Source organism: Minwuia sp., from assembly GCF_048263705.1.
Lineage (GTDB): Bacteria > Pseudomonadota > Alphaproteobacteria > Minwuiales > Minwuiaceae > Minwuia.
Map to the genome: position 1 here is coordinate 223,698 of NZ_JBLXDV010000006.1, position 48,031 is coordinate 271,728.

Here is a 48,031-nt window from a genome sequence, read left to right on the forward strand (position 1 = left end):
AACGCCTCACAGGGGCTCCACGACTTCTTCCGCGCCTACTATCACGTCAAGAGCGCGGACTGGCCGGACAACCGGCCCTTTCGCCTGGCTGGCTGGACGGCGGAAGAACTGGCAAAGATGCCGACCTATTATGTGATGGACCTGGACCGAAACATGGCGGAAACGGTCGCGCCGGAGATGCCCGCGCCCGCCGAGATCGCGGCCTGCCACTGGCTGACCGAGCCGGAAATGGCCGTCTACGCGGACAGTTTCCGGCAATCGGGTTTCCAGTGCGCACTGAACTGGTACCGGTGCTCGACCGACAGCCGCCTGGGACCCGACATGCGAATCTATGCCGGACGAACCATCGGGATCCCGGCGACCTTCATTGCCGGCGCGCAGGACTGGGGCATTCAGCAGCGCCCCGGTGCACTGGAGCGGATGGCGGAGAAAGCCTTCTCGGACTGGCGCGGCACGCACCTGATCGAGGGTGCAGGCCACTGGGTGCAGCAGGAACAACCGGACGCCGTGATCGAGCAGCTGCAGGCCTTTCTGCAGCAGTCCCACTCCTGACTGAATCGCCGGCTCCCGGGCTTTCACCCCCGGTCTCTCCCGGGGCCTTTCGAATATCAGATACCCGCGGCTGTCGCTGAACCGTCGCTGCCCCCCGCACGGCGGCATGAGTGACGCTCTGTGCGGTCGGCCTTTTCACCCGGATGCCGGCATGCCTCAGACCAGCAGAAAGGCGACCAGAACGGCACCCACCAGCGCGCCGCCGAAACCTGCCAGTCCCGCGATCAGATAGGCGCGGTTGCGCTGCTCGGCAGCTTCGCGGCGCAGATCGGCCACCGCATTGACCTTGTCCAGCGCCAGCTCCGCACTGCCCAGCAGGCGCGGCACGCGCTCGAACAGGTCAGCGGCAGTCATCAGCGTGTCCACGATCCGGGCCTCGACGCCCATGTTGTCGATCGCCCATTCCTCCACCACCGGCTGCGCGGCGGACCAGAAATTGATATCCGGATCCAGATCGCGCGCCACGCCTTCGACCGTAACCATGGTCTTCTGCAGCAGCAGCAGTTCGGTCCGCGTTTCCATGTCGAAGGTCTTGGTGATCTGGAACAACTGCGCCAGCAACCGTCCGACCGAGATTTCGCTGACGGGCTTGCCCCGAATCGGCGCGCCGATGGAGCGGCAGGCCTGCGCAAACAGATCGACGGATTTGTGCGGCGGGACATAACCGGCCTCGAAATGGACTTCGGCGGCGCGGCGATAATCGCCGGCGATGAACGCGCCCAGCATCTCTGCCATGAAGATGCGTGTCGGGCGGTCCAGCCGGCCCATGATGCCGAAATCGACGGCCACGATGGTGCCGTCATCCTCGACGAACAGGTTGCCGTGATGCATGTCGGCGTGAAACAGGCCTTCGCGCATCGCCTGTTTCAGGAAGATGCGGATCACCCGGACCGCCAGTTCACTGCGGTCCAGCCCCGAGGCTTCCAGCGCCGCACGGTCGCCCATGGGAATACCGCGGACACGCTCCATCGTGAGGATGGTTTCTCCGGTGCGCTCCCAGTCGATCGTGGGCGCACGGAAGTCCTCGTCGGCGGCAAAGATCTCGCGGATCTCGTCGGCGGCAGCGGCCTCCAGCCGGAAATCCATCTCGATGGCGACACTTTCCTGAAGCGTCCGGATCACATCCACGGGCCTGAGACGGCGCAGCGACGGCTCGGCGCGCTCGGCCATCTCGGCCAGCCAGTAGAACAGCCCCAGATCGCGGGAGAATTTCTCGGCGATCCCGGGTCGGATCACCTTGACGGCGACCTCTCGCAGGTCGTCGCCATCCCGGACCGTCGCGAAATGAACCTGGGCGATGGAGGCCGCCGCCACCGGTTTCTCGTCGAAGTCCTCGAACAGGTCGGAAAGCGGATGCCCCAGTTCATGCTCGATGCTGGCCTTCGCTTCCGCAAAGGAGAAGGGCGGCAGCCGGTCGCGCAGGCGTCCCAGATCGGCGGCAATATCCTCGCCCAGCAGATCGGCGCGCACGGACAGGGCCTGCCCCAGCTTGATGAAGGAGGGCCCCAGTTCCTCGAAGGCGGAGGCCAGACGCTCGCCGGGGCGCAGATGCTGATATTTCCTGCGGCGAAGCCTGCCGGGCAGCCCGGCCAGCCGCAGAAACAGCGGCGGCGCGTCGAACTGCTGCAACGGGAACAGGGCGTCATGACGCGCCAGCGTCCAGCCGATGCCCACCAGCCGCGTCAGATAGCTGATCCTACGCAGCATCGTGCGCTCCGGTCATATGCGCCAGCCCCTGTGGATCGCGGCGATGCCCTGAGACAGCGCCTCGTGCGACACGCGCCGGAACCCGGCGTCGGAAATCATGCCGGCAAAGGTCTCCCGATCCGGAAACTGCCGGATGCTTTCGGCGAGATAGCGATAGCTGTCTTCATCCCCCGCAACCACCTTGCCGACACGCGGCAGCACCTGAAAGGAATAGAGGTCGTACGCAGGCTTCAGTGCCTCGCGCACGTTCGAGAACTCAAGACAGAAGAACCGTCCGCCCGGCCTCAGAACCCGTCGGATGTCCGCGAGCGCCTTCGGGATCCGGGTGACGTTGCGGATACCGAAGGCAATGGTTGCCGCGTCGAAGCTGCAGTCGGGAAACGGCAAGGTCTCGGCATCGCCCACCGTCCAGTCGATCCCCGTCATCACGCCCTTGTCGATCAGGCGGTCGCGGCCCGCCTCGACCATCGCCGGGTTGATGTCGCACAGCGTCACGGCAGCCCGGCCCCCGGTGCGCTTGAGAATGCGATGCGCGATATCTCCGGTGCCGCCCGCCAGATCGAGCACGCGTTCACCTGGGCGCGGCCGGAGTGCCGAGACGAAGCGGTCTTTCCAGAGGCGGTGAATGCCCGCGGACATCAGGTCGTTCATCAGGTCGTAGCGGCCTGCGACCGAACTGAACACCTCGCCCACGAGCGACGCCTTCTGATCGACCGGCACTTCGGTGAAGCCGAAGCTGGCACGTTCGTCCTGATCATCTGTCGGATTGTCATTCATGGTGCTTCGGACCATAGCGGAGCCCCCTACCCTGCGCTACATTGGGACCCATGCCGGAACTGCCAGAAGTCGAGACCGTTCGTCGCGGGCTGGAGCGGCGCCTGAAGGGGCGCGTCCTGTCCGACGTGGAGGTGCGTCGCCCCGATCTGCGCTTTCCCCTGCCCGAGCGGCTGGCGGAACGCCTGAAAGGGCGTCGCATCGACGATCTGCGCCGCCGCGCCAAATATCTGCTGTTCGACCTGGACGACGGCATGACCCTGATCGGTCATCTGGGCATGTCGGGCCGGATGAACATCCACGACGCCCGCCCCAACAGCGTCGCACCGCACGAACATGTGGTCTTCGTCGCTGATGACGGCACGACGGTCACCTTTCAGGATCATCGGCGGTTCGGCTATTTCGACCTGATCGAGACCGGGGCGCTGGACACGCACCGGTACTTCATCAACCTGGGTCCGGAACCGCTGGGCGAAGATTTCGATGGTGCGGAACTGACCCGGCGTCTGACCGCCAAGAAAACCCCCATCAAGGCTGCGCTGCTGGACCAGCATGTCGTCGCCGGACTGGGCAACATCTACGTCTGCGAGGCGCTGTTCAGGGCGGGCATATCGCCGAAGCGCAGTGCCTATTCGGTCGCGGGCGCGCGCGCCGAACGGCTGGTGCCGCACATCAAGGATGTCCTGAACGACGCCATCGCAGCAGGCGGTTCGACGCTGCGGGATTACGTTCAGGCGTCCGGCGAACTCGGCTATTTCCAGCACGATTTCCGGGCCTATGGGCGCGAAGGCGCGCCATGCCGGAAGACCGGCTGCACGGGCATCGTGAAACGCATCGTCCAGTCCGGCCGCTCGACCTTCTATTGCAGCACCTGCCAGCGCTGACGCACTGGCGCATGGCTGCAGATCGTCAGCAAATGGCTGGCAGCGGCAAGAATTTGAGTTACATATCGGCTCAGACACTGATGTGACATTGGGGAGAACACCTGTGGGTTACGAATGCATTCTGACAGACACGCGCGGCCCGGTCGGGCTGATCACGCTGAACCGGCCCGACGCGCTGAATGCGCTGAACAAGCAGCTGATGGATGAGTTGACCGAAGCGCTGGGCAAATACGAAGCCGACGACGCCATCGGCGCGATGGTGATCACCGGATCCAAGAAAGCCTTCGCGGCGGGCGCCGACATCAAGGAAATGCAGTCCAAGTCCTACATGGACGCCTACATGGAAGACTTCATCACCGCGAACTGGGAGACGACCTCGCGCACGCGCAAGCCGGTGATTGCCGCGGTTTCAGGCTATGCCCTGGGCGGCGGCTGCGAACTGGCCATGATGTGTGACTTCATCCTGGCGGGCGAAAGCGCCAAGTTCGGCCAGCCGGAGATCAATCTGGGCGTCATTCCCGGCGCGGGCGGCACCCAGCGCCTGACCCGCTTCGTCGGCAAGTCCAAGGCCATGGAGATGGTGCTGACCGCCCGCATGATGGACGCCGAAGAGGCCGAGCGCGCGGGACTGGTGAGCCGCATCGTCGCCGATGACGATCTGGTCGAGGAAGCCGTCAAGACAGCGACCAAGATCGCCGAACTGTCACGGCCCTCGGTGATGATGGCCAAGGAATCGGTGAACAAGGCCTACGAGACCATGCTGCGCGACGGCGTGATGTTCGAACGCCGCCTGTTCCATTCGCTGTTTTCGACCGAAGACCAGACCGAAGGCATGTCGGCCTTCGCCGAGAAGCGCAAACCGGCCTTCAAGAACCGCTGATCGTCGGTCCAGACGACTATTTGTCCAGATACGGACGCAGGCGCTCCATCGCTTCGGAGAGCGCCTGCTCCGAACTGGCGAAACACAGCCTGAGATAGCCTTCGCCCTGCGGGCCGAACGCGATGCCGGGCGCGATGCCGACGCCCGCTTCGTCCCGCAGCTTCAGCGCGAATTTCAGACTGTCATCCATCCCCTCGACGGCGAAGAACGCATAGAACGCGGCGTCCGGCTGTGTGTAGCGCACGCGTGAAAACCGGCTGAGGGATTGCGTGACCAGATCGCGCCGCCGGCGCAGCCGCTCGACCAGCCCGTCGATGTAGGGATCACCGTCCCGAAGTGCTGCGACACCGCCGTGCTGCACGAAGGTCGTCGGCCCGGCGATATTGTATTCGTTCAGCTTGCCCAGTTGCGTCTCCAGCGCGGGCGGTGCGGTGATCCAGCCCAGCCGCCAGCCGGTCATCGACCAGCTCTTCGAGAAACTGTTGATCGAGATCAGGCGATCCTCGGGTTCTGCGATCTCGATGAAGGCCGGTGCATGGTGGCGGTCGTAGACCAGCCGGGCATAGACGTCGTCGGCGATGATCCAGATGCCCTTCTCGCGCGCCCACGCCATGATCGCGTCGCGCTGATCCTCGGACATCATCCAGCCCGTCGGATTGCCGGGCGAGTTCACGAAGATCGCCCTGGTCCTACCATCGGCCGCATCGAACAGCTTCTGAAGGTCCAGCGACCAGGCACCGTCCGTCTCGTCCAGCCCGACAGGTCGGATCTCGCCGCCCATGATGCGGATCGTCTCGGAGCAGTTGGGCCAGACCGGGCTGACCACCAGCACATTGTCGCCCGGATCGACCAGCGCCTGGAACGACAGCATGATCGCGTTCATGCCCGAGGCCGTCACCGTGAAGCGGTTCAGGTCGAAGTCACGCCGGTAGACGCGTTCCATGTAGGCCTTGATTTCCACACGCAGCGGTTCGATGCCGGAATTCGGCGCGTAGAAGGTTTCACCCGCATCGATCGCCGCCTTCGCGGCTTCGCGCACGAACGACGGTGTCTCCTCGTCAGATTCACCAAACCAGAGCGCGATCATTCCCTCTTTCCCGATCGAGTTCATCGAGACTTCGCGAATCTTCGAATCCGGCAGATCGCGGATCAGGTCACGCACCTGTGCGGGCATACGGCTCATGATTTTTCCTTCAGGACGAGGCGAAGCAGCTCTTCCGCCGCCTTTTCGACCGACTTCTCCCCGGTCGTCAATGATTTTGCCAGCCGATCCATGTCCGCCTGATCGGCCCGGGCGAGCCGGGCAGACGCGAGATCCAGCGCCGCGCGACGGACCAGGCGCCGCGCCCGCGCAAGGGGTGCGGCAACACGCCGGGACTGGCCAAGTTCGGTGACCGCATCCGCCAGTGCCTGCACGCCCTCACCCGTGATGGCGGTGGCTTTCAGTACCGGCGGGCGTGTCTCGACGGGCCGCATATTGGCCATGGTCTTCAGATGCCGCACGGTCTGGCTGGCGAGCGGGTGATCGCCCTTGTTCACCAGCAGGATATCAGCGATCTCCAGAATACCGGCCTTGATGGCCTGCACATCGTCGCCCAGCCCCGGCGCGGCGACGACCACCTTCACGTCGGCGATGTCGGCGATCTCGACTTCCGACTGTCCCGCACCGACGGTTTCCAGAACGATCATGTCCCAGCCGCCGGCATCCATGCAGTCCATGACACGCACGGCACTGCGCGACAGACCGCCCAGATGGCCCCGGCTGGCGAGCGAGCGCACGAAGACACCGTCATCGTCGGCATGTCGGGTCATCCGGATCCGGTCGCCCAGTATCGCACCGCCGCTGACCGGGCTGGAGGGATCGACCGCCAGCACACCCACCCTGAGACCGCGCTTGCGCTGTTCGCCGACGAAGACATTCACCAGTGTCGATTTGCCCGCGCCCGGCGGACCCGTAAAGCCCACCGAGATCGCGCGCCCCAGCCGGCCCTGCATCGCGCGCACGATCCGCGCCGATTCAGGTCCGTCATTCTCGATGATCGTGATGACGCGCGACAGCGCCCGGCGGTCGCCCGCCAGCCACGCATCTATCCAGTCGGGTGCGGACGAAGCCAACGGCAAACCGCCTTTCAGCGCTCTTCCTCGAAGCGGTCATCAACCAGCGTCTTCAGGGCGGCGACGGCCTGCGCCGCATCGGGGCCTGTCGCCGTAACGTCGATCGCGCAGCCATTCGCGGCCGCCAGCAGCATCAGCCCCATGATCGAATCCCCGCCGACGGACATGCCGCCTCTCTCGACGGTGATCTTCGCGTTCCACTCCGAGGTGCACTGCACGAACTTCGCGGCGGCCCGGGCGTGCAGGCCCTTTTCGTTGCAGATCATCAGCCGTTCTCTGATGACCTCTTGCGCAGCACCGCTCATTCCTCGCTGCCCGCCAGGACGGACGAGGCGATATTGATGTACTTGCGACCGTATTCCTGCGCCGTCTCGGCGGTTTCCTTCAGGGTGCCGGTTTCCCGCACCGTCGCCAGCTTGATCAGCATCGGCAGGTTCATGCCGGCGATCACCTCGACCTTGCCCTGATCCATGATCGAGATCGCGAGGTTGGAGGGTGTGCCGCCGAACATGTCGGTCACGACAATCACACCGTCGCCGCCGTCCACGTCCGCAACGGCGTCCATGATGTCGTTGCGCCGCTGCTCCATGTCGTCGTCCGGACCGATGGATATGGCGCGCACATTCTGCTGCGGCCCGACAACATGTTCGGTGGCGGCGATGAATTCATCAGCCAGCCTGCCGTGTGTGACCAACACCATCCCGATCATCGGCGCATATTCCTGTTCCGTGTTTTTCCGAGGCGACGCATCCGAACACCTACTGCCGTTGCAGGTCGCGGTGACGAACCGTCACATGATGGCCGGCATTGCGCAAGCAGGTGCCGAACAGTTCCGCACTGTAGACGGACCGGTGCCGACCGCCCGTACAGCCGAAGGCGATGGTCAGGTAGGACTTGCCCTCGTGACCGTATCGCGGCGTCAGGAAAGCGAGCAGGTCCTCGATCCTTTCGCGGAATGCCGCCCAGCCCGGATCCGTCCTGATATGGGCGCGGACGGGTTCGTCCAGTCCGGTCTGATGGCGCAGTTCGGGATCGTAGTAGGGGTTCTTCAGAAACCTGACATCGAACACCAGGTCGGCATCCCGGGGCAGGCCGCGCTTGAACGAGAAGGACGTGACATGAACCTGCAGACCCGCCGAGCGCACCGGGCTGAAGCGCGTGCGCAACTGGTCCCGGAGTTCGGGCAGGGAGAGATCAGAGGTATCGATGATTTGGTCGGCCTGGTCGCGCAGATCGGCGAGCAGCTGCCGTTCATGGCGGATACCGTCCATCACGGTGCGATCCGCGGCCAGCGGATGCCGCCGCCGGGTCTCGGTGAAGCGCCGCTGCAGGACATCCGCGTCGGCATCGAAGAAGCAGAGGCCGCTGGAGGTGCCCAGGCGGACCCGCAACTGATCCACATGGTCGGCAAGCGTATCGGGGTTGAAGCCGCGTGTGCGTGTGTCGATACCGACCGCCAGCGGCAACTGTTCGATATCGGGGTTTGCATCCCCCAGATTCAGCAGACCCTCCAGCATCGACTGAGGCAGGTTGTCGACCACTTCCCAGCCGAGGTCTTCCAGCATCTTCAGGCCGGTCGACTTGCCCGCACCGGACATGCCGGTTACCAGCAGAACGCGCCGGGGGTGCTGGGCCATCTGATCGTCGCTCATGTCAGCAACATGCCGGGTTCGCCAAGGGTACGAAAGAACATTTCCACCTTCTCCGGCGCGGACGCCTGGAACGGATCAAGCCTGAGTTCCGGCAGGGCGACCTGTTCCACCCTTGCTGAGACCGGGGCGGGCATGCGTTCGATCTTCCCGCCGGGTTCAAGAAGCCGTATCTGACCCGTCACAACCGCCTGGTCCACAATCTGGTCGGCCGGGAGCCTGAGAAGCCCCAGCCCCCGCACCTCGATCATGCCGGCGAGTCTTTCCGGCGCCGATGCCAGCACCTTCCCGTCCTGCCGATCGAGTTCGGTCCGGTCATCGGCGACCAGCAGCCAGCCGCGCCCCAGCATCCGGAGCGCCAGATCGGACTTGCCGCTGCCCGACGGACCGGTGATCAGAAGTCCCCTGCCATCGCGCGCGATACAGGTCGCGTGGACCGGCGGCGCGCTCACCGTTTCGCAATGACCGCATAAACCAGCGTCGCCTGCGCGGCGGGCTTTTCCTGCTGGCCGTCGGCATACATCACGCAGTCGCCGAACATCATGCTGCGTCCTTCCTTGGTGACCTTCACCTCACAGATAAGGTCTGCATCCGCCACCGCACGAAAAAAGCTGGTCGACTGTTGCACTGTCGCGATGTTCTGCCCGTGCGAAAGACAGGACCGGACGGCAAAGACCATGGCTGTATCGGCGACTGCCATCATGGCCTGTCCGGAAAGAGTGCCCCCGATGCGGTTAAGCCGTTCGCTCCGGGGCACGCGGACACGCACCGCGCCGCGATCGACGGACTCGACGATCAGCCCAAGATCCTGAACCCAGGGCGCGAACCACTCGGCGGCTCCGGCGCGCGCCTGTTCAAGCGTAAGTTCCGTCATCCTATCCCCCGCGTGCAATCGTTCCGACGGACCCGTTGTAACAGCGCCCGACAGGGAAACAAACAGAGCGCCCGTCGATCGCAGCCCCGTCATGTGACTCGCCTGTTGGTATCCAACCACTTCCAGATTGCGAATACATATTCGGATTCATGATGTCGATGAGCAGCTTTCCGTGGTCGCGGCTGGTGGCTCGACGACATCAATCCATCGCACTGACCGGCCCTGCAAGACAGGCATCCGCTGGCGCGCAAGAGGCACGCGACCGACACGGAACGACGAGAAATTGCAGGAAATCATACTGGTGTGAGGATTGCAGGCCTGCGTTCCACCTGATCCGGAGAGCCGTGTGAAAATGCAAATTGCAACAGCCGTGACCTGCGCCGTGCTCCTGCTTGCAGCCATGCTGCCGGCGGACGCCGCGCGTGCAGTCCAGGGCAATGCGGCATCCGCGGATCCCTCGATTGATGCGCACAAGCAGGCCTACGGCCATTTCACCAAGGGCCGCTACGCCGAGGCCGTCATCATCTGGCAGGAACTCGCCGCAAAAGGCGATGCCGTCGCGCAGAACAATCTCGGCCTGGCCTATCAGAACGGCAAGGGCGTCGAGCGCGATCACGAACTGGCATTGAAGCTTTTCGGACTCGCTGCCGCGGGCGGGCGCGCCGCAGCGAAGAACAATCTGGCGCGCATGTACTATCGCGGTCAGGGAACGCCCCGCGACCTGCCGATTGCGCGTCAGTGGTATCTGGAAGCCGCCGAGCAGGGCCATGCGAACGCTGCCAAGAACGTCGGCGTCATGATGCTGAACGGCGAAGGCGGGCCAGGCGATCCAGAGGCCGCGCTGAACTGGTTCCGTATTGCCGCCGAGAACAACGAACGACGCGCCTTCTATTACATCGGCCTGATGCACACACGCGGCATCGTCGTCGAACGCGACTGGGAGAAGGCCGTGACCTGGTACCGCAAGGGTGCCCGGAAAGGCGAGGTCTCGTCGCTGTACATGCTGGCCAGCGCCTATCGCGCGGGCCGAGGCGTCGAGACCGACAAACCGCAGGCGGTTCGCCTGCTGCGCCAGGCGGCGGCGCGCGGCAACTACCGGGCCGTGACAGATCTGGGCGACATGTTCGCATCGGGTCAGGGCGTCAGGCGCAATCCGGCACAGGCGATCTTCTGGTACGGCCTGGGTGCCAGTGCCGGTCGGGACGAGGACCGGCAGGCGATGATGCGCCTGCTCGACAGCGCCGATCCCGGCGCCGTGAAACGCGCGCAGAGGCTGCGCGAGACCTTCCTGACAGCAATTTCACCGCGTGCACGCGCACGATTTCTCCGCGTCACGTCCTGACAAACCTTCGAGCAACAAAGACTGACAAGAAATATGACAATGACTGATACCAGAGACGGGAAAAAGGGTGTGGGCACATCCGCCATTCAGAAGCGGTCCGTGCGCATCGCGGGGCATCCCACCAGCATTTCGCTCGAAGATGCCTTCTGGGAGGCGCTGCGGGAACTGGCTTCGGATCGGCAGATCAAGCTGAGCGAACTGGTGGAACAGATTGACGCCGAGCGATCCAGCCAGAACCTGTCGAGTGCGATCAGGGTCTACGTGCTGAGTTCGTACCGTGATCAGACGACGACGTGAGGAATATGACCGGGGTGAATAACGGACTAAGCGGCCGGCAAACGCCGCCCTCAACGCACCACGTCGGCCTGCAGGTCATGCAGCGATCCGCGTAACCGGATCATCTCGTCCCCGGCGAAGCGCACTTCCATTTCCGCCTGCCATCCCGGCAGATCGATCTCACCGAGAATCCGGACCGCGCTGTCATCGCTCGCCTCCGCCTGCAGGGGAGGCGACAGCCTGATCACCCCGCGCCGGAGCGGAATCTGTCCCGACACCTCGGAAATCGGGGGCTTTGCCAACCCGGCCGAGCTGTCCCAGGCCAGTTCTCCGTCGCCGATCCTGATCTGACCCTGAAGGTTGCGCACCAGATCGAATGCCGTCACGCCCTGGCCCGTCGCATCGATATCAAGGTCAAGCGTGCCTGTGATCCCGGACTCAACACCCAGCAGCGGCCCCAGCCAGCTTTTCAGGTCGCCGCCCCGCAGCTTCAGGGACGTCTGCAGCGCCGGAAAACCGGTGGTTTCCAGAAGGATCTCGCCCGAAACATCGCCTCCGCCGAGGTTCGCCTGAAGCTTCTTGACGGCACCGCCAGCGGCACCCGTGCTCAGATCGAACCGCCCTTCGGTCAGGGTGAGCCCCTCCACCGTCAGGCTCTCGAATGCCACGTCGGCTGACAGGGAAAAGCCTTCCGGACCCGGATTCTCAAGCGGCTGCCGGGACCATCGTTCGGACCGGTCACCCGTCTGCGCCACCCGCGCAGCACCCGAAGTCCCCGCCGGGACAAAGCGGTCGGCATCCAGCACCAGACCGGACAGCCGGGCCGTCACCGCAGGTCGGCGCTGCCGCCAGTCCACGGTCAGTTCGCCTGACATCCGGTCATCGCCATTCTCGACAATCAGGTCGGTCAGCATTGATCGCTCGGCATTTCCGTTCAGCCGCGCGGTCATCTGGACCGGGGTCGGCAGATCAGGTGGGAACTGCCGGTCCGGCCAGAAAGAACGGACGAGTTCCGAGACATCGCCATGACGAAAAAGCAGATCGAAATCATAGTCTGGCCGCCCCTTGTCCAGATCACTGATTGATCCGTTCGCTTCAAGGCGGGCCTGCATGACATCGATCCGACCGTCCAGCGTAAATGACCCGGCACTGCCCTTCAGCGTCGCGGCGGTCACCGCAGGTCCGGAAAGCGCGAACGGCGGATGGAATCCCGGAACGGCCACATCCCGCAGGAGGGACGCTTCCCGGGAGGACAGGCTGACGTCCAGATCGAAACGGGGATCGCCCAGAAGGGCGGACAGCAGACCGGACACCTGGCCGGAGATCTCGGCCGATCGGATATCGGCATCCAGCGCCGTTCGCGACAAGCTGCCTTCGATGCCCAGATTGATTGCCAGATCGCTGGTCCTGCCGAGCATCCGGAAGACCTCGTTTGCGCTGCCGCCAAACAGGCCTTCGGGCTGATCGGCCTGAACTGTCGCCCGAAAGAGCATCTGCGGGTTTTCCGGCGTGTCCAGCTGTCCGGACAGGGTCAGCGCCGCACCGTCGAGATCGCGCACGTTCAATGTCTTCAGATCGAGCGCACCGCCGATCAGCCCGAAGTCCATGAAGACGTCGCGCGCGACCGAGGATCCGGCAATCAGCCGTTCGATGCGGATGGTCGAATTGGTGTCGAAACCGTTCAGGAACGACAGGTCCGGCGCGCCGTCCGGCCCCGACAGAAGCGACCGGACATCGCCCCCCGGCACCAGGAGCCGCACATAGGCATTGGCGTTGATCTGGTCCAGGGTCAGGTTGGTGCTGAACGACGGTCGCTTCACGAGCGCGATCGCGAGCCCGCCCCGGATGCGGGATTGATCGACGGTCAGATCGAGCGCCGAAATCTGGGCAACGTCGCTGCTGACGCTGATACGGCTTGTCGCCGCAAGATTGCGCAAACGTCCCTGCCCGCCGGACTCGACCGGAACGCCCCCCGACAGCAGAAGCGCGGCCAGATTGTCCGACGAGAGGTCGGCCTGCCCCCCGATCCGGAAAGCGCCGCCTGAAAGACGCATCTCGCCGACAAAGGAAAAGGCTGATCCGCCGGACGCCTGCGCAGTCAGATGATCGACTGTCAGCAGCCCCCTGTCGTAGACGCTGTCCAGAGAGAACTGGCGGATGAATCCGTCCGGGAAGGACACGAGGCCGGCATCGAGACGGAGGCGCGTCCTGACGGGCCATCCGGCGTCTGCGTCCGGCTGACGGCCGGCAAGCTCGGTGAACAGGCCGGCCAGCCAGGGCTTCAGCGCCATTCCGTCCACCTGATCGAACGCGATGGCAGCATCGATATCGAAGATGGTGCCCGCCACCACGGTCAGCCTTCCGCCAAAGGCGGTGGTTTCGATCGTACCGTCAACGGCCTCCAGCGCGATCGCGTCTGCATTGACCGTGGCCTGCCCCTGCAGCGTGGCTGACAGGGGCCGGGGCAGACGCGCAGCCAGCAGGGAATGTTCCCCAAGCGCGGCCAGATCGTCGACCGCGAGCTTCATCTCGCCGGTCGCCGGCAGATCCGCACCGTCGGCAAGACGCCCCTGAAACGCCAGATTGCCCAGTTGCTCGACATTGATATCGACCGACACGGCAGGACGGTTGCCCGCCGACATGCGGAAATCCAGATCCGCCCGTCGCCGCTGCCACAACCCGGTCAGTTCGCTTCTGAGCGCACCCGTCGCCTCGTCCGCACGGATCGACCCGGCGATCTCGTAGACATCCGCACTTCGACCCGTGCGGGCATCGCTGAAACCGAGACGTCCGTCGCTGATGGTCAGCATCCGCACGACCGCCCGCGCACCGCCCGGCCGCACCCAGTTCCGTCGGCCGGCGAGGTCGGTCTGCAGACGCACCACCGGCTTCTCCAGCGTGGCGCGATTGACCAGCAACGTCCCGCCCAGCAGCCTGCCCAGCGACAGGCCCAGTTCCAGATGATCGGCGACCAGAAGTGGCGGCAGACCTGCCGCATCGGACGGCGCCGAAACGACCATGTCGTCGGCAACCAGCCTGGGCGTGGGCAGCAGCCGGAAGCTCATCTCGCCGTTGATCTGTACCGGCTGACCGATCACGCGTGAGGCCGCCGCCTCTATCCTGTCGCGATAGTCACTGGCGTCGATCAGCAGAGGGGCCGCAAAAAGGCCTGCAACCACCAGCACCGCGACAGTGCAGACGCCGATCAGTAGGATACGCAATGGTCTGTCCGTCATCCGTGTTTCGAGAGTTGCCGGTCCGGTTGCCCGTCCGTGACCAGCCAGTCCGGCCTATTAATCATGCGTCCGGGCCCGACGCAATCCAGTGACCGCCAACACCGTGGGTGCAGCAACGCTTGCGTCGTCCTTGTGATCCGCTAAGGTTTTGAACATACATGAAAGGCAGCTCAGCGTACCGGCCAGACCATATGTCTTCTGATTGTCTTCCGGCGGCAGCATTCAGGCGTTAAGCAGTTGGTATGAACAAGGTTGTCAATCTCAACCAGGTCAGAAAACGGAAACGGCGCGTTGAAGCCGCGAAGAAGGCTGACGAGAATCGCATCCGGCACGGACGTACCCGGGCCGAACGCGAACGATTGAGTGCAGAGACCCGAAGGAAGCGCGCGCTTCTGGACGGCAAGCAGATTGAGACCGATGACGGTTTTTGAGGGGGATGCCGGTTCTTCCGGTTGTTCTGAACAGATTTAGGTAGCCCTGTGGGGGGCAAAGGAGGGAATGCCATGAAAGCGTCCGATCTATTCGTAAAGTGTCTGGAAGAGGAAGGTGTGGAACGCATCTTCGGTGTGCCGGGTGAGGAAAACGCCGATACGATGATCTCGCTGATCGACAGCAAGATCGAATTCGTGCTGTGCCGTCATGAACAGGCCGCTGCCTTCATGGCCGACGTCTACGGTCGTCTGACCGGCAAGGCCGGCGTCTGCCTGGCGACGCTTGGCCCGGGTGCCACCAACCTGGTCACCGGCATCGCCGATGCCAACATGGACCGTGCGCCCGTCGTCGGCATCATCGGCCAGGCCGGCACCTACCGCCTGCACAAGGAAAGCCATCAGAACATGGACTCGATCGCCATGTTCCGCCCGATCACCAAATGGGCGCAGACCGTGTCCAACGCCGGTGCCATTCCGGAAATCGTCCGCAAGGCCTTCAAGGTCGCCGAAGCCGAGAAGCCCGGCGCCGTGATGATCGAGCTGCCGGAAGATCTGGCCAAGAACGATGTGGATGCGACCCCGCTGACCCCGATCCGCACACGCCGTCCCGGAGCGGACCACAAGGCTGTCAAGGAAGCCATCGACGTCATCCTGGACGCCAAGAAGATCGTCATCCTGGCAGGCAATGGTGCGATCCGGAAACGTGCCGCCGCGCAGCTGGAAATCCTGGCCAGGAAGCTGGGCGTCGGCGTCATCAACACCTTCATGGGCAAGGGCGCGGTGCCCCGCGATTCCGAGTACTGCCTGTTCACCATGGGCCTGCAGGGCAAGGACCACGCGAACGTCTTCATCGACAGCTGCGACACGGTGATCTCGGTCGGCTATGACCTGGTCGAATACAGCCCCAGCCACTGGAACAAGACCAAGGGCAAGAAGTTCGTCCATGTCGATTTCTGGCCGGCGGAAATCGACAGCGACTATGAAGTCACCGTCGACGTGCAGGGCGATATCGCCGATGCGCTGTGGCAGATGAACGAGGAACTGGATGCCCGGGGCGTCACCAAGCCGCCGTTCGATATCGGCAGCGTTCAGAATCTGCGCCAGACCATTCTGGACGACTTCGCGATGGAGAAGGACGACACCTCCTTCCCGATGAAGCCGCAGAAGGTGCTGTGGGATGTGCGCGAGGTGCTGGGCCCGGACGACATTCTCCTGTCGGACGTCGGTGCGCACAAGATGTGGATCAGCCGCTACTACCAGTGCGATACGCCGAACACCTGCATGATCTCCAACGGTTTCTGCACCATGGGCTTCGCCATGCCGGGTTCCATCGGTGCCAAGATCGCCAAGCCCGACAGCAGGGTTCTGGCCATCAACGGCGATGCCGGCTTCATGATGAACGTCCAGGACATGGAAACCGCGGCCCGTCTGGGCATCAACGTGGTCTGGATGGTCTGGTGCGATGGCGAGTACGGCCTGATCAAGTGGAAGCAGCAGAACGGCTTCGACGGCAAGCATTCGAAACTGGACTTCACCAATCCCGATTTCGCAGCCATGGCTGCGGCATTCGGCATCTGGGGCAAGAACCTCACGTCGGTCGATGAACTGAAGCCGGCGCTGGAGGAAGCCTTCAAGCAGAAGGGCCCGGCCCTGATCGCGCTGCCGATAGACTATTCGGAGAACGTGAAGATGACCAAGCGCCTCGGCGCGATCGAAGCGGTTATCTGATCCTTCCGAACAAACGGTCCACGGAAAGGCGGGCTGGCGACGGCCCGCCTTTTCTGTTGGCGACAAAGCGGTTAAACACCGGACAGGTTTGGTTGCCAGCACTCTGGCATTTCTGATCGGGAATCCTTGATGCTGCGACGCCTGTACGACTGGACGATGGGACTGGCCGCGCACCGTCGCGCGCCGTGGGCGCTGGGCGGCATCAGTTTCGCCGAGTCGAGCTTCTTTCCGATTCCCCCGGATGTCGTCCTGATCCCGATGGTCCTGGCCGACCGCTCGAAGGCGTTCCTGTACGCGACCATCGCCACGGTCACGTCGGTCCTGGGCGGGCTGGCCGGATACGCCATCGGCTTCTTCCTTTTCGAAGCCCTCGGCCAGCCGATTCTGGAAATCTACGGCGCTGCCGAGAAATTCGCCGATTTCAGCGACAACTACAACGAACGCGGCGCGTGGATCGTCTTCTTCTTCGGCGTCACGCCCTTCCCCTACAAGGTGATCACCATCGCTTCGGGTGCGACGGCGCTGGACGTCTGGACGTTCGTCGCGGCCAGTGTCGGCGCGCGCGGATTGCGTTTCTTCCTGGTCGCCGGCCTGCTCTGGTGGTTCGGGGAGCCGATCCGCACCTTCATCGAGAAATACCTCGGCATCCTGACCCTGATCTTCATGGTCTGCCTGATCGGCGGCTTCGTGGCGGTGCGCTATTTATTCTGATTGCCGCTGCGCGGGCATCATCCTAAGTCATCAGCATGATTGATCGGATGTCCGGAAATCTGGGTGCCACCATCCTGCTGATCGCGGGTGTCGCGCTCGGTACGGCGCTCATGTCCCAGTATGTATTCGGACTTGAGCCCTGCGCCCTGTGCGTCTGGCAGCGCTGGCCATATGCGGCGGCGCTGGCTGTCGGCGTCCTTGCCATCCTGATCCGCGGGGGCCGCGGCTGGTTCGCGCTGGCGGCGGCCATCTGCTTTGCGACGACCGCCGGGTTCGGCGTATTCCATGCGGGTGTCGAGGAAGGCCTCTGGCAGGGGCTGGCGACCTGTTCCGGGGCCGACACACCCGGCAGTCTGGACGATTTGCGCGCGCAGGTGCTCGGCAGCCAGCCTGCCCGCTGCGACCAGGTGCCCTTCTCGTTCCTGGGACTGTCCATCGCCGGCTGGAACGCGGTCTATGCGTCTGTCGCCACGCTGTTGATGCTGGTCCTCGCCGTTCGTCACCTCAGGAGGCCCCGGTGAAACCTGCCCTGCCCGGAGAAATGTCGAAGGAAGAACGCCTGGCGCAGATCCTGCGCGTGGATCAGGCCGGGGAATATGGTGCCAAGCGCATCTACGCGGGCCAGCTCGCGGTGCTGGGAAAGTCCCGCTCGGGCGACGTCATCCGCCACATGGCCGAGCAGGAGGAACGGCACCTCCGCACATTCGACGATCTGCTGAACCAGCGGCAGGTGCGGCCCACCCTGCTGTCACCCGTCTGGCACGTCGCGGGATATGCGATGGGCGCGGCCACCGCCCTGATGGGAGAGAAGGCCGCCATGGCCTGCACCGAGGCCGTCGAGGAGGTCATCGACGCGCATTACGCGGCCCAGGCCGCCGAACTGGGCGATGACGAACCCGAACTGCGTGACAAGATCGAGCAGTTCCGCGCGGAAGAACTGGAACACCGGGATACGGCACGTGAACATGATGCCGCGGGTGCGCCGGGCTACGGATTGCTCACCGCTGGTGTCAAGGCAGGGTCGCGCCTTGCGATATGGCTCTCGACACGATTCTGAGTCAGAATTGTGCCCATGGAACAGAATCTGACACGCGATATCACCGAGGCCGAGAAAGAAACCTTCTGGCGGGACGGCGTAATCTGTTTGCGCGGCTTCTTCGATGCCGACTGGATCGAACGCATGCGCGTTGCCGTGGATGATGCCATCGCCAATCCCGGCCCGATGAAGCTGAACCTGAATCAGGGACTGAACGGCAAGTTCCACGGAGACAGCTTCGTCTGGACCTGGCAGGACGATTTCAGGGCCTTCGTCTTCGACAGTCCGGCGGCGAAGATCGCGCAGCAGGTATTGGGCGCGAAGGAACGCGTCACGCTGTTCTTCGACACGCTTCTGGTGAAGGAACCGGGATCGCAGGCCGTGACCCCCTGGCATCACGACCAGCCCTACTGGCCGATCGAAGGCGAACAGGTCTGCACGGTGTGGACGCCTTTCGACCCGGTGACCCGGGAGTCCGGCGCGGTCGAATATCTGGTCGGTTCGCATCGCTGGGGCAAGCGATTTCAGCCGCAAAGCTTCACCGGCGACGACCGGTATGGCAGCACGATGGAACCGATCCCGGACATCGAGGCGGAACGCGATAGGCACGAGTTCGTGGTCTACGAGACGGAACCCGGCGACTGCATCGTCCATCACGGCCTGATCCTGCACAGCGCGCCGGGCAATTCGAACGTGTCGACCCGGCGGCGGGCGCTGGCGGCACGCTTCTGCGGCGATGATGCCACCTACCGCCCGGAAGGCAGCTTCCAGCCCCTGATCCGGGAACCCGGCATTCCGTCAGGCGCGCCGCTGGAGTGCGATCTGTTTCCGCGTGTCTGGCCACCGGAACACAGACCGGCCTGACGATTCCGGAAACGGCATGAAACCCGTTTTCCTTTCGTCAACGATCATGCGCTAGTATCACTGTACCAACGTGATCCGTAGCATGAGGCGAAACCGGGAGCATGAGTCCTTCAGACTCCGTCGATATCTGGAAGAAGGCATTCTGCGGTCTGAACGCGGCGACGGCGATCACCCGTTGTCAGGGCGGTTCATTTTCTCTGGAAGCCATCAGCGGCAGCTTTCGGGAACTTCTCCACGGCTGCGGCATCGAACCCTCCGCGCTGTTTTCCGGGCTGCTGGACAGCCTGGACCCCCGGACACCCGGCGCGTTTCCCAACCAGCCCGACTGGCGTATCCAGCATCTTTCCCTCGACGACGGAACGCATCACCTGTGGCAGGCCACACGCCAGGCCGCGCATACGGTCATCGATGAAGTGGCCCAGTGGGTGGCGTCGGCGTCGGTCGGCGACATGGGCATTTTCTTCTTCGACCCCGAAGGAAAACTGCGCGCCTACAACAACGGCGTCCGCCATTACTTTCCGCCGCGTCCCGGCTTTCCGAAACCCGGCGGCAGCCATGCCGATCAGCTGGAAGCCATCATCGAGACCTATGATATCGACCGCCAGTCCGAAAAATTCGACGCGTGGTACGCCAGCCTCGAAAATATCTACCAGATGCCCGGCAATCCGCGCCTGGGCGTGACGCCAAGCGGACGCTGGGCCCTGTCGACGGCCAGCCGGATGGCCGACGGGTCCACATTCCTGCTGATGAACGACGTGACCGAGTTCCGTGAACGTGACCAGCAACTCAAGCTGTTCATGCGCAACGCTCACGGCATTCTGTTCTCACGCCGGTCGCTGGACGCGGACGGCAGCCTGCAGGTATGGGGCAGCGGCCAGTCTGCCATCGCGCCGAACCCGACCAGCCCCGGTCAGGCTGCTGCCGACGACTGGTTCGACCGGATCGACGAGCGGGACAGGGACGCCTACGCCGCTGCCATGCGCGCGAAGCGACCGGGCAGCGATCCCTACACGATCGAGTTCCGTTTCAAGACTCCGGACGCCGACAGGCCGCGCTGGGCGCGCGAGATCGGCTGGACCGTGCAGGACCAGAGGGGCCGGAACTATCTGGATGCGATCTACTTCGACATCACGTCGATGAAGCGGGCCGCCGCCGCCCTGAAAGAGAGCGAGGAACGGTTTCGCCAGTTCACCGAACTCGCCTCCGACTGGTATTTCGAAACCGACGCCGACCTGATCGTCACCTTCATATCCGAGCAGTACGAGCAGATCAGTCACGTGCCCAGCAGCCAGATTGTCGGCAAGCCCTTCGACAAGCTGATCGAACGGCGCACCAGTAGCATGAGCGAGGAAGACGGTCGTCCGTGGCATGACATGCTGAAGCGCTGGCGCCGGCATGAATCGCTGCGCGATCAGGTTCTGAGATACCGCGAAGACAGCGGGCGCTGGCGCACCGTCGGCTACAGCGCAGACCCCCGTTTCGACGAGGACGGGAACTTCATCGGTTATCGCGGCATCGGGCGCGATCTCTCCTCACTGGCGGAAGCCCAGAACAAGGCGCTTGATGCCCTGGCCAAGGCCGAGACCGCCAACGCCTCCAAATCCGCCTTCATTGCCAACGTCAGTCACGAACTGCGCACACCGCTGAACGCGATCCTGGGTTTCTCGTCGGTCATGGCAGAGGAGATCCTCGGCCCGATGGCGAACGAACGCTACCGGCGCTATGCGGAGGACATCAACAGCAGCGGCCATCACCTGCTCAGTCTGGTCAATGACCTGCTGGACATGTCCCGGCTGGAAGCCGGTCGCTACGACCTTGAGGAAGAGGAAGTCCGCATCGCCGACGAGATTGATACGGTGACGAAACTGCTGTCCGGTCAGGCCGGGGAACGGGACCTCCGGGTGGAGTGTGCCATCCGCGATCATGCGCTGCGGGCCGACAGTCGCGCCTTCCGGCAGATCCTGATCAATGTGCTCGCCAACGCCATCAAGTTCACCCATGCGGAAGGCAGCATCCTGATACAAGCGCGCCGATCGGAAGCGGGCGGGCTGGAACTGTCCGTGCATGACGATGGGGTCGGCATTGCGCCGGACCAGCTGGAACAGATATTCCAGCCCTTCGGTCGCGCCCGTTCCGAAATCGCCGCGGAAGGTACGGGCCTGGGCCTGCCACTCAGCCGCAACCTGATGAGTCTGCACCAGGGCGAACTGGACATTCAGAGCGAGGAGGGGCGCGGCACGAAGGTGATCCTGACCTTCCCGCCCGAACGCCTGATCCCGATTGCCAAGGACGCGAAGGGCGCGCAGTCCGCTACGGCGTGATCGCCTTGTCCGGGTTCATGATGTTGGCCGGATCCAGAGCACGCTTGATCCGCGACATCAGTTCCATTTCGACGTCCGACTTGTAGCGCCTGATCTCGTCGCGCTTCAGCCGCCCCAGCCCATGCTCCGCGCTGATCGAGCCGCCCATGTCGGCGACGATGCCGTGCACGACATCCGCGACGGCCTGCCATTCGCCCAGAAAGGCGTCCTTGTCACCGCCTTCGGGCTGCAGCGGATTGTAGTGCACGTTGCCGTCGCCGATGTGACCGAACGCCATCGACCTGAAGCCGGGAATGACCGCCTGCAGCGCCTGGTCGGCGCGGCGGATGAAGGCGGGCATGTCGGGCACCGGGATTGAAACGTCGTGCTTGATCGAGCCGCCCCCCAGCTTCTGGGCCTCCGACAGGCCTTCACGCAAGGCCCAGAAGTCATCCGCCTGGGCCACCGAGGCTGCAATCGTGGCATCGGCGACGAGCCCCTTCTCGAAGCCCTGTTCCAGCGCCGATTCCATCGCATTGCGAAGCGCACCACCACCACCCCCCGACGACAATTCCATCAGCACGTACCAGGGATGGCTTTCCGCAAACGGATCGCGCGCCTCGGGCAGCAGTTGCAGGACCAGATCCATGCCGAGGCGCGGCATGATCTCGAAGCCCGTGACCTGACCGCCGGAAGCCTGCTTCGACAGGGCCAGCAGTTCGACCGCCGATTCAGGATCCGGCAGCCCGATGAAGGCTACCTCCCGCTCGGCGGGCATGGGATAGAGTTTGAGCACAGCGGCCGTGATGACTCCCAACGTCCCCTCGGCCCCCACAAACAGGTGCTTCAGATCATAGCCCGTGTTGTCCTTGCGCAGACCTCTCAGGCCATTCCAAATCCGCCCGTCCGGCAGCACCACTTCCAGTCCCAGAACCAGATCGCGCATGTTGCCATAGCGCAGCACGGCGGTGCCTCCCGCGTTGGTGGAGAGATTGCCGCCGATCTGGCAGGTGCCTTCCGACGCAATCCGCATCGGAAACAGCCGCCCGGCCTCTTCGGCAGCCTGCTGGATGTCGGCCAGCACGCAGCCCGCCTCGACCGTCATGGTGTCGTTCAGCGGATCGACCGCCCGGATCCGGTTCATGCGACCGAGCGAAAGGACGATCTCGTCGCCGGTCTCGAAAGGTATCGAACCGCCGACCAGGCCGGTGTTTCCCCCCTGGGGCACGATCCGTGTCCCGGTTTCCGCACAGATGCGCACGATCTCCGACACCTGATCCGTGGTCTCCGGACGCAGCACCAGCGGGGACCTGCCGCGCCATTTCTCCCGCCATTCGACCAGATAGGGCTGCATGTCCTCCAAAGCGGTGATCGCGCCCTTCGGGCCGACCGCGCCGATCAGGCGGTCAATGGTCTCCTGTGCGATGTCGCTCATGATTTCCTCAGAACCAGATTGCCCGCCGCGTCCACCGCGCCGGACCAGCCATCCGCCACCAGCAGGGTCGATGTGCCATCCTCGACCAGCGCCGGTCCTCTCAGTTCCCGCCCCGCCGCTGGCCGCCCGCCGCACAGCGCGCGATGGGCCACGCCATGTTCGAACAGATCGACCGTTTCCGCCATCTCGTCGCCGGTTTCCGATTCCAGTACAGGAGGCTCGCCGGGATTGGCCGAGGCCCGGGCGCGGAAGGCGACGATCTCGGTTGCCGCGCCGCCGGCCTTGTCGAATTCGAAGACCCGATGATGCGCTTCGGCAAACAGGCGCGCGATCTCAGGAACACTCGTCATCGCACCGTCTCCCGGCAGTTCGACAGGAATCTCGAAGGCCTGTCCCACATAGCGCATGTCCAGCGACACGCGGACATCCACATCGCCCGACAAGCCCAGTGACCTGAGATGACGCACGGCGGCTTCCGAAACCGCGCGGATGGTCTCGGCAATCAGGTCTGCGGCGCTGTCTTCCAGCCTGATCTGCCGCGTCTGGCTTTCGAAGTGGACGAAATCCGAGGCCAGCAGACCATAGGCCGACATCACACCCGCCGCCGGTGCCACCAGCACGGTATCGATGCCCAGTTCCTCGGCGATCCGGCACGCCAGCATCGGACCGGCACCACCGAACGGGGCCAGCGCAAAGCTGCGCGGATCGTGACCGCGCTCGGTGGATATCCGCTGGATGGCGCGCACGATGTTGGCCTCGGCGATGCGTATGGCCGCGTCCGCCGCTTCCCGCAACGGCAGTCCGAGTTGCCCGGCCACAGGCGTCAGAACCGCTTCGGCCGCAGCCCGGTCCAGCGGCATGTCCCCGCCCAGGAACGTCTCCGCCCGGATCGAACCGCGGACCAGATGGCAGTCCGTGATGGTCGGCTGCCGCCCGCCCTTACCGTAACAGGCCGGTCCCGGATCGGCACCCGCCGATTCAGGGCCGACGCGCAGCAGGCCGCCATCATCGATCCAGACCAGCGACCCGCCGCCCGCACCGACGGTCGCGATATCGATCACCGGTGTCTTCACCGGCAACCCGTCGATTTCCGTCGCCGGCGCAAGATCGGGCTGGCCGTCACGCACCAGGCAGACGTCGGTCGATGTGCCGCCCATGTCGAAGGTGATGATGTCGCGGACACCCGAGCGCGCGGCCTGACGGGCCGCCCCGACGACCCCGGCAGCCGGGCCGGAGAACAGCGCGGTGATCGCCGAGCGCGCCATGCCTTCCGCCGGCAGCCTGCCGCCGTTCGACTGCATGACCGAGAACCTGCCGCGGTGCCCCCGCGACGACAGCGCCTCGGAAAACCGCCCCAGATAGGCGTCGATCACCGGCTGCACGTAGGCGGCCAGCGCGGTGGTCGATGCGCGTTCGTACTCGCGGAACTCGCGGCAGACGTCGGACGAACAGGTGACTTTCAGATGCTGGAAGCGGGCGCGGACCGCTTCGGCAATGGCCTGTTCGTGCCCTGGCTCGACGTATGAGTTCAGCAGGCAGATCGCGACAGCGCCGAAATCCTCATCCCCGGCCAGGCGCGCGCCGATGCGCTCCAGCGTGGCGTCCAGATCGAGCGGGGTCACGATCGCCCCCTCGGCATCGATACGCTCGGGAGCCTCGATCACGTCGCGGCGGGCCACGACCGGTTCGGGCTTGGCGTAGGCCAGGTCATAGATCTGCCGCCGGTTGTGCCGCTGAATGAACAGGATATCGCGCATGCCCTCGGTCGTGACCAGCAGCACCCGTGCGCCCTTGCGTTCCAGAATGGCGTTGGTCGCGACCGTCGATCCGTGGACCAGGTCATCGACCTCGGACAGATCGAGACCGGCAGCGTCGATCGCTGCGAGCGCGCCTTCGTCCGGCCTGGACGGCGTGGACGGCACCTTGGCCACCGACAGCCGACCGTCGGCCCCGATTGCAACCAGATCCGTAAATGTTCCACCGACTTCTACGCCGACACGCGTGCCACTCACCATGGTTCTCCGGAAGGTCTGATTTCGACAAGGAAGGATCGCGCCGATGGCGGCTGGTGGGCAACCCGGTAAATCTCGGACGCAAGATCCGCCGGTTTCGCAAACACGTCGTCCGGCAGGTCCGGCCAGCGCTTGCGGGCAAACGGCATGTCGATCAGCGCATCGATCACTATGTAGGCGACATGCACGTTCTTCGGCCCCAGATTGCGGGCCAGCGCCTCGGCCACGATTCGGCCACCAGCCTTGGACGGCGACCAGCCGATGAAGTTCGGCTTGCCACGCAAGGATCCCGTATTGCCGGTGACCATCAACCGTCCGTGGCCACGCTCGACCATCGCCGGACACAAAGTCTGCGCCGTCACCAGAAGTCCTGTCGCGTTCACCCGGAATGCCGTCTCGAAACTCTCGACAGTTATGTCTTCATATGCCCCGAACGACGCCATCGCGGCATTGTAGACGATGACATCGGGCAGGCCCTGCTCATCCACGATCCGCCGCAGGACGGATTTGTAGCCCTCGATATCCACCAGATCGGCGGGATAGCCGTGCGTCCCGGCCTCCTCGCGCGCCCAGCTTTCGAGCCGGCCCGCATGGCGCGCGATCATCGAGACCGTGTAACCTTCGTCGCGAAAGGCCCGGACCGTGTGCAGGCCGACACCGGGTCCGACCCCGATGACGAGACAGTGCTTCTCCGCCATCAGGCCGCAACCTGCTGGCAGGCTTCCAGAAATCCGTGCTGCATGCTCTGTCCTCCCCGACGCAGGGACTGTAACCTTGTTCCCCGGTCATGGGGAGAGAACACAATGACAGAATTTCTGAGCGCCGCCGATGCGGTCAAACGCATTCCGCCCGGCAGCACGATCTACGTCCAGGGGTCGGTGGGGGAGCCATCGGAGTTGCTGAAGGCGCTGGCGGCCGATCCGGACGCGGGCCGCGACTGCACCTTCATCGGCGTCAGCGTGCCCGGCATGAACCGGCTCGACTTCTCGACACTGCATCCGACGGCGCGCGCCATCGCCTTCTTCGGCACCGGCGACATCCGCGACAGTCTCGCCAGCGGCCGCACGGAATTCATCCCGAAGCAGTATCATGCGCTGCACCGTTATCTGGAGCAGGACGCGAACATCGATGTCGCGCTGGTCTCGCTGCGCGATGACGGCAATGGCGACTTCAGCCACGGCTTCGGACTGGACAGTCAGGACGCGGCCCTCGGTCAGGCCTCCCTCGTCATCGCCGAGGTCAACGACCGGATGCCGCACATCGTCGGCGGGCCGACGGTCGAGGGCGGCAAGGTAGATGTCGGCGTCCGGGTATCGCATCCCGGTCCGACGCTGGGCATCGGCGAGATCACGCCCGACGTGCAGGCTGTCGCCGACAACGTCGCGGCCATGATCCGTGACGGGGACTGCATCCAGATCGGGATCGGCACCCTGCCGGTCGCCCTGCTGCGTGCCCTGCGCACCAAGAACGACCTCGGCATTCATTCCGGCATGCTGGCCGACGGCATGCCGGAGCTGGTGGACAATGGCAACGCGAACGGTGCCGCGAAAACCATCGACAAGGGGCTGATCGTGGCTGGTGTGCCCAACGGCTCGCAGGCGCTGTACGACTGGACCGACGGGCGCAGCGACATCGCCTACCGCCCGATCTCCTACACCCATGATTCCGCCATCATCGGGCAGATCGACAACTTCATTTCGATCAATTCGGGTCTTGAGGTCGATCTGTGCGGTCAGTTGAACGCCGAAACCGTGAAGGGACGTCAGATTTCCGGCACCGGCGGGTCGGTTGATTTCATGCGCGGCGCGCAACGCAGCAGGGGCGGCAAGGCGATCCTTGCCATGACCGCGACGGCGGCTGGCGGCAGGATCAGCCGCATTGTCTCGTCGCTGGACCCGAACGGTGTCACAACCGGCCTCAGGACCGATGTGGACTATGTCGTCACCGAACACGGCAGCGCGCACCTGAAGAACATGCCGGTGAACCAGCGCCCGGACGCCCTGATCGAGATCGCCGGACCGGACTTTCGCGACGGACTGCGCGACGCATGGCGCGACCGGGTGAAAGGCATCTGGCCCACGTGATGCTGCGCCCGGATCAGGCCCGCGCGCACTATGACCGGCTGGGCGCGGACCAGAACCGCGAGTTGCGATACGCACAGCCCGCATTCGACGCCCTGCTCGATTCAGGGTGCTTCGACGCGGCGACCGATGTCCTGGAGATCGGCTGCGGAACCGGCACGCTGGCATCCGGCCTGCTGTCGCGCCATGCCGGCCTGACATACACCGGCCTCGACATCTCCGGGGCGATGACCGGCCTGACGTACGGGACGATCGGTTCCTTCGGTGCGCGGGCCCGGGTACTGCAGGCCGACGCAACGGTCAGCCTGCCCTTCGCGGACCGGTCCATGGACCGGGTCGTAGCCGCCTATGTGCTGGACCTGCTGACATTTCCCGCAATGCGCACCCTGTTCCGGGAGACCCGGCGCGTGCTGCGTCCGGGCGGGCTGTTCTGCGCCATCACGATGACACCGGGCGGCAATATCGTTGAACGTGGCAGGATGCTGTTCTGGCAGTCGCTGCATCGCATTGCGCCCCGGCAGGTGGGCGGGTGCCGGCCGGTCCGGCTGAAGCAGCGGATGATTGCGGACGGCTGGCCCGTACAGAAGAGCATTCGCGTTACAGCGGACGGACTCAGTTCGGAACTTGTGATTGCCGGCCGATCACCATCCAACAACTGAACGTGAGACATGCGGGGCGGCACTGGATGATCCCCGCCGACCACCCAATCTGTAACAGGCCTGGCCCGGCATCACAGACTGTGGGGAAGCAACGTGTCCAGAAACGCCGCCATCATCATTCTCGCCGTCCTGATCGCCGCCGGTGCAGGATTCTATTTTCTCGGGCAGTCGTCGTCGGACGGACGTCCCGCATTCGCGCCCGAGGGTCACTTCAAGACCATGAACGCCGCCGATGCCGAAGGTTCGAAGGCCGAACAGCTCTACCAGAGCATCATATCCGACATGCGCAGCGGCTATGCCGAATCCGATGAACCGGCGGGCCGCGCCTACCAGACCTGGACCCGCTTCAACACGGCCCCCTACAAGTCGAAGACCCATGGCGAGCGCTATGTGAACAACTACGGCAATGCCCTGGCCGCCGAATACAGGGCCGTGAAACAGGGCAAGGTCATGCCGGTCGGTGCGATCCTGGCCAAGGACGCCTTCGCGATCACCACGGAGGGCGACGTCTACGCGCAGTCCCTTTTCGTGATGGAAAAACTGCCGGCAGGATCCAGCAAACCGACCGGCGACTGGCGGTATGTCATGATCACGCCGACGGGCGAGACCTACGGCGACACACGGGGCGAAGAACCCGGGAAAGTCGATTTCTGCCACGACTGCCACAAGTCGGTGCGGAACTCGGACTACCTGTTCTACGTCCCCGAAGCCTACCGCGCGCTGCGCTGAGGCGTGCGCTCAGGCGGCCTGCCGCTGACGTTCGAGGCCCCGCTGGAAATCGTCCATCGTGATCTTCCGGTCGATCGAACCGTCATCGTTCAGGATCTCGTAGACCACGCCGTCGACCGCCGACATCATCAGCAGGATCGTGGCACCGTCCGGTCCGCCGCCTTCGATGTGGGTCTCGTCCCCCCGATGGCTGCCAAAGCCCGAGGCCGTTCGCGTCGTGTTGGCCGGACCGTGGTCCTTGACCGCATCATAGAGGCTGTGCGCCCCCTCCAGCACCAGCGTCTTGGTCGGACCGACGTGCCGGTGCGGCACGCATTCGGCGTGCGGATCGAACTTCATCAGCATGTCGACCACCTGCGCGTCGTGATCCACGCTCAGCAGGTGATAATAAAGCCCCTCGAATCCCGCGAAGGGTTTCCAGGAAATCGTGCGGTCATCGAAACGGTAGCTGTCGGTCATGTCTGTTTCCTCCCGGGGGCACAGTCTATTCGCCGTTTTCGATCAGTTCCATATCATCGTCCGAGAAACCGAAATGGTGACCGATCTCGTGGATCAGGACATGGCGGACGATATCGTCGAGCGTCTCGCCGGTTTCGCGCTGATAGGACAGGATCGGCTGCCGGTAGAGCCAGATCATGTCCGGCTCGCCGGTGGGGTCGCTGACAGACTGGTAGGGAAGCCCCACGCCCTGATACAGGCCCAGCAGGTCCAGCGGGCTGTCGATCTCCAGTTCCGCCAGAACGTCGCGCTCGGGCAGTTCGCTGACCCGGATGACCAGGCCCTGGCAGTGCGCGGCAAGCGCCGGGGGAATGCCGGCGAGGGCCTGCTCGGCCAGCCGGGCAAGCGCGTCGAGCCCATCGCCTTCGCGCTGAACCTTCCGATCGCCGCCATCACCGCTCATGATCGTTTCCGTGAAGATCTGTCGTGTTTGGAAATTGGTGCCCAGGAAAGGACTCGAACCTTCACTCCGTTGCCAGAACCAGCCCCTCAAGCTGGCGCGTCTACCAATTCCGCCACCTGGGCATGCAACCCGTCATGCGGGATATGCAGGCATGAGACCCGCGCCTTGCGGAGGTCTCCGAGGACAAGGGACCGCCCCGGCTGCGTTGAGCCGGGGCCGGACCTTGATCGACAAGCCGTTCCGGAATGGTGCCCAGGAGAGGACTCGAACCTCCACTCGGTTACCCGAACTAGCACCTGAAGCTAGCGCGTCTACCAATTCCGCCACCTGGGCCGAACCGGTTGTCGAGCGCCGGTTTCTAGCGGCAGGCAGGGACGGGTGCAAGTCCGATTTTGCGCCTGCCGCGATATTCGGTCACCATTCACGCGAGAGTGGTTTCAACAGGCAGGCAAAAACACTAGATATCCGGCCATGGCGATAGATGATTTCATTGAGCCGCAGGCGTTTCGTCCGGCGGTCCCCGGTCCCGGCCTCGACGAGGAGACGGCGGCCTTCTTCAACGCGAACGGCTACGCGATCCTGCGCGATCACGTGCCTTCGGAAACCCTGGACGCGATCCGCGGTGATGTCGAGGCACTGGTTCAGCAGAACTATCGTTCGCAGAAAGACATTCATCTGAAGTCCGCGCAGGTCGGCGATGCCCTGCCGACCGATCTGATCCAGGGGACTGTCGAGCGGTTCAACGGCCCGTCGGAGCTGCTGCAGAGCTTCGCCTTCACGAAGCTGCCGAACGAAGTGCGGACGAAGCACTGGCATCAGGACGGGGTCTACTGGGGCCTGTCGGATTCACGCGTCTGCTGCCTGTTCGTCCCGATGACGGCAACCACCGAGGACAACGGCTGCATCTGGTTCGTGCCGGGCACGCACAAGCTGGGACGCATGTATCACCGGGTCGCGACCGATGAATTCGGACTGCAGAACCTGGAGTGCGAGATGAGCGCGTTCCGCGACCCCGTGCCGATGATTCTCCAGCCCGGCGACGCGGTCATCGCCCATACCTATACGGTCCACGGATCGTTCCACAACACGACCGACGAACCGCGGATCAGCCTCGGCTTCCACTTCAGGAACCAGGAAACCGAGCTCCGCCTGCCCGAACCCTATCGCAAGGCGCAGGCAGAGAAGCTGGGCCGTGATCCGGCGGCGGCGGCCTGATGGCGCGGCAGCCGCTGAAGAAACTCGCGCTCCGGTACGGTTACGATTTCACCTTCAGGAAATTGCCCCAGCACGCCCTGCGCAATCGCCAGATCAAGCTGCCGCGCGATGTCGAGCCCGAGTTCGCCGAGATCTTCGAACAGGTCGGCGACTACACCATGACCACGCCCGACTGCGTGTACGCCCTGTTCAACGCCACCCGCCATATCGTGCAGCAGGATATTCCCGGCGATTTCGTCGAATGCGGCGTCTGGCGCGGTGGCAGCGCCATGACGATGGCCCTGACCTTGAAGCTGTTCGGCGTCACCGACCGCAGGATCTGGCTCTACGACACCTTCGCGGGAATGGTGAAGCCCGAGGAAATCGATGTGCGCCAGCGGGACGGCAGCGACACCATCAAACGCTGGGAGATGCAGCAGAAGGACGACCACAACGCATGGGCCTATGCTCCGCTGGACGAGGTGAAGCGGAACATGGACGCGACCGGCTATCCTGCCCGGAACATCGACTACATCCAGGGCACCGTCGAAGAGACCATCCCGCAGACCATGCCCGAGAAGATCGCAATGCTGCGGCTGGATACGGACTGGTACCGCTCCACCCTGCATGAGCTCAACCACCTCTATCCGGTGCTTTCGTCCAACGGGTTCCTGATCATCGACGACTATGGCGCCTACGAGGGCGCACGGCAGGCCACGGACCAGTATTTCGACGAACAGGGCAACCGTCCGTTCCTGAATCGCATCGACACGGCCGCGCGCATCGCCGTCAAACCGGCCTAGGCGAACCATGGGCGGACGCGTCGGTTTTGTCCTGAAAGGCTATCCGCGCCTCTCGGAGACGTTCATCGCGCAGGAGATACGGGCGCTGGAGCAGCGCGGCCTCGACATCACGATCTACGCCCTGCGCCATCCGACGGACAAGGCCACCCACCCGGTGAATGACGAGATCGAAGCGCCGGTCGTCTACCTGCCCGAATATCTGCGCGACGAACCCGACCGCGTGAAGGCCGCTTTGCAGGCATGCCGGACCATGCCGGGCCATGCCGCGGTGTTGAAACTCTGGGAGCGCGACTTCGCCCGGGACCCGACCCCCAATCGCGTCCGGCGTCTGGGACAGGCCTTCGTCCTGGCGGCAGAGCTTTCTTCCGACATCGACCGGCTGCATGCGCATTTCCTGCACACCCCGGCGTCGGTGACCCGATATGCGGCCATGCTGCGCGGCCTGCCTTGGTCGGTTTCGGCGCACGCCAAGGACATCTGGACCAGCCCAGAGTGGGAAAAGCGCGAGAAACTGGAGGATTGCGCCTGGGCCGTCACCTGTACCCGCTCCAACGCCGAGCATCTTTCGGGTCTGGCACCACCGGGGCGCGTGGCCTGCGTCTATCACGGGCTGGACCTCAGCCGGTTTCCATCGCCGCCTGCACGCACCGCCGACGGAACCCCCGTCATCCTTTCAGTCGGTCGTGCGGTGCCCAAGAAGGGATACAGCGATCTGCTGGAGGCACTGGCGAAGGTGAAACGACCCTTCCGCTTCGTCCATATCGGGGGCGGCGAACTCTCCGGCTCCCTGAGGCAGTTGGCGGAAAACCTCGGCATCGCCGCTCACGTTGATTGGCGCGGCGCACAGTCTCAGAAGGCTGTGCTGGCCGCCTATCGGGAAGCGGACGTCTTCGCGCTGGCCAGCCGGATCACCGATGACGGCGACCGCGACGGCCTGCCCAACGTGATCGTGGAAGCCCAGTCACAGCGTCTGCCCGTCGTTGCGACCGCCGTTTCAGCCATCCCGGAACTGATCCGCGATGGCGAGAACGGCCTGCTTGTCGCACCCGGCGATCCCCGGGCCCTTGCAGATGCAATTGAATGCCTGCTCGCCGATCCGCATATGAGAGCCGACATGGGACAGCGCGGAGAGACCGTCGTGCGGCAGAGCTTTGATCTGAACAGCTGCATTGGCGACCTGACGTCCCGCTTCGGCCTGGATGAGAGCTGATGCGCATCGCCTTCCACGCCCCCATGAAACCGCCCGATCATCCCCTGCCGTCCGGCGACCGCACGATGGGACGGCTGCTGATGCAGGCGCTGCGGGCCGCGGGCCATGAGGTTTTCCTGGCCAGCCGTCTGAGGACCCGCGAACCGGAGGGCGATCCGCGCGCGCAGAATCACATCGGATCCATCGCCCGTCAGGAAGTGACCATGCTGTCCGCGCGGCTGCTGGAAGATCCGCCGGACCTCTGGTTTACCTATCACCTCTACTACAAGGCACCGGACCTGATCGGACCCGCGATCTGTGATGTGCTCGATATTCCCTATGCGGTCGCCGAGGCCAGCCATGCCGCCAAACGCATGGAGGGACCGCACTCGGAGTTTGCCCGGCAGGCATTGAAGGCGATCGAGCGTGCCGACGCGATCTTCTGCATGACCGAGCGCGACAGGCGCGGGCTGGACGACATCGTCCCCCAGAGCCGGCTGCACGACCTGAAACCCTTTGTCCGGCAGCGGCCGCGCCCCTCGGCGAAGAGCAGCGGCAAGCCGATACGCCTGCTGACCGTGGCCATGATGCGCCCCGGCGACAAGATGCAGTCCTACGGCCTGCTGGCCGACGCACTGAACCACATTCGGGACCGGGACTGGCACCTGACGATCGTCGGCGACGGCAGCATGGCGCGGCTGGTCCGCCAGGCATTTGCCTCGTTCGGCAGTCGGGTGACCTTCTCGGGCATGGTGCCGCCCAGCCGTCTTGACCGGATTTATGCCACGCACGACCTTTTCCTGTGGCCCGCCGTCAACGAAGCCTACGGACTGGCGCTTCTGGAGGCATCCGCGCGCGGGATGCCCGTGATCGCCGGCAACGAGGGCGGCGTCTCGGAGGTTGTCCGCCACCGCATGAACGGCATCCTGGTCAAGCCGCGCGACGCCCACGCGTTCGCCCGCCAGACCGCGCAGGTGCTGGACGACCGGAATCTGTTCCTCAGGCTGCAGTCGGAAAGCTGGCGGCAGGTGGAGCGACACCATCAGGTGAGCCACGCCGCGCGCAATCTCGACCGGGTGCTGAAGAGCCTGTGCTGATTCTGATGATCCGGCACGGGCGGACCGACTGGAATGCGTCGCGGCGGATCCAGGGACGCACCGACATCCCGCTGTCGGCGACCGGGCGGGCGGAGCAGACGCTGCGATCCGTGCCAGAGGACTTCGCAGACGCACCGGCTTTCAGCAGCCCGCTTGTCCGGGCCACCGAAACGGCGCGGCTGATGGGCATCGCCGATCCAATCATCGACGACCGACTGATCGAGATGAACTTCGGCGACTGGGAAGGCGGCACCCATGCCGAACTGAAGGCTGAGAAGCCTCAGGAAATGATCCGGTTGGAAGCGATGGGTCTGGACATGCGCCCGCCGAACGGTGAAACCCCGCGCGAGGTGGCGGCGCGGCTGACGGATTTTCTCGGGCACCGGATTGCGGACCGATGCCTGCTGTTCTGTCACAAGGGGGTCATCCGGGCGGCGTTCTCGGCAGCGCTCGACTGGGACATGACCGGCCCCCTGCCTTTCCACGTCGACTGGAACGCCGGGCAGCTTTTCCGTTTCGCGAACGGCAGACTGGCGCTTGAACGGGAAAATGTGCCACTGACATAGGCCATGGCACGCCGCATCATGATCTATGTCCAGCACCTGCTCGGCGTCGGGCATCTGAAGCGCATGGCGCTGCTGGCGAACGATCTGGTGAAACAGTCCGCCGAGGTCATGCTGGTCAGCGGCGGGTTCCCCGCCCTGCATATATCCATCGACCAACGGGTACGCTTCATTCAACTGCCACCCGTGCGGACCGCCGATGCCAGCTTTTCAGGCCTGGTCGATCAGGACGGCAACCCGCCGGACGACAGCTTCCGCGGTCGCCGCGTGAAGGCCTTGCTGGAAGCCTTCGATTATTTCAGCCCCGATACGCTGGTGGTCGAACTGTTCCCGCTTGGCCGCCGTCAGATGCGGTTCGAACTTCTGCCCCTGCTGCAGCGGGCCCGTCCGACGGAGATACGAATCGTCTGTTCCGTGCGCGACATCGTCAATCAGCGCCCGAAACGCGAACCGGAAGCCCTCGACTGGCTGAACCGATATTTCGACCTGTTGCTGGTGCACGGGGACGCGCGACTGACACCGATTTCAGACAGTGTGCCCGGAATCGGAGCCTTTTCCGGCACCGTGCATCACACCGGCTATATCTCCGATGTTGAGGAGGTTTCCGTATCCCGCAGGTCGGGCGAAATTCTTGTCACGGCAGGCGGCGGCGCGGCGGGCGAGGCACTGTTCGATGCTGCGGCCGGGGCCTCACGTCTGCATGACGGTCCGGAGATCTGGCGCATCCGGCATGGCATGCAGGTGTCGCCCGCGAAGGTAGGCGCGTGGCGCAAACAGGCGCACCCGGCGGCCGTGTTCGAACCAGTCGCGCCGGATTTCAGGGAAAAACTCCACGCGGCGGCCCTCTCGATCTCCCAGTTCGGCTACAATACGGCCACCGATCTGATGCACGCGGGGACCAGATGCCTCATCGTGCCTTACGAGGGCGCGGGCGAGACGGAGCAGACCCGGCGTGCCGAGGCCTTCCATGAAACAGGTATTGCCGTATTGCCCGAAAGCGGGCTTTCCACCGGACATCTCGCCGGTGCGGTCAGGCAGGCATTGCGGTCGCCTGCGCCCGATTTCGGCAACGTGAAATTGAATGGACTGGCAACATCCACTCGCATTCTGATGGGCGGACAGAATTGATGGAAGCACATGACTACCGCTATCCGGCGGGCGCCATTTTCAAGGACTTTGCCGGGGCGGTGATCGGCCTCACAGTGTTTGGTGCTCCGGCATTGTTTGTCCCTCTTTCTTCTGTCATGGTCGCCCTGCTTGGAGGGCTCGGACTTCTTTTTGCCGTCTTCGCGCTGCGCACACTGATCAGGCAGCAAAGCAGGCTTCTGATCGACGAACATGGCGTCCGGATGACCGGACCGGTATCGCGTGCGATCGCCTGGGACGACTTGAGCGAAGTCCGATTGAGATTTTATTCAACCTGGCGCGATAGAAAGTCGGGATGGATGCAACTGGGACTGAAGGGGAATGGCTCGGCAATCCGCGTCGATCAGGCTCTGAACGGGTTCAGCGAAGTGGCTGAAACCGTTTTTTCCATGGCTGAGGCCAGGGGCGTGACATTCGACGCGACCACGCGGCAGAACGCGGGGGCGCTGGGTCTGGACCTGCATGTGGAATCAGGGAGACCGCACTGAATGAGCACAAATGTGCTGCGCGTACGCGATCTGAAAGTCGAGTTCCACGTCTCCGAAGGCGTGATCAAGGCCGTTGACGGGGTCTCTTTCCGGGTCCCCCAGGGCAAGACTGTCGCCCTTGTCGGCGAATCCGGTTCGGGCAAGACCGTCATCTCTCAGTCGATCATGGGTATCCTGCCGCGGTCTGCGAAGATTTCGCAGGGCGAGATTCTGCTGTTCGATCCCGAGAAGCCGGGCAGCTTCGTCGATATCACCAAGCTGAAGCGCGACGGTTCCGAGATGCGCCGCCTGCGTGGCGGACGCGTGTCCATCGTGTTCCAGGAACCGATGACCAGCCTGTCGCCGCTGCACACCGTGGGCGATCAGGTGTCCGAGGCGCTGAAACTGCACTCGGAAAAGGGCGACCGGCACGCCAACGAGATTTCGGAGGAAATGCTGGGACTGGTGGGTTTCCCGAATCCGGCGAAAGCCATGAAGACCTATCCGTTCGAACTGTCCGGCGGGCTGCGTCAGCGCGCCGTCATCGCGATGGCCCTGGTCTGCCGTCCGTCGCTGCTGATCGCCGACGAACCGACCACTGCGCTGGACGTGACCATCCAGGCCCAGATCCTGAAGCTGATGAACGATCTTCAGGACGAACTGAAGATGGCGATCCTGATGATCACGCACGATCTGGGCGTCGTCGCCAACATGGCCGACGAGATCGTGGTCATGTACCACGGACGGGTCATGGAACGGGGCAACCTCCAGGACCTGTTCGCCGCACCACAGCACCCGTATCTGCAGGCCCTGTTGCGGGCTGTGCCGCGGTTCGACATGGAGCCGGGCGAGCGGCTGGTACCGATCCGCGAGATCATCACCGACAAGTCCGGCGCGATGATGGCCAAGAAGGAACCCTGGCCCACCGAAGCGCCCGATGCCGACAAGCCGATGCTGGAGGTCAGCAACCTGTCGAAAAGCTTCGCCATCAAGAAGAGCGGGCTGCTGACCCCGGTCGAAGAAGCTCAGGTGCTGGCCGTCGACGACGTCAGCTTTCACATCAATCGTGGCGAGTGCCTGGGACTGGTGGGTGAATCCGGTTGCGGCAAGACGACGACATCGAAGATCCTGATGCGGGCGCTGTCGCCGAACAGCGGTCAGGTTCTGTTCAACGACCGTGGCAATCAGGTCGACGTGCTGAGCATGAAAGGCAAGGCGCTGTTCAACTATCGCCGCAAGGTCCAGTTCATGTTCCAGGACCCGTTCGGTTCGCTCAACCCGCGCATGACGGTCTTGGATATCATTTCCGAACCGCTGATCATCCACAAGATCGGCAACAAGGAAGAGCGCGTCGAACGCGTGCGCGAACTGATGCGGCTGGTCGGTCTGGACGAGCGCTTCCTGCGCCGCTATCCGCACAGCTTCTCCGGCGGTCAGCGACAGCGTATCGGCATCGCCCGCGCCCTGGCGCTGCAGCCCGAACTGCTCATCTGCGACGAGCCGGTTTCGGCGCTGGACGTGTCGATCCAGGCGCAGGTGCTGAACCTGCTCAAGGACCTGAAAGAGGAACTCGGCCTGACCTACCTGTTCATCTCGCACAATCTGGCCGTGATCGACTATGTGGCCGACCGCATCGCCGTGATGTGCCAGGGTCGCCTTGTCGAAACCGCCGAACGGAAGACCCTGTTCAACAATCCGGTGCACCCCTACACACGGGCCCTGCTCAACGCCGTGCCGAAACCGGATCCGAATGATCGCCTCGATCTGACCGCCCTGATGGAAGGCAAGGCCTCCATCCCGTCTGAATGGCCGGCACCGTTCACCGTCGACGGTTCGGGCAACATGGGCATGATCGATATCGGAGACGGCCATCTGGTACGCGCATCCAAAAGCGCCGACGTGCGGGAGATCGCGGCATGAAGCGCCTGATCGCAGCCCTTTCGCTGAGCATCGCCATGGCCGGTTCCGCGCTGGTTGCCGAGGCGGTCGAGACGCCGTATTTCGCAGAGCGTGTGGCCGAAGGCACCATGCCGCCGGTGACCGAACGCCTGCCGAAGGAACCGCTGGTGGTCTCGTTCACGGGGGACAAGGCACCGGGCGTTCACGGCGGCGACCTCAACATGCTGATCCCGCGTGCCCGCTATCTGCGTCGCATGGTTGTCTACGGGTACGCGCGGCTGGTCGCCTATGACGAGAACTATGAATTCGTCGCAGATATCGCCCGCGACTTCACCGTCGAGGATGGACGTATCTACACCTTCCACCTGCGCGAGGGCCACAAATGGTCGGACGGCCATCCTTTCACCACCGAGGACTTCCGCTACTGGTGGGAAGATGTCGTCCTGAACGAGGAACTGAACCCCGGTGGCGTGCCGTCCTTCATGCAGGTCGATGGAAGACCGCCGATCGTCACCTTCCCCGACAGTCTGACCGCGCGTTTCGAGTGGCCGATGCCCAATCCGCACTTTCTGCCGCGGATTGCCGCCGCGTCGCCGCTGTTCCTGTACCGCCCGGCCCATTACCTGAAGCAGTTTCACGCGGACTATGCCGATCCCGAGGAACTGGCCCAGAAGGTCGAGGACAGCCGCCGGCCGAGCTGGGCCTCGCTGCACAACCGGCGCGACCGGATGTATCGCTTCGACAATGTACAGCAGCCGACCCTTCAACCCTGGCGCAACACCACCCGGAAGAAGTCCGCCGGCCGGTTTGAAGGCGTGCGCAACGCCTATTATCACAAGGTCGATCAGAACGGGCGCCAGCTGCCCTATATGGACCGCCTGATCCTGACCGTCGCCTCTCCCGCGCTGATTCCCGCGCAGGCCGGTTCGGGCCAGACGGACCTGCAGGCGCTGGGTCTGCGGCTGGTGGACTGGACCTTCCTGAAGGAGGCCGAGGACCGCGGCAACTACGATGTCTATGGCTGGGAGACCGCCATGGGATCGACCATGGCCCTGTTTCCGAACCTGAACTACGAGGATCCGGCATACCGCAAGCTGTTCCGCGACGTCCGGTTCCGGCGCGCGCTGTCACTGGCCATCGACCGTGAACTGGTCAACGAGGTCGTCTATTTCGGTGACGCACGGGAATCGAACAATACCGTGCTGCGGCGCAGCAAGCTGTACGACAAGGATCTGGAGACCCGCTGGACGCAATACGATCCGAAGGAAGCGCGCCGCCTGCTGGACGAGATCGGACTGACCGAACGGGGGCCCGGCGGTATCCGCAAGCTGCCTGACGGACGCCTGCTGGAAATCATCGTCGAGACGTCCGGTGAGGACCCGCAGCAGACCGACATTCTGGAACTGCTGGAAGAAACCTGGCGCGAAGTCGGCGTGAAACTGTTCATCAAGCCGTCGCAGCGCGACACGTTCCGCAACCGGGTTTCCGCCGGTCTGTCCCAGGTCGCCGTCTGGACCGGCATTCAGGCCGGTCTCGCCACGCCCGACATGAGCCCGGAGGAACTGGCCCCGACCAGTCAGCTGGGCCTGCAGTGGCCCAAGTGGGGACTGTACTATGAATCCGGCGGCACCATGGGCGAGCCGCCCGACATGGAACTGCCGAAGAAACTGGTCGAACTGACCAACCAGTGGAACCAGGCCACCGACCGCGCCGAGCGCGAGCGTCTGTGGAAGGAAATGCTGGAGATCAATATCGATCAGGTCTACTCGATCGGCATCGTGACTGCCGTGCCGCAGCCGGTCGTCGTGCGCCGCGGGTTGCGCAACGTGCCGGAGAAAGGCGTCTATCACTGGGATCCGGGTGCCTATTTCGGGATCTACCGGCCGGATTCGTTCTGGTACGAAACCGAAGAACTGCGGCAATCCAAATGATGAAGTCAGGGCGTTTCTGATCGATGTTCACCTATATCATTCATCGGCTGCTGATCATGATTCCGACGATGATCGTCATTTCGATCGTCACGTTCGTGATCATCCAGCTGCCGGAAGGCGACTATCTGACCAACCTGGTCAAGGAACTGCAGGCACAGGGCGAAGCTGCGGCCCTGGAAAAGGTCGAGTTCCTGAGACAGCAATACGGTCTGGATCAGCCGGCTATCATCCAGTACGGCATGTGGATGGGCTTCTGGCCGGGACCGAGCGGTTTCGACGGTATCCTGCAGGGTAACTGGGGCTGGGCCTTCGAACAGGATCTGCCGGTATCCGAAGTCGTCGGCGACCGGCTGTTCCTGTCGATGCTGCTGAACTTCGTCACCATCCTGTTCATCTACGTGGTCTCGTTTCCCATCGGCGTCTATTCGGCGACGCGGCAGTATTCCATCGGTGACTACGGGTTCACCCTGCTGGGCTATCTCGGTCTCGCCACGCCGAACTTTCTGCTGGCGCTGATCATCATGTACTTCAGCAACCTCTGGTTCGGGGTGTCCATCGGCGGGCTGATGGATCCCGAGTACCTGGGCGAAGAATGGTCGCTGGCGAAATTCGGTTCGGTGACCGCGCATCTGATCGCGCCGGTGATCGTGATCGGCACATCCGGCACCGCCGGCATGATCCGCCGCCTGCGCGCCAACCTTCTGGACGAGTTGCAGAAACAGTATGTCGTCACGGCGCGCGCCAAGGGCGTGCCGCCCGGCAAGCTGCTGGTGAAATATCCCGTGCGCATGGCGCTGAACCCCTTCATCGCCGACATCGGCAACCTGCTGCCGTCGGTCGTGTCCGGCTCGGCCATCGTCGCGGTGGTCATGCAGTTGCCGACACTCGGACCGGTCCTGCTGCAGGCCCTGCAGAGCCAGGACCAGTATCTGGCAGGCTCGATCCTGATGTTCCTCGCGTTCCTCACGGTGATCGGCATGCTGATTTCGGATCTCCTGCTCGCCCTGCTTGATCCGCGCATTCGTCTGGGCGGAGGTGTCGCGAAATGAGCATGCCCGATCAGGAAGGCCGCTTGCAGCACTGGGTGGATGACCGCCCGTTCGATCCCAGCACCAAGGAAACCCTGACGCCGGAGCAGGAGAAATTCTATCTGGCATCTCAGTGGCAGCTGATGTGGTGGAAGTTCCGCCGCCACAAGCTCGCCATGGTTTCCGGTGTGATCCTGCTGCTGTTCTATCTGTCCGTGATTCTGAGCGAATTCATCGCGCCCTACGATCTGCACACACGCAACGCCAAGCACATCCTGGCACCGCCGCAGGGCATTCATCTGTTCCATGAGGGCGAGTTCATGGGGCCGTTCGTCTATGGCTACGACCTGACCAAGGATCAGGTCATGCGGCAGCGCATCTATACCGAGAACCCGGAGAAGATTCAGAAGCTCCGCTTCTTCTGCATGGGCGACGAGTTCGAGTATCTCGGGCTGATCGAGGGCCGCTTCCATTTCGTCTGCCCCGCGGAAGGCGGCACGTTCTTCCTGATGGGCACCGACCGTCTTGGCCGCGATATTCTCAGCCGGATCATCCATGGCGCCCGAATTTCGCTGACCGTCGGCCTGATCGGCATCACCCTGTCCTTCATCATGGGCATCGTGATGGGCGGGATTTCGGGCTACTACGGCGGCTGGATCGACAACATCATCCAGCGCATCATCGAGATGATCCGTTCGTTCCCGGAACTGCCGCTCTGGATGGCGCTTTCGGCAGCCTTGCCGGCCAACTGGTCACCGTTGCTCGTCTTCTTCGGCATCACGCTCATACTGGCGCTGTTCGACTGGCCATCGCTCGCCCGGGCGGTCAGATCGAAACTGCTGGCGCTGCGTGAGGAAGATTTCACGGTCGCGGCGCAACTGATGGGAGCCAGCCCCACCCGCGTGATCGGACGTCATCTGCTGCCGAGTTTCATGTCGCATCTGATCGCCAGCGCCTCGCTGTCGATCCCGGCCATGATCCTGGGCGAGACGGCCCTGTCGTTCCTCGGCATCGGCCTGCGTCCGCCGATCACATCCTGGGGTGTGCTGCTGAACGAGGCCCAGAACCTCAACGCGGTGGTTCTGACGCCGTGGCTGCTCTGGCCGATGGTGCCGGTGATCGTCGTGGTGCTGGCCTTCAACTTCCTGGGTGACGGACTGCGCGACGCTGCCGATCCCTACAAGTAGGGACACTGTTACCGGATGTGTGGAATCGCGGGCTGGTATCTGAAGACAGCTGCTGCCCCCGATGCCGCCACCCTGAAGGCGATGACCGACGCGATCTCGCATCGCGGACCCGACGGTGAAGGCCAGCTGATCCTGACCAGCCCCGACGGTCACCATCAGGGCGGCCTGGGTCACCGGCGTCTGTCGATCATCGACCTGTCCACCGGCGACCAGCCCATGCACTACACCGCCCCCGACGGGCGGCGGCTGTCGATCGTGTTCAATGGCGAGGTCTATAACTTCCGCGCCCTTCGCAACGAACTGGAGGCCCTCGGCCACCGCTTCCAGACCACGTCCGATACCGAGATCATCATGGCCGCCCATGCCGAATGGGGTCCGGATTCCGCGCAACGCCTGCGCGGCATGTTCGCTCACATCATCTGGGAGCATGACACGGGCCGCATGACCGTGGTGCGCGACAGGTTCGGCAAGAAGCCGGTCTTCATGGCGGCGCGTCCCGAGGGCACCTTCTTCGCCTCCGAAATCAAGTCCCTGCTCACCCTGCCCGGCTTCGAACCATCGCTGAACCTTGGTGCGGTCCCTGCCTATCTGAACTATCGGTACGTCCCCGGTCCGCAGACCTTCTTCGAAGGCATCGTCAAGATGCCGCCGGCGTCCATTGCAGTCTGCGAAGACGGCCAGGTGAACGTTCATCGCTACTGGACGACGCCGGACAGCCGGGTCACACCGCACGCCGTCGATGGCGACCCGGTGACACGCTTCATGGATGTGCTGCGGGAGTCCGTCGAGCTGCGCATGATCGCGGATGTGCCGTTCGGGGCGTTCCTGTCGGGCGGCATCGATTCATCGGCCATCGTGGCGCTGATGAGCGAGAACAGCGCCCTGCCCGTGAATACCTTCTCGGTCGGCTTTGCCGAAGGTGCCTACAGCGAACTCGGCTATGCCAGGGAGATCGCGGATCAGTTCCGCACCAGCCATCACGAGCTTGAAGTGTCATCGGACACGCTGATGGACTGGCTGCCCGACCTGATCGGCTTCCGCGACGCGCCGGTCGCCGAACCCTCCGACATCCCGATCTACCTCTTGTCGGTCGAGGCACAGAAGACCGTCAAGATGGTGCTGACCGGCGAAGGCTCGGACGAGATCCTGGCCGGCTATCCCAAGCACAGGGCCGAGCGCCACGCCGCGCGCTATCACGGCCTCGTCCCGGGCTTCATCCACAACCGCCTCGCCCGACCGCTGGTGGCCGCCCTGCCCTACCGGTTCCGCCGGGTGAAGACCCTGTTCGACAGCCTGTCCGAACGGGACGTGCGGGACCGCTTCCCGCGCTGGTTCGGCGTACTGGGCCCGGCCGCCCGGGAGCGGCTGTTGAGGCAGCATATCGACATGGCCGGGATGGACGGCACGCCCTTCGACGCGCCGGAAGACGTCGGTGCATTGCGACGCCTGCAGCATTTCGATCAGACATCGTGGCTGCCGGACAACCTGCTGGAACGGGGCGACCGCATGACCATGGCCGCCTCAATCGAAGCGCGCATGCCGTTTATGGATCACATGCTGGCGGAGACCGTGTCAGCCATGCCCGACGATTGCCGGATCCGCAACGGTGAGGACAAATGGCTGCTGCGGGAGGGCATGCGGCGCATCCTGCCGGAGAAGATACTGAGCCGGCCCAAGGTCGGATTCCGCGTGCCGGTCAACGAATGGTTCCGCACCACCATGCGCGACTGGGTGCGCGATCACCTGACCGGCAGCGACAGCCGCTCCGGCGTCCTGTATGACAGCCGGGAACTGATGCGGATACTGGACGATCACGCGGATGGCCGCCAGAATCATGAAAAGCTGATCTGGACATTGGTCAGCTTCGAACTATTCCTGCGTCGATACCGACTGAATGCCTGAGGCCGTATCACCATGAACGAACAGCAAGTTGCCTCCTTCTGGGAAACGCACCCCTGCGGCGATCAGCAGGTCGGCGGCCTGAAGGACGACTATCTCGACTTCTTCAACCGCTACGACCGGTTCCGCTATCAGAAGGAAGGTCACATCCTCGGGTGTCTGGATGCCATCGACTGGCAGGACAGGGACGTGCTTGAAATCGGCCTGGGCCAGGGCGCGGATTCCGAGCAGATCATCAAGCGCGGCGGCAACTGGTCGGGCCTGGACCTGACCAACGAGGCGGTGGAACGCACCGCGACGCGCATGGCGTTGCGCGGGCTGGAATACGGTGCGGTCAAGCAGGGTTCCATTCTGGATGCACCGTACGATGACAACAGCTTCGACATCATCTTCAGCCACGGCGTGCTGCACCATGTGCCTGAGATCGAAACGGCGGAAAGGGAGCTGCATCGCCTGATCCGGCCCGACGGCGAACTGATCATCATGATGTATGCGAAATGGTCGCTGAACTATCTGCTCGCGATCGGTGTGCTGCGCCGCCTTGGTCTGATCGGCATGCGGGCCCTAGGCATGCGCGGCGACGGGATCTACGCCGAGCACTATGACAATTCGAAAGAGATGGGACTGGCCAACTATCTGAAGATGGACAATTTCATCCACCGCAGCACCGATGGCGCGGGCAACCCCTACAGCAAGGTCTACGACCGAGCCGAGGTCGAGAAGGACTTCCCGCACTTCGAGGTCACGAAGACCTACAAGCGGTTCATGTACGCCCCGCCCCTGCCCGTGACCAACTGGCCCGGCGGATCCGTCATGGGCTGGCATCTCTGGGCGCAAATGAAGCCGAAATGAAACTGTTTCTCGCGACAGTGATGGCAATCATCTGCATCCTGCCGCTTGCCGGCGGCGCGCAACAGCGCATCGACATGGCGCTGGTGCTGGCCGTCGATACCTCACGCAGCGTCGACAACAAGGAGTACAGCCTGCAGATGGCGGGCATGGCGGCCGCCTTCCGCGATCCGTCCGTGCAGTACGCCATCACCACCGGCGCGCCGAGCGGGCTCGCGGTGACGCTTGTGCAATGGTCGGCCAGTGACGAGCAGGAACAGGTCATCCCCTGGACCCTGCTGACCAGTCTGGAAGACGCCTCGCGCCTGGCGGACAGGATATCGCGCGTCCCGCGCGCCATGAAGGGCGGCAAGACCGCACTGGGCGAGGCCATGGCGCACAGCATCGGCCTGATCGATCAGCTCGGCCCCATCGCGCGGCGCAACGTGATCGACATCTCCGGCGATGGCGGATCGAACGAGGGCCGCCTGCCGCAGGTCATCCGCGAGCAGGCGCGCGCGGCCGGCATCATCATCAACGGCATCGCGATCCTGAACGAGGAGCCGCGTCTCAATCACTATTTCCGGACGGACGTCATCGTCGGCACCGGGGCCTTCATCATCACTGCAACCGACTATGTCGATTTCGCCCGCGCCATCCGCATGAAGCTGATCCGCGAGATCGTGGGCACACCCATCGCAATGGCCCCTGTCGATCATGGTGCCTACGTTGAATAGGGATCAGGCCGACGTCGGCGAGGAAACCGGCTACTGGCAGGTCGTGACGCTGACCGACCTGTCCGGTCTCGACGAGATCGAGGCCTGCCTCGGCGATCTGCCCGTCTCGACCTCGGTGTTCAAGGCCGACGGCGGGCGCTGGCGCGTCGAGGCGATAGTCGAGGATCGGCCTGAGGTCTGGCCCCTGCCGGGCGAGACCGAGATATCGCCGCTGATCCAGCAGGACTGGGTGGCGCAGTCGCAGGCCGCCCTGCCCGCCCTGCGCATCGGCCGTTTCCATATCAGGGGCGGCTGGGACACGCCGCCGCCGACAGGCCTCATCGATCTGGTCATCGAAGCCGGTCAGGCCTTCGGGACCGGACGCCACGAGAGCACGTCGGGATGCCTGATCATGCTGCAGCGTACAGCACGCCGCCGCCGGATCCACAACGTCCTCGACGTCGGGACCGGTGCCGGCATCCTGGCGATCGCCGCGGCGCGGCTGACCAACGCCACCGCGCTGGGCACCGACATCGATCGCCGTTCGGTTGAGGTCGCAAGGGAAAACGCGGAACTGAACGACGCAAAGCACCTGTGCCGGTTCTTTCATGCGGACGGCGTGCGTCAGCGGATTGTCACCGACCGGCAGCCCTTCGACCTGGTGTTCGCCAACATCCTGGCCCGTCCGCTGGTGTCGATGGCCGACGGCATCGCTGCACAGGTGGCGTCGGGCGGCGACCTGATCCTGGCCGGACTGTTGACCCGTCAGGTCCCGATGATCATGTCACGCTACAGGCTAGAAGGCCTGCAACTGATGGAAGAATGGCGGCAGAACGAATGGAGCGTGCTCCGGCTGCATCGCCCGGAGGACTGAAGATGAATGATCGCGTCGAGGCCCTGCGGGCCGAACTCTCGAAACGTGGCGTGGATGGCTTCATCATTCCACGCAACGATGAGCATTTTGGCGAATGGGTGCCTGCCAGCGCAGAGCGTCTGGCCTGGCTGACCGGCTTCACCGGCTCGGCGGGCATGGCAATCGTTCTGCACGATCGCGCGTCGATCTATATCGACGGTCGATATACGCTGCAGGTCCGCGATCAGGTCGATACCGGCATCTTCGAAACCCGCCATGTCTCTGACGAACCGGCCACAGCGTGGCTGCGGGAGGCCCTCTCGAAAGGTCAGAAGCTGGCCTTCGATCCGTGGCTGCATACCGAGGCCGGACTGAAGCGTCTTGGTGCCGCCGCAGGTGCGGCAGGCGCAGAGCTTTACGCGCTGGACAGCAATCCGGTGGACGCCATCTGGGAGGACAGGCCCGCCCCGCCGACGGAACCGGTGGTGCCCCATGACGTGAAATTCGCGGGCGTTCCCCACGACCGGAAGCGGGCGGAGATTGCGGAATCCCTGCGCGATCAGGGCCATGACGCGGCCGTGCTGACCCTCCCGGAATCGATTGCGTGGCTGCTGAACATCCGCGGCAGCGATGTGCCCCGCACGCCGCTGCCCCTGAGCTTCGCCATCCTTCACGCCGACGCGACCGTCGATCTCTACATCGCACCTGCAAAACTGTCCTCCGAGACTCGGACGCATCTGGGTCCGGACGTCAGCCTTCATGCGCCGGAAGATTTCCTGGAAGGGCTCGACGGGCTGACCGGCAAGGCCGTGCTGGTCGACGGTGCGACCGCCGTGGCCGCCGTCACCCAGCGGCTGAAGACTGCGGATGCCCGACTGACCATGGGCACCGACCCCACCGCCCTGCCGAAGGCGCGCAAGAATGCGACCGAGATTTCGGGCACCCGCGCGGCGCACATTCGCGATGGCGTGGCGGTGACGAAGTTCCTCGCCTGGGTGGATGCGCACGAACCGGGGACACTCGACGAAATCTCTGCCGCCGACCGGCTGGAACAGTTCCGGCGCGAAGACAATCTGATGCGTGACCTGTCCTTCGACACGATCTCCGGCTCCGGCCCGAACGGAGCCATCGTCCATTACCGGGTGACACCGGACACCAACCGCACGCTGGGCGACGGCGAACTGTTTCTGGTGGACTCCGGCGGCCAGTATCTGGACGGCACGACCGACATCACCCGCACCATCGCTATCGGTGAGCCCTCCGCCGAGATGAAGGATCGCTTCACACGCGTCCTGAAGGGGCACATCGCGCTGGCCCGCGCACGCTTTCCGAAGGGCACGTCCGGCAGTCAGCTGGACACCCTCGCCCGGCTGCCGCTGTGGGAAGCCGGGATCGACTTTGATCACGGCACCGGGCATGGCGTCGGCAGCTATCTCAGCGTCCATGAAGGCCCGCAGCGTATCTCGAAGCTGCCCAGCAACGTGGCGCTGGAACCGGGCATGATCGTGTCCAACGAGCCCGGCTACTACAAGACCGGCGCATATGGCATCCGCATCGAGAATCTGGTCACGGTGACGGAGGTCGAGACCCCGGATGGCGAACGCCCGACGCTGGGTTTCGAGACGCTGACGCAGGCCCCGATCGATCTGCGGCTGGTCGATCTGTCGCTGATGGATGAGACGGAACGCGACTGGCTGAACAGCTATCACGCCGGTGTGCGGGAAAAGCTTGCGCCACTGGCCGGCGATGCGGCCACGTGGCTGGAAGACGCGACACGGCCCGTCTGAGCGGCGTTAGAACTGTCCCGTCTTTGCCTGCCTCGCCGACTCCCGGTCTGTCACCCCCGGTTGATCCGGGGGCCTTTCCTGAATACCGGACACGCGTCGGGTTCGACGGGTCACCCGTTGCCCCCGCACGGAGGCGGGGGTGACACCCTGTGCGTTTGGCCGTTTCAATCAAATGCGGGACCGCCTTAACGTCTAGAGCGTTCCAATATTAGATTGAAGCGTATCCTGCATTGGTGATGTAGTTGGCGCACTCCTTTGGCGTGATGCT

At 63.9% G+C, this 48,031-nt stretch carries 46 protein-coding genes and 2 tRNA genes (1 of these 48 running past the window's edge); 31 read left to right on the forward strand and 17 right to left on the reverse strand.

The window, feature by feature from the left end; genetic code table 11:
* Nucleotides 1–552, forward strand: partial view of an alpha/beta hydrolase gene (locus ACN0X7_RS11040; RefSeq protein ID WP_417517110.1) — the 3' portion only. 555 nt of this gene lie to the left of the window's left edge; 552 of the gene's 1,107 nt are visible here — the last part of the coding sequence; its start codon lies beyond the left edge, outside the window; it ends in the stop codon at nt 550–552.
* Nucleotides 553–708: 156 nt separating this feature from the next.
* Here ACN0X7_RS11040 and ubiB read toward each other — a convergent pair whose 3' ends face one another.
* Entirely contained in the window at nt 709–2,259 is a 1,551-nt protein-coding gene (gene ubiB / locus ACN0X7_RS11045) for a 2-polyprenylphenol 6-hydroxylase (RefSeq protein ID WP_417517112.1), read from the reverse strand.
* Nucleotides 2,260–2,271: 12 nt separating this feature from the next.
* Complete coding sequence (gene ubiE / locus ACN0X7_RS11050) at nt 2,272–3,051, reverse strand: bifunctional demethylmenaquinone methyltransferase/2-methoxy-6-polyprenyl-1,4-benzoquinol methylase UbiE (RefSeq protein WP_417517114.1); 780 nt, start codon at nt 3,049–3,051, stop codon at nt 2,272–2,274.
* A gap of 35 nt (nt 3,052–3,086) precedes the next feature.
* Here ubiE and mutM point away from each other — a divergent pair, with 35 nt between their 5' ends.
* Nucleotides 3,087–3,917 carry a bifunctional DNA-formamidopyrimidine glycosylase/DNA-(apurinic or apyrimidinic site) lyase gene (gene mutM / locus ACN0X7_RS11055; protein WP_417517116.1) on the forward strand — a complete coding sequence of 277 codons (831 nt, stop codon included), beginning with the start codon at nt 3,087–3,089 and terminating at the stop codon, nt 3,915–3,917.
* A 103-nt stretch (nt 3,918–4,020) separates the two neighbouring features.
* The gene (locus ACN0X7_RS11060) at nt 4,021–4,797 is read left to right on the forward strand and encodes an enoyl-CoA hydratase (protein WP_417517118.1); all 777 of its coding nucleotides are present in this window, start codon (nt 4,021–4,023) and stop codon (nt 4,795–4,797) included.
* A 16-nt stretch (nt 4,798–4,813) separates the two neighbouring features.
* Here ACN0X7_RS11060 and ACN0X7_RS11065 read toward each other — a convergent pair whose 3' ends face one another.
* From ACN0X7_RS11065 to ACN0X7_RS11095, 7 genes are read right to left on the reverse strand one after another with little or no spacing between them, the layout of a single operon-like run.
* Nucleotides 4,814–5,980, reverse strand: a complete 1,167-nt coding sequence (locus ACN0X7_RS11065; protein WP_417517120.1) for a pyridoxal phosphate-dependent aminotransferase — start codon at nt 5,978–5,980, stop codon at nt 4,814–4,816.
* The gene (meaB, locus tag ACN0X7_RS11070) at nt 5,977–6,912 is read right to left on the reverse strand and encodes a methylmalonyl Co-A mutase-associated GTPase MeaB (RefSeq protein WP_417517122.1); all 936 of its coding nucleotides are present in this window, start codon (nt 6,910–6,912) and stop codon (nt 5,977–5,979) included. Before meaB ends, ACN0X7_RS11065 begins: the two co-directional genes overlap by 4 nt.
* A 14-nt stretch (nt 6,913–6,926) precedes the next feature.
* Nucleotides 6,927–7,178 (reverse strand): HPr family phosphocarrier protein, encoded by a 252-nt coding sequence (locus tag ACN0X7_RS11075; RefSeq protein WP_417517124.1) that lies wholly within the window; start codon nt 7,176–7,178, stop codon nt 6,927–6,929.
* A 35-nt stretch (nt 7,179–7,213) separates the two neighbouring features.
* Entirely contained in the window at nt 7,214–7,621 is a 408-nt protein-coding gene (locus ACN0X7_RS11080) for a PTS sugar transporter subunit IIA (RefSeq protein ID WP_417517126.1), read from the reverse strand.
* Nucleotides 7,622–7,670: 49 nt separating this feature from the next.
* Nucleotides 7,671–8,564, reverse strand: a complete 894-nt coding sequence (gene rapZ / locus ACN0X7_RS11085; RefSeq protein ID WP_417517128.1) for an RNase adapter RapZ — start codon at nt 8,562–8,564, stop codon at nt 7,671–7,673.
* Nucleotides 8,561–9,013 (reverse strand): HPr kinase/phosphorylase, encoded by a 453-nt coding sequence (locus ACN0X7_RS11090; RefSeq protein ID WP_417517130.1) that lies wholly within the window; start codon nt 9,011–9,013, stop codon nt 8,561–8,563. The genes rapZ and ACN0X7_RS11090 overlap by 4 nt, the downstream gene beginning before the upstream one ends.
* Complete coding sequence (locus ACN0X7_RS11095; protein WP_417517132.1) at nt 9,010–9,528, reverse strand: PaaI family thioesterase; 519 nt, start codon at nt 9,526–9,528, stop codon at nt 9,010–9,012. The genes ACN0X7_RS11090 and ACN0X7_RS11095 overlap by 4 nt, the downstream gene beginning before the upstream one ends.
* Nucleotides 9,529–9,787: 259 nt before the next feature.
* Between ACN0X7_RS11095 and ACN0X7_RS11100 the strand changes: the two genes are divergently transcribed.
* Nucleotides 9,788–10,777, forward strand: coding sequence for a tetratricopeptide repeat protein (locus ACN0X7_RS11100; protein WP_417517134.1), 990 nt, complete (start codon nt 9,788–9,790; stop codon nt 10,775–10,777).
* A 39-nt stretch (nt 10,778–10,816) separates the two neighbouring features.
* The gene (locus ACN0X7_RS11105; protein WP_417517136.1) at nt 10,817–11,074 is read left to right on the forward strand and encodes a ribbon-helix-helix domain-containing protein; all 258 of its coding nucleotides are present in this window, start codon (nt 10,817–10,819) and stop codon (nt 11,072–11,074) included.
* Between the two features lie 50 nt (nt 11,075–11,124).
* Here ACN0X7_RS11105 and ACN0X7_RS11110 read toward each other — a convergent pair whose 3' ends face one another.
* Nucleotides 11,125–14,274: an AsmA family protein gene (locus tag ACN0X7_RS11110; protein ID WP_417517138.1), complete on the reverse strand. Its 3,150-nt coding sequence runs from the start codon at nt 14,272–14,274 to the stop codon at nt 11,125–11,127.
* 257 nt (nt 14,275–14,531) lie between these two features.
* Here ACN0X7_RS11110 and ACN0X7_RS11115 point away from each other — a divergent pair, with 257 nt between their 5' ends.
* The 7 genes from ACN0X7_RS11115 to ACN0X7_RS11145 all read left to right on the forward strand — a co-directional run bounded on the left by ACN0X7_RS11115 (nt 14,532) and on the right by ACN0X7_RS11145 (nt 21,380).
* A complete protein-coding gene (locus ACN0X7_RS11115; RefSeq protein WP_417517140.1) occupies nt 14,532–14,720 on the forward strand; it encodes a DUF4169 family protein in 189 nt (62 codons plus the stop codon).
* Nucleotides 14,721–14,792: 72 nt separating this feature from the next.
* Entirely contained in the window at nt 14,793–16,448 is a 1,656-nt protein-coding gene (locus ACN0X7_RS11120; RefSeq protein WP_417517142.1) for an acetolactate synthase large subunit, read from the forward strand.
* Nucleotides 16,449–16,577: 129 nt separating this feature from the next.
* Nucleotides 16,578–17,159, forward strand: coding sequence for a YqaA family protein (locus tag ACN0X7_RS11125; RefSeq protein ID WP_417517144.1), 582 nt, complete (start codon nt 16,578–16,580; stop codon nt 17,157–17,159).
* Between the two features lie 47 nt (nt 17,160–17,206).
* Nucleotides 17,207–17,680 (forward strand): disulfide bond formation protein B, encoded by a 474-nt coding sequence (locus ACN0X7_RS11130; protein WP_417517146.1) that lies wholly within the window; start codon nt 17,207–17,209, stop codon nt 17,678–17,680.
* Nucleotides 17,677–18,216, forward strand: a complete 540-nt coding sequence (locus ACN0X7_RS11135) for a demethoxyubiquinone hydroxylase family protein (RefSeq protein ID WP_417517148.1) — start codon at nt 17,677–17,679, stop codon at nt 18,214–18,216. The genes ACN0X7_RS11130 and ACN0X7_RS11135 overlap by 4 nt, the downstream gene beginning before the upstream one ends.
* 15 nt (nt 18,217–18,231) lie before the next feature.
* Nucleotides 18,232–19,059, forward strand: a complete 828-nt coding sequence (locus ACN0X7_RS11140; protein ID WP_417517150.1) for a phytanoyl-CoA dioxygenase family protein — start codon at nt 18,232–18,234, stop codon at nt 19,057–19,059.
* A 101-nt stretch (nt 19,060–19,160) separates the two neighbouring features.
* Nucleotides 19,161–21,380 (forward strand): PAS domain-containing sensor histidine kinase, encoded by a 2,220-nt coding sequence (locus ACN0X7_RS11145; RefSeq protein ID WP_417517152.1) that lies wholly within the window; start codon nt 19,161–19,163, stop codon nt 21,378–21,380.
* On the opposite strand, the gene ACN0X7_RS11150 is transcribed toward ACN0X7_RS11145, so the two are convergent.
* The 3 genes from ACN0X7_RS11150 to ACN0X7_RS11160 are packed head-to-tail and all read right to left on the reverse strand — an operon-like array spanning nt 21,370 to nt 25,504.
* Nucleotides 21,370–22,794 carry an FAD-binding oxidoreductase gene (locus ACN0X7_RS11150; protein ID WP_417517154.1) on the reverse strand — a complete coding sequence of 475 codons (1,425 nt, stop codon included), beginning with the start codon at nt 22,792–22,794 and terminating at the stop codon, nt 21,370–21,372. The genes ACN0X7_RS11145 and ACN0X7_RS11150 overlap by 11 nt on opposite strands.
* A complete protein-coding gene (locus ACN0X7_RS11155) occupies nt 22,791–24,806 on the reverse strand; it encodes a hydantoinase/oxoprolinase family protein (RefSeq protein WP_417517156.1) in 2,016 nt (671 codons plus the stop codon). Before ACN0X7_RS11155 ends, ACN0X7_RS11150 begins: the two co-directional genes overlap by 4 nt.
* Nucleotides 24,803–25,504, reverse strand: coding sequence for an SDR family NAD(P)-dependent oxidoreductase (locus tag ACN0X7_RS11160; protein ID WP_417517158.1), 702 nt, complete (start codon nt 25,502–25,504; stop codon nt 24,803–24,805). Before ACN0X7_RS11160 ends, ACN0X7_RS11155 begins: the two co-directional genes overlap by 4 nt.
* 105 nt (nt 25,505–25,609) lie before the next feature.
* Here ACN0X7_RS11160 and ACN0X7_RS11165 point away from each other — a divergent pair, with 105 nt between their 5' ends.
* The 3 genes from ACN0X7_RS11165 (at nt 25,610) to ACN0X7_RS11175 (ending at nt 28,275) form a co-directional block, all read left to right on the forward strand.
* Nucleotides 25,610–26,890, forward strand: a complete 1,281-nt coding sequence (locus ACN0X7_RS11165) for an acetyl-CoA hydrolase/transferase family protein (protein WP_417517160.1) — start codon at nt 25,610–25,612, stop codon at nt 26,888–26,890.
* Nucleotides 26,854–27,546, forward strand: coding sequence for a class I SAM-dependent methyltransferase (locus tag ACN0X7_RS11170; RefSeq protein WP_417517162.1), 693 nt, complete (start codon nt 26,854–26,856; stop codon nt 27,544–27,546). The genes ACN0X7_RS11165 and ACN0X7_RS11170 overlap by 37 nt, the downstream gene beginning before the upstream one ends.
* A gap of 93 nt (nt 27,547–27,639) precedes the next feature.
* A complete protein-coding gene (locus ACN0X7_RS11175; protein ID WP_417517164.1) occupies nt 27,640–28,275 on the forward strand; it encodes a cytochrome P460 family protein in 636 nt (211 codons plus the stop codon).
* 9 nt (nt 28,276–28,284) lie between these two features.
* On the opposite strand, the gene ACN0X7_RS11180 is transcribed toward ACN0X7_RS11175, so the two are convergent.
* The 4 genes from ACN0X7_RS11180 to ACN0X7_RS11195 form a co-directional block, all read right to left on the reverse strand.
* Nucleotides 28,285–28,734, reverse strand: a complete 450-nt coding sequence (locus ACN0X7_RS11180) for a cupin domain-containing protein (protein ID WP_417517166.1) — start codon at nt 28,732–28,734, stop codon at nt 28,285–28,287.
* 25 nt (nt 28,735–28,759) lie between these two features.
* Nucleotides 28,760–29,176, reverse strand: coding sequence for a metallopeptidase family protein (locus tag ACN0X7_RS11185; protein WP_417517168.1), 417 nt, complete (start codon nt 29,174–29,176; stop codon nt 28,760–28,762).
* 35 nt (nt 29,177–29,211) lie between these two features.
* Nucleotides 29,212–29,298, reverse strand: a tRNA-Leu gene (locus ACN0X7_RS11190).
* Nucleotides 29,299–29,422: 124 nt separating this feature from the next.
* A tRNA-Leu gene (locus tag ACN0X7_RS11195) sits at nt 29,423–29,509 on the reverse strand.
* A 138-nt stretch (nt 29,510–29,647) separates the two neighbouring features.
* On the opposite strand from ACN0X7_RS11195, the gene ACN0X7_RS11200 reads away from it, so the two are divergent.
* The 16 genes from ACN0X7_RS11200 to ACN0X7_RS11275 are packed head-to-tail and all read left to right on the forward strand — an operon-like array spanning nt 29,648 to nt 47,763.
* Nucleotides 29,648–30,391: a phytanoyl-CoA dioxygenase family protein gene (locus ACN0X7_RS11200; RefSeq protein WP_417517170.1), complete on the forward strand. Its 744-nt coding sequence runs from the start codon at nt 29,648–29,650 to the stop codon at nt 30,389–30,391.
* Nucleotides 30,391–31,173, forward strand: a complete 783-nt coding sequence (locus ACN0X7_RS11205) for a TylF/MycF/NovP-related O-methyltransferase (protein WP_417517172.1) — start codon at nt 30,391–30,393, stop codon at nt 31,171–31,173. The genes ACN0X7_RS11200 and ACN0X7_RS11205 overlap by 1 nt, the downstream gene beginning before the upstream one ends.
* A 7-nt stretch (nt 31,174–31,180) precedes the next feature.
* Nucleotides 31,181–32,383: a glycosyltransferase family 4 protein gene (locus ACN0X7_RS11210; RefSeq protein ID WP_417517174.1), complete on the forward strand. Its 1,203-nt coding sequence runs from the start codon at nt 31,181–31,183 to the stop codon at nt 32,381–32,383.
* Nucleotides 32,383–33,459 (forward strand): glycosyltransferase family 4 protein, encoded by a 1,077-nt coding sequence (locus ACN0X7_RS11215; RefSeq protein WP_417517176.1) that lies wholly within the window; start codon nt 32,383–32,385, stop codon nt 33,457–33,459. The genes ACN0X7_RS11210 and ACN0X7_RS11215 overlap by 1 nt, the downstream gene beginning before the upstream one ends.
* Nucleotides 33,453–34,025: a histidine phosphatase family protein gene (locus ACN0X7_RS11220; protein ID WP_417517178.1), complete on the forward strand. Its 573-nt coding sequence runs from the start codon at nt 33,453–33,455 to the stop codon at nt 34,023–34,025. Before ACN0X7_RS11215 ends, ACN0X7_RS11220 begins: the two co-directional genes overlap by 7 nt.
* Nucleotides 34,026–34,028: 3 nt before the next feature.
* Nucleotides 34,029–35,150, forward strand: coding sequence for a glycosyltransferase family protein (locus tag ACN0X7_RS11225; protein WP_417517180.1), 1,122 nt, complete (start codon nt 34,029–34,031; stop codon nt 35,148–35,150).
* Nucleotides 35,150–35,656, forward strand: a complete 507-nt coding sequence (locus ACN0X7_RS11230) for a hypothetical protein (protein WP_417517182.1) — start codon at nt 35,150–35,152, stop codon at nt 35,654–35,656. The genes ACN0X7_RS11225 and ACN0X7_RS11230 overlap by 1 nt, the downstream gene beginning before the upstream one ends.
* A complete protein-coding gene (locus ACN0X7_RS11235) occupies nt 35,657–37,555 on the forward strand; it encodes an ABC transporter ATP-binding protein (protein ID WP_417517184.1) in 1,899 nt (632 codons plus the stop codon). It abuts the gene before it with no gap.
* Entirely contained in the window at nt 37,552–39,465 is a 1,914-nt protein-coding gene (locus tag ACN0X7_RS11240; protein WP_417517186.1) for an ABC transporter substrate-binding protein, read from the forward strand. Before ACN0X7_RS11235 ends, ACN0X7_RS11240 begins: the two co-directional genes overlap by 4 nt.
* Before the next feature lie 23 nt (nt 39,466–39,488).
* Nucleotides 39,489–40,514, forward strand: coding sequence for an ABC transporter permease (locus tag ACN0X7_RS11245; RefSeq protein ID WP_417517188.1), 1,026 nt, complete (start codon nt 39,489–39,491; stop codon nt 40,512–40,514).
* A complete protein-coding gene (locus ACN0X7_RS11250) occupies nt 40,511–41,680 on the forward strand; it encodes an ABC transporter permease (RefSeq protein WP_417517190.1) in 1,170 nt (389 codons plus the stop codon). The genes ACN0X7_RS11245 and ACN0X7_RS11250 overlap by 4 nt, the downstream gene beginning before the upstream one ends.
* A gap of 15 nt (nt 41,681–41,695) precedes the next feature.
* The gene (asnB, locus tag ACN0X7_RS11255; RefSeq protein ID WP_417517192.1) at nt 41,696–43,582 is read left to right on the forward strand and encodes an asparagine synthase (glutamine-hydrolyzing); all 1,887 of its coding nucleotides are present in this window, start codon (nt 41,696–41,698) and stop codon (nt 43,580–43,582) included.
* 12 nt (nt 43,583–43,594) lie between these two features.
* A complete protein-coding gene (locus ACN0X7_RS11260) occupies nt 43,595–44,431 on the forward strand; it encodes a class I SAM-dependent methyltransferase (RefSeq protein WP_417517194.1) in 837 nt (278 codons plus the stop codon).
* Nucleotides 44,428–45,144 (forward strand): DUF1194 domain-containing protein, encoded by a 717-nt coding sequence (locus ACN0X7_RS11265; RefSeq protein ID WP_417517196.1) that lies wholly within the window; start codon nt 44,428–44,430, stop codon nt 45,142–45,144. Before ACN0X7_RS11260 ends, ACN0X7_RS11265 begins: the two co-directional genes overlap by 4 nt.
* Nucleotides 45,137–45,997, forward strand: coding sequence for a 50S ribosomal protein L11 methyltransferase (locus ACN0X7_RS11270; protein ID WP_417517198.1), 861 nt, complete (start codon nt 45,137–45,139; stop codon nt 45,995–45,997). Before ACN0X7_RS11265 ends, ACN0X7_RS11270 begins: the two co-directional genes overlap by 8 nt.
* Nucleotides 45,998–45,999: 2 nt before the next feature.
* Nucleotides 46,000–47,763, forward strand: a complete 1,764-nt coding sequence (locus ACN0X7_RS11275) for an aminopeptidase P family protein (RefSeq protein ID WP_417517200.1) — start codon at nt 46,000–46,002, stop codon at nt 47,761–47,763.
* Nucleotides 47,764–48,031: the final 268 nt, after the last annotated feature.

Bases quoted from the DNA above. Each gene is read 5' to 3' on its own strand.
- ACN0X7_RS11065 (WP_417517120.1), bottom strand. From the start codon at position 5,980: ATGAGCCGTATGCCCGCACAGGTGCGTGACCTGATCCGCGATCTGCCG.
- ACN0X7_RS11260 (WP_417517194.1), top strand. From the start codon at position 43,595: ATGAACGAACAGCAAGTTGCCTCCTTCTGGGAAACGCACCCCTGCGGC.
- asnB (WP_417517192.1), top strand. From the start codon at position 41,696: ATGTGTGGAATCGCGGGCTGGTATCTGAAGACAGCTGCTGCCCCCGAT.
- ACN0X7_RS11210 (WP_417517174.1), top strand. From the start codon at position 31,181: ATGGGCGGACGCGTCGGTTTTGTCCTGAAAGGCTATCCGCGCCTCTCG.
- ACN0X7_RS11140 (WP_417517150.1), top strand. From the start codon at position 18,232: ATGGAACAGAATCTGACACGCGATATCACCGAGGCCGAGAAAGAAACC.
- mutM (WP_417517116.1), top strand. From the start codon at position 3,087: ATGCCGGAACTGCCAGAAGTCGAGACCGTTCGTCGCGGGCTGGAGCGG.
- ACN0X7_RS11125 (WP_417517144.1), top strand. From the start codon at position 16,578: ATGCTGCGACGCCTGTACGACTGGACGATGGGACTGGCCGCGCACCGT.
- ACN0X7_RS11120 (WP_417517142.1), top strand. From the start codon at position 14,793: ATGAAAGCGTCCGATCTATTCGTAAAGTGTCTGGAAGAGGAAGGTGTG.
- ACN0X7_RS11130 (WP_417517146.1), top strand. From the start codon at position 17,207: ATGTCCGGAAATCTGGGTGCCACCATCCTGCTGATCGCGGGTGTCGCG.
- ACN0X7_RS11080 (WP_417517126.1), bottom strand. From the start codon at position 7,621: ATGATCGGGATGGTGTTGGTCACACACGGCAGGCTGGCTGATGAATTC.
- ACN0X7_RS11115 (WP_417517140.1), top strand. From the start codon at position 14,532: ATGAACAAGGTTGTCAATCTCAACCAGGTCAGAAAACGGAAACGGCGC.
- ACN0X7_RS11160 (WP_417517158.1), bottom strand. From the start codon at position 25,504: ATGGCGGAGAAGCACTGTCTCGTCATCGGGGTCGGACCCGGTGTCGGC.
- ACN0X7_RS11275 (WP_417517200.1), top strand. From the start codon at position 46,000: ATGAATGATCGCGTCGAGGCCCTGCGGGCCGAACTCTCGAAACGTGGC.
- ACN0X7_RS11185 (WP_417517168.1), bottom strand. From the start codon at position 29,176: ATGAGCGGTGATGGCGGCGATCGGAAGGTTCAGCGCGAAGGCGATGGG.
- ACN0X7_RS11240 (WP_417517186.1), top strand. From the start codon at position 37,552: ATGAAGCGCCTGATCGCAGCCCTTTCGCTGAGCATCGCCATGGCCGGT.
- ACN0X7_RS11245 (WP_417517188.1), top strand. From the start codon at position 39,489: ATGTTCACCTATATCATTCATCGGCTGCTGATCATGATTCCGACGATG.
- ACN0X7_RS11100 (WP_417517134.1), top strand. From the start codon at position 9,788: ATGCAAATTGCAACAGCCGTGACCTGCGCCGTGCTCCTGCTTGCAGCC.
- ACN0X7_RS11165 (WP_417517160.1), top strand. From the start codon at position 25,610: ATGACAGAATTTCTGAGCGCCGCCGATGCGGTCAAACGCATTCCGCCC.
- ubiB (WP_417517112.1), bottom strand. From the start codon at position 2,259: ATGCTGCGTAGGATCAGCTATCTGACGCGGCTGGTGGGCATCGGCTGG.
- ACN0X7_RS11145 (WP_417517152.1), top strand. From the start codon at position 19,161: ATGAGTCCTTCAGACTCCGTCGATATCTGGAAGAAGGCATTCTGCGGT.
- ACN0X7_RS11150 (WP_417517154.1), bottom strand. From the start codon at position 22,794: ATGAGCGACATCGCACAGGAGACCATTGACCGCCTGATCGGCGCGGTC.
- ACN0X7_RS11095 (WP_417517132.1), bottom strand. From the start codon at position 9,528: ATGACGGGGCTGCGATCGACGGGCGCTCTGTTTGTTTCCCTGTCGGGC.
- ACN0X7_RS11075 (WP_417517124.1), bottom strand. From the start codon at position 7,178: ATGATCTGCAACGAAAAGGGCCTGCACGCCCGGGCCGCCGCGAAGTTC.
- ACN0X7_RS11265 (WP_417517196.1), top strand. From the start codon at position 44,428: ATGAAACTGTTTCTCGCGACAGTGATGGCAATCATCTGCATCCTGCCG.
- rapZ (WP_417517128.1), bottom strand. From the start codon at position 8,564: ATGAGCGACGATCAGATGGCCCAGCACCCCCGGCGCGTTCTGCTGGTA.
- ACN0X7_RS11180 (WP_417517166.1), bottom strand. From the start codon at position 28,734: ATGACCGACAGCTACCGTTTCGATGACCGCACGATTTCCTGGAAACCC.
- ACN0X7_RS11170 (WP_417517162.1), top strand. From the start codon at position 26,854: ATGGCGCGACCGGGTGAAAGGCATCTGGCCCACGTGATGCTGCGCCCG.
- ACN0X7_RS11225 (WP_417517180.1), top strand. From the start codon at position 34,029: ATGGCACGCCGCATCATGATCTATGTCCAGCACCTGCTCGGCGTCGGG.
- ACN0X7_RS11105 (WP_417517136.1), top strand. From the start codon at position 10,817: ATGACTGATACCAGAGACGGGAAAAAGGGTGTGGGCACATCCGCCATT.
- ACN0X7_RS11205 (WP_417517172.1), top strand. From the start codon at position 30,391: ATGGCGCGGCAGCCGCTGAAGAAACTCGCGCTCCGGTACGGTTACGAT.
- ubiE (WP_417517114.1), bottom strand. From the start codon at position 3,051: ATGGTCCGAAGCACCATGAATGACAATCCGACAGATGATCAGGACGAA.
- ACN0X7_RS11250 (WP_417517190.1), top strand. From the start codon at position 40,511: ATGAGCATGCCCGATCAGGAAGGCCGCTTGCAGCACTGGGTGGATGAC.
- ACN0X7_RS11215 (WP_417517176.1), top strand. From the start codon at position 32,383: ATGCGCATCGCCTTCCACGCCCCCATGAAACCGCCCGATCATCCCCTG.
- ACN0X7_RS11230 (WP_417517182.1), top strand. From the start codon at position 35,150: ATGGAAGCACATGACTACCGCTATCCGGCGGGCGCCATTTTCAAGGAC.
- ACN0X7_RS11235 (WP_417517184.1), top strand. From the start codon at position 35,657: ATGAGCACAAATGTGCTGCGCGTACGCGATCTGAAAGTCGAGTTCCAC.
- ACN0X7_RS11200 (WP_417517170.1), top strand. From the start codon at position 29,648: ATGGCGATAGATGATTTCATTGAGCCGCAGGCGTTTCGTCCGGCGGTC.